The sequence below is a fragment of the Limnohabitans lacus genome (assembly GCF_030053395.1).
In the GTDB taxonomy this organism is placed as follows: Bacteria; Pseudomonadota; Gammaproteobacteria; order Burkholderiales; family Burkholderiaceae_C; genus Limnohabitans_A; species Limnohabitans_A lacus.
The window spans coordinates 34,625-92,295 of sequence record NZ_JASGBH010000002.1 but is presented as its reverse complement, the minus strand read 5'-3'; the positions used below and the strand labels follow the sequence as shown (position 1 = coordinate 92,295).

Annotated in this window: 47 protein-coding genes, 1 rRNA gene and 1 riboswitch (2 of these 49 running past the window's edge); of the genes, 26 read left to right on the top strand and 22 right to left on the bottom strand. The window is 60.2% G+C overall.

Annotated elements, in window-relative coordinates; translation table 11 throughout:
- The 3 genes from QLQ16_RS02985 to QLQ16_RS02975 all read right to left on the bottom strand — a co-directional run.
- A protein-coding gene (locus QLQ16_RS02985) for a glucokinase (protein WP_283223202.1) crosses the window boundary here: on the bottom strand, positions 1-527 show its 5' portion. Its footprint begins 460 nt before the window's first position; the window shows 527 of its 987 coding nt (coding positions 1-527); its start codon is at positions 525-527; its stop codon lies off the left edge, out of view.
- 82 nt (positions 528-609) lie between these two features.
- On the bottom strand, positions 610-2,109 hold the full coding sequence (locus tag QLQ16_RS02980; protein WP_283223201.1) for a sensor histidine kinase: 1,500 nt from the start codon (positions 2,107-2,109) through the stop codon (positions 610-612).
- A 7-nt stretch (positions 2,110-2,116) separates the two neighbouring features.
- Complete coding sequence (locus QLQ16_RS02975) at positions 2,117-2,785, bottom strand: response regulator transcription factor (protein ID WP_283223200.1); 669 nt, start codon at positions 2,783-2,785, stop codon at positions 2,117-2,119.
- Positions 2,786-2,980: 195 nt separating this feature from the next.
- On the opposite strand from QLQ16_RS02975, the gene QLQ16_RS02970 reads away from it, so the two are divergent.
- From QLQ16_RS02970 to QLQ16_RS02955, 4 genes are all read left to right on the top strand, one after another.
- Positions 2,981-4,219 (top strand): ABC transporter substrate-binding protein, encoded by a 1,239-nt coding sequence (locus QLQ16_RS02970; protein WP_283223489.1) that lies wholly within the window; start codon positions 2,981-2,983, stop codon positions 4,217-4,219.
- A 116-nt stretch (positions 4,220-4,335) separates the two neighbouring features.
- Complete coding sequence (locus QLQ16_RS02965) at positions 4,336-5,214, top strand: carbohydrate ABC transporter permease (protein WP_283223199.1); 879 nt, start codon at positions 4,336-4,338, stop codon at positions 5,212-5,214.
- Entirely contained in the window at positions 5,211-6,065 is an 855-nt protein-coding gene (locus QLQ16_RS02960; RefSeq protein ID WP_283223198.1) for a carbohydrate ABC transporter permease, read from the top strand. The genes QLQ16_RS02965 and QLQ16_RS02960 overlap by 4 nt, the downstream gene beginning before the upstream one ends.
- A 12-nt stretch (positions 6,066-6,077) precedes the next feature.
- Positions 6,078-7,145, top strand: a complete 1,068-nt coding sequence (locus QLQ16_RS02955; RefSeq protein WP_283223197.1) for an ABC transporter ATP-binding protein — start codon at positions 6,078-6,080, stop codon at positions 7,143-7,145.
- Between the two features lie 33 nt (positions 7,146-7,178).
- On the opposite strand, the gene QLQ16_RS02950 is transcribed toward QLQ16_RS02955, so the two are convergent.
- On the bottom strand, positions 7,179-8,066 hold the full coding sequence (locus QLQ16_RS02950) for a LysR family transcriptional regulator (protein ID WP_283223196.1): 888 nt from the start codon (positions 8,064-8,066) through the stop codon (positions 7,179-7,181).
- 113 nt (positions 8,067-8,179) lie between these two features.
- Between QLQ16_RS02950 and QLQ16_RS02945 the strand changes: the two genes are divergently transcribed.
- The 3 genes from QLQ16_RS02945 to QLQ16_RS02935 all read left to right on the top strand — a co-directional run bounded on the left by QLQ16_RS02945 (position 8,180) and on the right by QLQ16_RS02935 (position 11,891).
- A complete protein-coding gene (locus QLQ16_RS02945) occupies positions 8,180-9,166 on the top strand; it encodes a tripartite tricarboxylate transporter substrate binding protein (RefSeq protein WP_283223195.1) in 987 nt (328 codons plus the stop codon).
- 1 nt (position 9,167) lies between these two features.
- Positions 9,168-10,343 (top strand): M20 aminoacylase family protein, encoded by a 1,176-nt coding sequence (locus tag QLQ16_RS02940; protein ID WP_283223194.1) that lies wholly within the window; start codon positions 9,168-9,170, stop codon positions 10,341-10,343.
- 28 nt (positions 10,344-10,371) lie between these two features.
- Positions 10,372-10,468, top strand: a riboswitch (glycine riboswitch).
- Between the two features lie 169 nt (positions 10,469-10,637).
- Positions 10,638-11,891 (top strand): D-amino acid dehydrogenase, encoded by a 1,254-nt coding sequence (locus QLQ16_RS02935; RefSeq protein ID WP_283223193.1) that lies wholly within the window; start codon positions 10,638-10,640, stop codon positions 11,889-11,891.
- Here the strand turns inward: QLQ16_RS02935 and QLQ16_RS02930 are convergent.
- From QLQ16_RS02930 to QLQ16_RS02910, 5 genes are all read right to left on the bottom strand, one after another.
- Positions 11,879-13,102 (bottom strand): MFS transporter, encoded by a 1,224-nt coding sequence (locus QLQ16_RS02930; RefSeq protein WP_283223192.1) that lies wholly within the window; start codon positions 13,100-13,102, stop codon positions 11,879-11,881. The genes QLQ16_RS02935 and QLQ16_RS02930 overlap by 13 nt on opposite strands.
- Before the next feature lie 109 nt (positions 13,103-13,211).
- Entirely contained in the window at positions 13,212-15,179 is a 1,968-nt protein-coding gene (htpG, locus tag QLQ16_RS02925; RefSeq protein ID WP_283223191.1) for a molecular chaperone HtpG, read from the bottom strand.
- Between the two features lie 82 nt (positions 15,180-15,261).
- Complete coding sequence (locus QLQ16_RS02920; RefSeq protein ID WP_283223190.1) at positions 15,262-16,287, bottom strand: ABC transporter substrate-binding protein; 1,026 nt, start codon at positions 16,285-16,287, stop codon at positions 15,262-15,264.
- A 134-nt stretch (positions 16,288-16,421) separates the two neighbouring features.
- Positions 16,422-17,330 carry a pseudouridine synthase gene (locus tag QLQ16_RS02915; RefSeq protein WP_283223189.1) on the bottom strand — a complete coding sequence of 303 codons (909 nt, stop codon included), beginning with the start codon at positions 17,328-17,330 and terminating at the stop codon, positions 16,422-16,424.
- Between the two features lie 189 nt (positions 17,331-17,519).
- Positions 17,520-18,230: a Crp/Fnr family transcriptional regulator gene (locus QLQ16_RS02910; RefSeq protein ID WP_283223188.1), complete on the bottom strand. Its 711-nt coding sequence runs from the start codon at positions 18,228-18,230 to the stop codon at positions 17,520-17,522.
- A gap of 147 nt (positions 18,231-18,377) precedes the next feature.
- Here QLQ16_RS02910 and QLQ16_RS02905 point away from each other — a divergent pair, with 147 nt between their 5' ends.
- From QLQ16_RS02905 to gtfA, 11 genes are all read left to right on the top strand, one after another.
- On the top strand, positions 18,378-20,324 hold the full coding sequence (locus QLQ16_RS02905; protein WP_283223187.1) for an AMP-dependent synthetase/ligase: 1,947 nt from the start codon (positions 18,378-18,380) through the stop codon (positions 20,322-20,324).
- Positions 20,321-21,103 carry an ABC transporter ATP-binding protein gene (locus QLQ16_RS02900; protein ID WP_283223186.1) on the top strand — a complete coding sequence of 261 codons (783 nt, stop codon included), beginning with the start codon at positions 20,321-20,323 and terminating at the stop codon, positions 21,101-21,103. The genes QLQ16_RS02905 and QLQ16_RS02900 overlap by 4 nt, the downstream gene beginning before the upstream one ends.
- A gap of 12 nt (positions 21,104-21,115) precedes the next feature.
- A complete protein-coding gene (locus QLQ16_RS02895) occupies positions 21,116-22,045 on the top strand; it encodes a branched-chain amino acid ABC transporter permease (RefSeq protein ID WP_283223185.1) in 930 nt (309 codons plus the stop codon).
- An 11-nt stretch (positions 22,046-22,056) separates the two neighbouring features.
- Positions 22,057-23,133 carry a branched-chain amino acid ABC transporter permease gene (locus QLQ16_RS02890; RefSeq protein ID WP_283223184.1) on the top strand — a complete coding sequence of 359 codons (1,077 nt, stop codon included), beginning with the start codon at positions 22,057-22,059 and terminating at the stop codon, positions 23,131-23,133.
- Positions 23,134-23,185: 52 nt separating this feature from the next.
- Complete coding sequence (locus QLQ16_RS02885) at positions 23,186-24,523, top strand: ABC transporter substrate-binding protein (RefSeq protein ID WP_283223183.1); 1,338 nt, start codon at positions 23,186-23,188, stop codon at positions 24,521-24,523.
- A gap of 131 nt (positions 24,524-24,654) precedes the next feature.
- The gene (locus QLQ16_RS02880; RefSeq protein ID WP_108326976.1) at positions 24,655-25,464 is read left to right on the top strand and encodes an ABC transporter ATP-binding protein; all 810 of its coding nucleotides are present in this window, start codon (positions 24,655-24,657) and stop codon (positions 25,462-25,464) included.
- 57 nt (positions 25,465-25,521) lie between these two features.
- Positions 25,522-26,778, top strand: a complete 1,257-nt coding sequence (locus QLQ16_RS02875; RefSeq protein WP_283223182.1) for a phenylacetate--CoA ligase family protein — start codon at positions 25,522-25,524, stop codon at positions 26,776-26,778.
- A 120-nt stretch (positions 26,779-26,898) separates the two neighbouring features.
- Positions 26,899-27,885 (top strand): tripartite tricarboxylate transporter substrate-binding protein, encoded by a 987-nt coding sequence (locus QLQ16_RS02870; RefSeq protein ID WP_283223181.1) that lies wholly within the window; start codon positions 26,899-26,901, stop codon positions 27,883-27,885.
- Between the two features lie 165 nt (positions 27,886-28,050).
- The gene (locus QLQ16_RS02865; RefSeq protein ID WP_283223180.1) at positions 28,051-29,253 is read left to right on the top strand and encodes a tetratricopeptide repeat protein; all 1,203 of its coding nucleotides are present in this window, start codon (positions 28,051-28,053) and stop codon (positions 29,251-29,253) included.
- Between the two features lie 146 nt (positions 29,254-29,399).
- A complete protein-coding gene (locus tag QLQ16_RS02860) occupies positions 29,400-30,731 on the top strand; it encodes an MFS transporter (RefSeq protein ID WP_283223179.1) in 1,332 nt (443 codons plus the stop codon).
- A gap of 44 nt (positions 30,732-30,775) precedes the next feature.
- Positions 30,776-32,251: a sucrose phosphorylase gene (gtfA, locus tag QLQ16_RS02855; RefSeq protein ID WP_283223178.1), complete on the top strand. Its 1,476-nt coding sequence runs from the start codon at positions 30,776-30,778 to the stop codon at positions 32,249-32,251.
- A 194-nt stretch (positions 32,252-32,445) separates the two neighbouring features.
- Here the strand turns inward: gtfA and QLQ16_RS02850 are convergent, their stop codons facing one another.
- Positions 32,446-34,731, bottom strand: a complete 2,286-nt coding sequence (locus QLQ16_RS02850; RefSeq protein ID WP_283223177.1) for a TonB-dependent receptor — start codon at positions 34,729-34,731, stop codon at positions 32,446-32,448.
- Positions 34,732-35,094: 363 nt separating this feature from the next.
- Here QLQ16_RS02850 and QLQ16_RS02845 point away from each other — a divergent pair, with 363 nt between their 5' ends.
- The 5 genes from QLQ16_RS02845 to QLQ16_RS02825 all read left to right on the top strand — a co-directional run bounded on the left by QLQ16_RS02845 (position 35,095) and on the right by QLQ16_RS02825 (position 38,724).
- The gene (locus tag QLQ16_RS02845) at positions 35,095-35,736 is read left to right on the top strand and encodes an energy transducer TonB (protein WP_283223176.1); all 642 of its coding nucleotides are present in this window, start codon (positions 35,095-35,097) and stop codon (positions 35,734-35,736) included.
- A gap of 64 nt (positions 35,737-35,800) precedes the next feature.
- A complete protein-coding gene (locus QLQ16_RS02840; RefSeq protein WP_283223175.1) occupies positions 35,801-36,655 on the top strand; it encodes a MotA/TolQ/ExbB proton channel family protein in 855 nt (284 codons plus the stop codon).
- 66 nt (positions 36,656-36,721) lie between these two features.
- Positions 36,722-37,135, top strand: a complete 414-nt coding sequence (locus QLQ16_RS02835) for an ExbD/TolR family protein (RefSeq protein WP_283223174.1) — start codon at positions 36,722-36,724, stop codon at positions 37,133-37,135.
- Positions 37,136-37,146: 11 nt separating this feature from the next.
- Positions 37,147-37,575 (top strand): ExbD/TolR family protein, encoded by a 429-nt coding sequence (locus tag QLQ16_RS02830; protein WP_283223173.1) that lies wholly within the window; start codon positions 37,147-37,149, stop codon positions 37,573-37,575.
- A 114-nt stretch (positions 37,576-37,689) separates the two neighbouring features.
- A complete protein-coding gene (locus QLQ16_RS02825; RefSeq protein ID WP_283223172.1) occupies positions 37,690-38,724 on the top strand; it encodes a LacI family DNA-binding transcriptional regulator in 1,035 nt (344 codons plus the stop codon).
- Here QLQ16_RS02825 and QLQ16_RS02820 read toward each other — a convergent pair.
- Both QLQ16_RS02820 and QLQ16_RS02815 read right to left on the bottom strand, forming a co-directional pair.
- Entirely contained in the window at positions 38,707-39,144 is a 438-nt protein-coding gene (locus QLQ16_RS02820) for a hypothetical protein (protein ID WP_283223171.1), read from the bottom strand. The two genes, QLQ16_RS02825 and QLQ16_RS02820, sit on opposite strands and share 18 nt — an antisense overlap.
- Entirely contained in the window at positions 39,141-41,228 is a 2,088-nt protein-coding gene (locus tag QLQ16_RS02815; protein ID WP_283223170.1) for an ATP-dependent helicase, read from the bottom strand. Before QLQ16_RS02815 ends, QLQ16_RS02820 begins: the two co-directional genes overlap by 4 nt.
- 89 nt (positions 41,229-41,317) lie before the next feature.
- Here QLQ16_RS02815 and QLQ16_RS02810 point away from each other — a divergent pair, with 89 nt between their 5' ends.
- Positions 41,318-42,286 carry an AEC family transporter gene (locus QLQ16_RS02810; RefSeq protein ID WP_283223169.1) on the top strand — a complete coding sequence of 323 codons (969 nt, stop codon included), beginning with the start codon at positions 41,318-41,320 and terminating at the stop codon, positions 42,284-42,286.
- Between the two features lie 15 nt (positions 42,287-42,301).
- On the opposite strand, the gene priA is transcribed toward QLQ16_RS02810, so the two are convergent.
- The 3 genes from priA to QLQ16_RS02795 all read right to left on the bottom strand — a co-directional run bounded on the left by priA (position 42,302) and on the right by QLQ16_RS02795 (position 48,081).
- Positions 42,302-44,398, bottom strand: coding sequence for a replication restart helicase PriA (gene priA / locus QLQ16_RS02805; RefSeq protein ID WP_283223168.1), 2,097 nt, complete (start codon positions 44,396-44,398; stop codon positions 42,302-42,304).
- A gap of 375 nt (positions 44,399-44,773) precedes the next feature.
- Positions 44,774-45,916: a uroporphyrinogen decarboxylase gene (gene hemE, locus QLQ16_RS02800; RefSeq protein WP_283223167.1), complete on the bottom strand. Its 1,143-nt coding sequence runs from the start codon at positions 45,914-45,916 to the stop codon at positions 44,774-44,776.
- A gap of 32 nt (positions 45,917-45,948) precedes the next feature.
- Positions 45,949-48,081: a protein-disulfide reductase DsbD family protein gene (locus tag QLQ16_RS02795; RefSeq protein WP_283223166.1), complete on the bottom strand. Its 2,133-nt coding sequence runs from the start codon at positions 48,079-48,081 to the stop codon at positions 45,949-45,951.
- 155 nt (positions 48,082-48,236) lie between these two features.
- On the opposite strand from QLQ16_RS02795, the gene QLQ16_RS02790 reads away from it, so the two are divergent.
- Positions 48,237-49,064 carry a creatininase family protein gene (locus QLQ16_RS02790; protein ID WP_283223165.1) on the top strand — a complete coding sequence of 276 codons (828 nt, stop codon included), beginning with the start codon at positions 48,237-48,239 and terminating at the stop codon, positions 49,062-49,064.
- 4 nt (positions 49,065-49,068) lie between these two features.
- On the opposite strand, the gene QLQ16_RS02785 is transcribed toward QLQ16_RS02790, so the two are convergent.
- From QLQ16_RS02785 to QLQ16_RS02755, 7 genes are read right to left on the bottom strand one after another with little or no spacing between them, the layout of a single operon-like run.
- Positions 49,069-50,223, bottom strand: a complete 1,155-nt coding sequence (locus tag QLQ16_RS02785) for a hypothetical protein (protein ID WP_283223164.1) — start codon at positions 50,221-50,223, stop codon at positions 49,069-49,071.
- Between the two features lie 54 nt (positions 50,224-50,277).
- Positions 50,278-50,952, bottom strand: a complete 675-nt coding sequence (locus QLQ16_RS02780) for a histidine phosphatase family protein (protein ID WP_283223163.1) — start codon at positions 50,950-50,952, stop codon at positions 50,278-50,280.
- A gap of 55 nt (positions 50,953-51,007) precedes the next feature.
- Positions 51,008-51,934, bottom strand: a complete 927-nt coding sequence (locus QLQ16_RS02775; protein ID WP_283223162.1) for a PhzF family phenazine biosynthesis protein — start codon at positions 51,932-51,934, stop codon at positions 51,008-51,010.
- Between the two features lie 23 nt (positions 51,935-51,957).
- Positions 51,958-53,142 carry an aminotransferase-like domain-containing protein gene (locus tag QLQ16_RS02770; protein ID WP_283223161.1) on the bottom strand — a complete coding sequence of 395 codons (1,185 nt, stop codon included), beginning with the start codon at positions 53,140-53,142 and terminating at the stop codon, positions 51,958-51,960.
- A 26-nt stretch (positions 53,143-53,168) separates the two neighbouring features.
- Entirely contained in the window at positions 53,169-54,068 is a 900-nt protein-coding gene (locus QLQ16_RS02765; RefSeq protein ID WP_283223160.1) for a DMT family transporter, read from the bottom strand.
- Complete coding sequence (locus QLQ16_RS02760) at positions 54,065-54,682, bottom strand: LysE family translocator (RefSeq protein WP_283223159.1); 618 nt, start codon at positions 54,680-54,682, stop codon at positions 54,065-54,067. The genes QLQ16_RS02765 and QLQ16_RS02760 overlap by 4 nt, the downstream gene beginning before the upstream one ends.
- 19 nt (positions 54,683-54,701) lie before the next feature.
- On the bottom strand, positions 54,702-56,609 hold the full coding sequence (locus tag QLQ16_RS02755) for an ATP-binding cassette domain-containing protein (RefSeq protein WP_283223158.1): 1,908 nt from the start codon (positions 56,607-56,609) through the stop codon (positions 54,702-54,704).
- A gap of 453 nt (positions 56,610-57,062) precedes the next feature.
- On the opposite strand from QLQ16_RS02755, the gene QLQ16_RS02750 reads away from it, so the two are divergent.
- Positions 57,063-57,671 (top strand): 16S ribosomal RNA (locus QLQ16_RS02750) (it continues 924 nt past the right edge of the window).

Below are 57,671 nucleotides of genomic sequence, written 5' to 3'. Positions count from 1 at the left end.
TCGCAGGTGGGGGCCAAGCTCACGTGGCCACCTTCGCCCGCAATCGGCACCCAGTCGCCACGGCGTGAGCGCACCAGCGAGGACACGCCAAGTCCGGTGCCGGGGCCGATCAAACCTTTGGGCGCATTCGGCACGGGCTCGCCCGAGCCGATTTGCGCGAGGTCGCTGTCGCTCAAGGCCGGTGCGGCCATGGCCATGGCCTCCCAGTCGTTGAGCATCAGCAGGCTGCTCAGGCCCAGCTGCTGGCGTGTGGCTTCGATGGAGAACTGCCAATGGTTGTTGGTCATCTTCAGCAGATCGCCGTCGATGGGGTTGGCGATCGCTATGCAGGCCTCACGCACAGCGGGTTGACCGGCTTGGCTCAAATAGGCGTGGGCTGCTGCGGCCAGGTCTGGGTATTGGCCGGTGGGCAGGGTGATTTCTTGCGTGATGGGCGTGCCATCGCCATGCACCAAGGCAAAGCGGGCGTTGGTGCCGCCAATGTCGCCCAAAAGGCGTGGGGCGTTGGCTGGGGTGTTGTGGTTCATGTGGGCCATGTGTGTGTTGGCGGCTAGGGTATCAGGCGAAAAGGCGCAGCGCGCTCCGGAAAGTTACCAATGTGTTTCGAGTTCAGCGTTTGCCCGCCATGGGCAAGCGCACGCGCACGCACAGGCCTGGGTGCGCATCGGCCAGTTCCACCTGGCCCGCGTGGCGCTCCACGATCTCTTTGACGATGGCCAGGCCCAAGCCGCAGCCATGGCCGGCGTCGGTGGCCCGCACAAAACGCTCGAACACGCGCGCTTGGTCTGTCGGTGGGATGCCCGGGCCGTTGTCGATCACTTCCAGCAAGGCCATGGTTGGGTTCAAGTTTGGCGGCGTCAGCGGCGCGGGCAGCACACGCACCGTGACTTGGCTGCCTGCGCCCGCGTAGTGCAAGGCGTTGTCGATCAAATTCGTCAGTGCTTCGCGGATCAACAGCTCATTGGCATGCACCCAGACCGCTGGGGTGCTCTGCTCGTCCATGCCCAGATCGATCTGGGCCTTCAAAGCGCGGGGCACCCATTCGGCCGTCAGGGTCTGGGCCATGCGGTGCAGGTCAAAGCGCTGGCGGTCTTGCGCCATGACCGATTCGGGCTCGGCGCGTGCCAGCGTCAACAGTTGGTTGACCAAATGGGCGCTGCGCGTGGCGCTCTCGTGCACGCGTTGCAAGCGGGCACGCAGCTCGGGGTCGGTGGTCGATTGCAGCGCGATCTCGGTTTGGCTTTTCAGGCCCGCCAAGGGCGTGCGCAGTTGGTGGGCCGCATCGCCAATGAAGCGCTTTTGGGTGGCCACCGTGTTTTGCACCGCTGACAGCAAGGTGTTGATGGCGGTGGCCAGCGACCACAGCTCGCGCGGGGCTGAGGCCAGCTGCAAAGGGGCCAGATCGGTCGGCGCACGGCCTTCCACCTGCTGGCGCAGCCGTGCCAGCGGCGACAGGCCCGCGCGGATGCCCAGCCACACGATCACCGTCAACAGCAAAATCAAAATCGACATGGGCAGCAGCATGTCCACCAAAATGCGCTGCGCCAGCTCTTCGCGGTTGGCGCTGCTGCGGGCCACTTGCACCAGCATGGTTTGGGGCGTGGCGCCGTCTTCGCCAAAGCGCAGGTACAAGGCTACCAGGCGCAGCGGCTGGCCCGAGGCCGCGTGCCGCGCCCCCCGGTCATGCTCGGGCATGGTGCCGTCGTAAAAGTAAGGCTTGTTCAGCTGCGGCTCGGCCTTGGCCCCTGCCCCTGAAAAAGCCGGCGGCGGCGGCAATGCCTGGTTGCCCAAAATGAACTGTCCGGGGGGCGAGCTGACCATGTAGAGCTGGCGGTCTGAGGGGTCGGCTTCGAGCACGTCTTGCGCGGCGCGTGGAAAGTCAATCAGCAAGCCATTGCCAATGGGCTTGAGCTGTCGCGCCAACGAGCGGCTGGCCTGCAGCAAACTGTCGTCCACCGCCTGGTTGGCGTAGCCGGCCGCAAACTTGTAGCTGCCCACACCGCCGGCCACCCACAAAACCATTTGCGGCAGCAAGACCCACAGCAGCAGTTGCCGGGCCAGCGAGACACCGGCTTGCCCAGGGCTTGTGGGGGGGAACGCCTGTGACATGAAGGGCTCAGGCCTCGGCTTCCATCAGGTAGCCCAAGCCGCGCACGGTGCGGATGACCAAGCCTGCGTCTTCGAGCTTGCGGCGCAGGCGGTGGATGTAGACCTCGATCGAGTTGCCGCCACCGGTCTCGCCGCCTTCGGCACTCCAGGCCTGGGTGATTTGTTCTTTGGTGACCACCTTGCCTTGCTGGCTGACCAGCAGTTCCAGCAGCGTCCATTCACGGCCGCTCAGATCCAGCGCATCGCCGGCCACCAAGGCCCGGCGCGAGGCCGCATCCAGGCTCAGCCGCCCCAGCAGGGCCGAGGCGCTGGCCGGTTGGCTGCGCCGCAGCAAGGCCTGCAAGCGCGCCACCAGCTCTGGGAAATCAAAGGGCTTGGTCACGTAGTCGTCGGCCCCGGCTTGCAGACCGGCCACGCGGTCGTCCAGCGCGTCGCGGGCCGTCAAGAGCAACACGGGCAAAGCCGGTTGGGTCTGGCGCACATGCTTGAGCACCGACAGCCCGTCCAGCATGGGCAGACCGATGTCGAGCACCGCGATGTCAAAGCTTTGCTTGCCCAGCAAATAGTCGGCCACGGCCCCGTTGGGCGCGTGTTCCACCTCAAAACCGGCGCCCCCCAACTGGGTGGTGAGGGCATCGGCCAGCATCGCATCGTCTTCGGCAAGCAGCAGTTTCATGCCCGAAGCTTAATGGATTGTTCAGACTGAAGCCTTGATTTTGGTGAATTGGGCCTCAGGGTTTAAACTAGTGTTAATAAATTAATGAAACATTAATATTCGGCGGTCGAGGTTCTGAAAAGCTCAAAAACCGCCTCGAACATCAACCCCGGGGCAAGGCCCCCACACCAGGAGACACCCTTGAAAACTTTGAAAATGTTCCAGCGCACCCTGTTGGCCACGGCAGCCGTGGTGACTTTGGCAGCCCATGCCGGTGAAGTCGAAGTCCTGCACTACTGGACCAGCGGCGGCGAAGCCAAATCGGCCGCAGCCCTGAAGGCCACTTTGCAAGGCAAGGGCCATACCTGGAAAGATTTCGCCGTGGCCGGCGGCGGCGGTGACAACGCCATGACCGTGCTCAAATCGCGCGTGGTGTCGGGCAATGCCCCGGCAGCTGCCCAGATCAAAGGCCCCGCTTTGCAAGAGTGGGCCGCTGAAGGCGTGTTGGCCAACATCGACGACGTGGCCAAGGCCGAGAAGTGGGACACCTTGCTGCCTCCCGTGGTCGCCAACGTCATGAAATACAAGGGCAACTACATTGCCGCCCCCGTGAACGTGCACCGCGTGAACTGGCTGTGGGCCAGCAACGCCGCGTTCAAAAAAGCCGGCGCCAAAGTGCCCACCAACTGGGACGAGTTCTTTGTCGCGGCTGAAGCCCTGAAAAAGGCCGGCATCATCCCCGTCGCGCACGGTGGCCAAAACTGGCAAGACTTCACCACCTTCGAGAGCGTGGCGCTGGGTGTGGGCGGGGCCGATTTCTACAAAAAGGCTTTGGTGCAGTTGGATCAAACCGCTTTGACCGGCGCGACCATGACCAAGGTGCTCGACACCTTCAAGAAGGTCAAGGGCTACACCGACAAAAACGCACCTGGCCGCGACTGGAACCTGGCGACCGCCATGGTCATCAAGGGCGAGGCGGGCATGCAGCTGATGGGTGACTGGGCCAAAGGCGAATTTGTCGCGGCTGGCAAAAAGCCCGGCGCTGACTTCTCTTGCGTGGCTGCCCCTGGCACCGCCAAGTCCTTCACCTTCAACGTGGACTCGTTTGCCATGTTCAAGCTGAAAAACGATGCCAACACCCAGGCCCAAAAAGACCTGGCCTCGGCCATCATGTCGACCGACTTCCAAGAAGTGTTCAACCTGAACAAGGGCTCCATCCCTGTGCGCCTGAACATGAACCTGGCCAAGTTTGACGACTGCGCCAAACTCAGCTCCAACGACTTCGTGTCGACCGCCAAGAGCGGCGGCCTGGTGCCTTCGGTGGCCCACGGCATGGCCATTGGCTCGGCCACTTCTGGCGCGATCCAAGACGCGGTCAGCCAGTTCTGGAACGACGACAAGATGAGCACCAAAGACGCTCAAGCCAAGATCGCTTCGGCCGCCAAGGTCAAGTGAGTCTTTGAGCCGGCCGTGCGGTCGGCTCGCACAAGCCCGTCGGGCTTGTGCTTTCTTTAGCCGCCGGGCTGCAGGTCACGAGCTTGCAGCCCGAGCCGGTCTCGATTGGATCACCCATGTCTGCATCATCCCCCCAACAAGCCGCGTGGCTGCCCAAGCTGGTGATTGCGCCCAGCTTTGTGCTGTCGCTGCTGTTCATCTATGGCCTGATGGCCTGGAACGGCTACCTGTCCCTGTCCGCCTCGCGGATCTTGCCCAACTACGAGTTTGTGGGCTTGCAGCACTACGGCGCCTTGCTGGACAGTGACCGCTTTCGCGTGGCCATGACGAACATGGCCGTGTTTGGCTTTTGCTTCATCGCTGGTGCGATGGCCCTGGGCGTGTTGCTGGCCATCTTGCTCGACCAGAAGGTGCGCGGCGAGGGCGTCTTGCGCACGATTTACCTGTACCCCATGGCGATCTCGTTCATCGTGACCGGCACCGCCTGGAAATGGATCTTGAACCCCGGCCTGGGCTTGCAGCACCTGATGCACAGCTGGGGCTACACCGATTTCAAATTTGAATGGCTGGTCGATCAGGACATGGCCATTTACTGCGTGGTCATTGCCGGTGTGTGGCAAAGCGCGGGCTTTGTCATGGCGCTGTTTTTGGCGGCGCTGCGCGGCATCGACGATTCGATCATCAAGGCCGCCCAGGTCGATGGCGCGAGCTTGCCACGCATTTACTGGCGCATCATTTTGCCCAGCCTGGGCCCAGTGTTTTTCAGCACCTTGATGGTGGTCTCGCACTTGGCGATCAAGAGTTTTGACTTGGTGATGGCGCTGACGGCAGGCGGTCCCGGTTACGCCACCGACTTGCCTGCCACCTTCATGTATGCCACCGCTTTCACACGCGGGCAGATCGGCGTGGGCGCGGCCAGCGCCACCGTGATGCTGGCCACGGTGGCCGCCATTGTGGTGCCTTACCTGTATTCGGAATTGCGGAGCAAACGATGAACCGCCTGAACTTTCATCGCTTCATCCTGTGGTCCATGCTGCTGCTGTTCGCGGCCTGGTTTTTGGTGCCGCTGTATGTGATGCTGACCACCTCGCTCAAAGACGCTGAGCAATTGCGTGCAGGCAATTTGCTGAGTCTGCCCACGGCGCCCACGCTGGACGCGTGGTTCAAAGCCTGGGACACCGCTTGCACCGGCGTGCAGTGCGAAGGCCTCAAGCCCTTTTTCTGGAACTCGGTGCTGATGGTGGTCCCAGCGGTTTTGTTGTCCACCTTGATCGGCTCGCTTAATGGCTATGTGCTGTCCAAGTGGAAGTTCCGTGGCAGCGAGACCCTGTTTGCCTTCATGTTGTTTGGCGTGTTCATGCCCATGCAGGTGGTGCTGTTGCCCATGAGCCAGGTGCTCGGCTGGCTCGGTGTGGCCAGCTCCATCTGGGGCTTGATGCTGGTGCACATCGTGGCGGGCATTCCGTCCACCACGCTGTTCTTTCGCAATTACTACATCGGCTTGCCGGACGAGTTGATCAAGGCCGCTCAGCTCGACGGCGCAGGCTTTTGGATGATCTTTCGCCGCATCGTGTTGCCGCTGTCGCTGCCCATTTTGGTGGTCACGCTGATTTGGCAATTCACCAACATTTGGAACGACTTTTTGTACGGCGTGGTGTTCTCGGGTGCAGACAGCAAACCCATCACCGTGGGCCTGAACAACTTGGCCAACACCTCGAGTGCCGTCAAGGAATACAACGTCGACATGGCCGCTGCGCTGATCGCGGCATTGCCCACCCTGTTTGTGTACGTGGTGGCCGGTAAATATTTTGTGCGCGGCCTCACCGCTGGCGCCGTCAAGGGCTAAAGGGAAAACACCATGGGCGCACTCGCCATTCGCAACATCCACAAGACCTACAACGACACGGTCCACATCCTCAAAGGCATTGACCTCGAAATCGATGCCGGTGAATTTTTGATCTTGGTCGGCCCTTCTGGCTGCGGCAAATCGACCTTGCTGTCGATGATCGCAGGCCTGGACCACCCCACCAGCGGCAGCATCCACATCGGCGAGCGCGATGTGACCCACCTGCCCAGCAAGGACCGCGACATCGCCATGGTGTTCCAGAGCTACGCGCTCTACCCCAACATGACGGTGGCGCAAAACATCGCCTTTGGCTTGGAGATCCGCAAAGTGCCCAAGGCCGAGCGCAAAGCCGCGGTGGACCGTGTGTCGGCCATGCTGCAAATCGGCCATCTGCTGGACCGCAAGCCCGGGCAACTGTCGGGCGGCCAGCGCCAACGCGTGGCCATGGGCCGTGCCCTGGCGCGTGACCCCAAGTTGTTTCTGTTTGACGAACCACTGTCCAACCTGGACGCCAAGCTGCGCGTGGAAATGCGCGCCGAAATCAAACTGCTGCACCAGCGCACGAAAACCACCACCGTGTATGTGACGCACGACCAGGTCGAAGCCATGACCCTGGGTGACCGCATCGCCGTGATGAAAGACGGTTGGGTGCAACAGTTCGGCACGCCCGCCCAGATTTACAACCGTCCGGCCAACCGTTTTGTGGCCGAATTCATCGGTTCACCGGCCATGAACATGGTGGATGCACAGCGCGTGGGCACAGCATTGACAGCGCATGGTGTGGAACTGCCCATCACCGATGCCCAACGCACAGCAGTGCAAGCGCACGGCAACGCTGAACTGGTTTATGGCCTGCGCCCTGAGAGCATCAGTTTTGCGGCGCAAGGTTTGCCCGGCAAGCTCAGCATGATCGAGCCCACCGGCCCCGAAACCTATGCCACGGTGGACACCGCCGCAGGCCAAATCACGGCCCGCGTGCCCGGTGTCTTGCAAGCGAGCGTGGGCGATGCGGTGCACCTGCATTGGTCCGCCGACGCATCGCACCTGTTTGACCGCGCCAGCGGTGCACGCGTGGGCTGAAGGCGCTTCGCGCCCAGGTGGCGCTCGTGGGCCTCAGGCCCGGTCGCGCATCACCCGGTCCATCAGCGTCCGCACCTTGGACATGAAGGGCGCTTCGGTGCGCCCTTCGATGGTCACCAGCCCAAAGCGGGCCTTGGCGTTCAGCGCGGGCGTGACCGGCAGCTCCACCAGGTCGGGCGCGGATTCGCGGATGGCCAGCACGATGGCGTCGCTGTGGCGCACCACCTCCAGCAAGCTTGAGACTTCTTCGCAACGCAGGTTCACCAGCTTGTCGGGGTGGCCTTGCGGGCCAAAGCGTTCGATCAGGATGCGCGCCACCTCATCGCTCAGAGGGGTCGATGCGATCGGGTAGTTGAGCAGCATCTCAAAAGGCACGCTGCGTTTTTTGGCCAGCGGGTGCTGTCGCCGGCACATGAAGGTGCCTTTCATTTCCTGCATGGCTTCGACCTTCAGGTCGGTGGCCGGTTGCAGGGAACGGATGTCCAAGATCAAGGCGTCCAGCGTGCGTTCACGCAGGGCCTGCACCAAGAGCGCCGTGCTGCCGCGTGAGATGTCGATCTGCGCCTGCGGGTGTTCTTTGGCCATCAGCATCAAGAGTGGCGTCATCAGCATCGCCCCCGGCCCCGAGCCCATGCCCACGCGGAATTGGCCGATCTCGCCTTTTCGCAGTTGCAAGCTGGTCAGGCGCAACTCCTTGGCTTCGTCCACCAGCACGCGGGCCCGCTGCACCACATGCTGGCCAAAAGGCGTCAGCTCATTTTTGCGACCGATGCGGTCAAACAGGGCCTGGCCCAGTTCGTCTTCCAGCGCCTTGATGCTGCGACTGAGCGCCGGTTGCGTCAGGTGCAGCTTCAGGGCCGATTGACTGAAGGAGCCGCTGGTGGCCAGCTCGATCAAGTGCTTGAGTTGAACCAGGGTCATGGGCATTCCAATCCATAACTGAAAATCATGCTAACTTGCATAAAAATGCATTGGACATTATAGGAACGGGTTTTTACGATGGCCTCACATCAACCAATTATTGGAGTCGAGACATGAACCCAACCCTTCGTCGCGTGGCCGCCTTGCTGAGCGGTCTGCTGCTGGCCGGCGCCGTGAGCGCCCAAACCTACCCCAGTAAACCCGTCACCTTGTTGGTGCCGTATCCCGCTGGCGGTTTGTCTGACGTGATCGCCCGCACCGTGAACAACACCTTGTCCAAAAACATGGGTCAGCCCGTGATCGTGGACAACTTGGGCGGTGCCAGTGGCTCGATCGCGGCGCAAAAAGTGCTGAATGCACCGGCCGATGGTCAGATCATTTTTCAGGGCTCGCCCAATGAGCTGATCTTGGCGCCTTTGGCCATCTCGGCCGTCAAGTTCAAGAGCGAAGACTTCCGCTTGGTGCAAATGATCGCCACCGCGCAGATCGCCTTTTTGGCCCGCAAGGACTTGCCTGTGCGCAACGTGGACGAGTTCTTGGACTACGCCCGCAAAGAGGCCGCGCAAGGCCGCCCCATCACCTACGCCAGCGTGGGCCCAGGCTCTTTCTATCACCTGCTGGGTGAGCACCTGTCCAAGACCACCAACATCCCGATGACCCATGTGCCCTACAAAGGCATGGCGCCTGCCAACCAGGATCTGCTGGGCGGTCAGGTCGACATCTTTTTGGCACCGTTTGGCAAGGCTTCTGAAGAATTGCAAAAGCAGGGCAAGCTCAAAGTGCTGGCCATGCTCAACAGCGAACGCCTGGACTCGGTCAAGGACTACCCCGCCATCACCGAGAGCAAGTCGCTCAAGAACTTCACCTTCAACATCTGGACCGGTTATTTCGTGAGGAAGGACACCCCAGAGCCGATCGTGCAAGTCATCCACAAGGCGATCACCGACTCATTGACCGACTCGGCTGTGCGGGGTGGGTTGGAGGCCAACAGCCAGCTGGTGGCCAAGCCGTTGTCGCTGCAAGCCGTGGGCAAAGCCTATGCCGATGGCACGGCGCAGTTCCGCGCGATCGCCAAGTCGATCAACTTGCAGCCTCAGTGACATGACGTATTTGCGCGATGCGCTCACCGAGCGGGTGGGTGAATTCATCCAGTTGCGGCGCGACATCCACCGCCACCCTGAGTTGGCGTTCGAAGAACACCGCACCTCGGATCTGGTGGCGGCCAAGCTGCAAAGCTGGGGCTACCAAGTGCACCGGGGTCTGGGCGGCACTGGCGTGGTGGGCACCTTGCAGCGCGGCAGCAGCGAGCGCAAGCTGGGCATCCGCGCCGACATGGACGCTTTGCCCATTCAGGAAGCCACCGGCGCTGAATGGGCCAGCACCCGCCAAGGCCTGATGCATGCCTGTGGCCACGACGGCCACACCGCCATGCTGCTGGCCGCAGCCAAAGCCATCGCGCAAGCGCCTGAATTTGACGGCACGCTGAACCTGATTTTTCAGCCGGCCGAAGAAGGCGGTGGCGGCGCGGTGCGCATGATGGACGACGGCTTGTTCGAGCACCACCCTTGTGACGCGGTGTTTGCCATGCACAACATGCCGGGCATGCCGGTGGGGCATTTGGTGTTTCGCGATGGCGCGGCCATGGCCTCGAGCGATTACGCCACCATCCGCATCCACGGCACCGGTGGCCATGGCGCCATGCCACACCGAGCGGCCGACCCATTGGTGGCGGCCTCTTCCATCGTCATGGCCTTGCAAACCATCGTCTCGCGCAATGTGGACCCGCTGCACACCGCGGTGGTCACCGTGGGGGCTTTGCATGCAGGCCAGGCCAACAACGTGATCCCGGCCCTGGCCACCTTGGAGCTGAGCGTGCGCGCGCTGGACCCACAGGTGCGCCTGTTGCTGGCGCAGCGCATCAAGGCGCTGGTGACCGCGCAAGCCGAAAGCTTTGACGTGCGTGCCGAGGTGGAATGGCGACAAGGTTATTGCGTGCTGGTCAACCACCAGGCACAGACGGACTTTGCCCGCCAAGTGGCGCTCGATTTGGTGGGGCCAGAGCGCGTCACCCTGAACGGGCCGCAACTGACGGGCAGCGAAGACTTTGCCTTCATGCTGGAAAAAGTGCCGGGCAGCTATTTGCTGATCGGCAATGGCGACGGTGATTCGGCAGGCGCGTGCATGGTGCACAACCCAGCGTATGACTTCAACGATGAGAACATCGCCACGGGCAGCGCGTACTGGATCGCACTGGTGAGGGCATACCTCGCCGTATAAAATGATTGAAAACCATCGACCTTGTGTCGACATGTGATCGGGAGAGACTGCCACCGCTTGCGGCAGGCAGCGCCGAAGGAGCAACCGCCCCGGAAACTCTCAGGCCAAAGGACCGGTCACATGCCAATTCTCTGAAGAGCTGCTGGCGTTTCGTCCGCCAGTGCACCGAAGGAGCAAGCGACTCGCCGCTGTGCGTGTCGTGAATCTCTCAGGTCCTGATACAGAGGGGGCGCCACCGGCATGCGGCTTGCATGCGGTGGCCCCATCCTTTGACGTATTGGAAAGCTCATACCCATGAAAACCATCGCAGTCATTGGCGGCGGCATCACCGGTGTCACCACCGCCTATTCCCTGGCCAAACGCGGCTTTGCCGTCACCTTGTTCGAACGCCATCGCTACGCCGCGATGGAAACCTCTTTTGCCAACGGCGGCCAGCTCTCGGCCTCCAATGCCGAGGTCTGGACCCACTGGTCCACCATCCTCAAGGGCATCAAGTGGATGCTCAAAAGCGATGCGCCTTTGTTGGTCAACCCCGCACCGACCTGGCACAAGCTGTCGTGGTTTGCCGAGTTCATCGCGGCCATGCCCCATTACGAGCGCAACACCGTCGAGACCGCCCGCCTGGCCGTGGCTGCACGCCAGCACCTGTTTGCCTGGGCGCAAGAAGAAGGCATCGACTTCGACCTGAAAAAAGAAGGCATCATGCACATCTACCGTGACAAGAAGGGCTTTGACCACGCCGGTCGCGTCTCGCAAATGCTGGCCAAAGGCGGCTTGCCACGCCGCGCCGTGACGCCCGAAGAAATGAAAGCGATCGAGCCCACCTTGGCGGGCAACTATTACGGCGGCTACTTCACCGAAAGCGATTCCACCGGTGACATCCACAAGTTCACCAACGGCCTGGCCGCAGCGGCCGAGCGCTTGGGCGTGAAGACCTTGTACGGACAAGATGTGCAATCGGTGCGCAGTGACGGCCAACAAGCCGTCATCACGGTGTCTGGCGACGAAGGCAGCGTGGTGCACACCTTCGACGGCATGGTGGTGTGTGCGGGGGTGGCCAGCCGCGACTTCGCGTCGCAACTGGGTGACCGCGTCAACATCTACCCCGTCAAAGGTTATTCGATCACCGTCAACCTGAACGACGAACAAAGCCAGGCCGGGGCCCCCAACGTGAGCTTGCTCGACGACGAGACCAAACTGGTCACCAGCCGTTTGGGCCTGAACCGTTTCCGCGTGGCGGGCACGGCCGAGTTCAACGGTGTCGACCGCGACATCCGCGCCGACCGCATCCGCCCCTTGATCGAATGGGTGGAGCAGTGCTTCCCCCAAATCAACACCCGCTCGGTGGTGCCGTGGGCTGGGCTGCGCCCCATGATGCCCAACATGATGCCCCGCGTGGGCCGTGGCAGCAAAGCCAATGTGTTCTACAACACTGGCCACGGCCACCTGGGCTGGACGCTGTCGGCGGTGACCGCCGACATGGTGGGCAATGTGGTGCAAGAAGCCAGCCGCTCTGTGCAGCTGGCTGGGATGTTTCAGCCTGCCTGACGCACCCGCCAAAACAGCCAGCTGGCGATGCACAGGTTGAGCAGGTTCCACGCGATGCCATTCAAAAAGGCCGCGTGGTAACTGCCCGTCAGGTCAAACACCCAGCCTGACATCCAGCCCCCCAAGGCCATGCCCAGCAGCGTGGCCATGATGACGGCGCCCACCCGGGCGCCGGCTTCTTTGGGGTCAAAGTGTTCGCGGATGATGATCGCGTAGGCCGGCACGATGCCGCCCTGAAAAAGCCCAAACATGGCCGACACCAGGTACAGCGGCACCAAGCCATCAAACGGTAAGAACATCAGCAGCGCGACGCCCTGCAGCATGGAGCCCAGCAGCAAAGTGCGGATGCCGCCGATGCGGTCGCTGATCACGCCAAACACGAGGCGGCTGACGATGCCGCTGGCCAGCATGAGCGAGAGCATCTCGGCCCCACGCGCTGCGCCAAACCCTAAGTCGGTGCAGTAGGCCACGATGTGCACCTGCGGCATGGACATGGCCACGCAACACGCCACACCCGCCACGCACAGCAAGCCCTGCGCCACAGAAGGCTTGAGGCCAAACGGGCGGCTGCGGTCCAGCACCGGGGCGTTGGCACTGGTCGGTGTGAGGGTCACCAGCGGCGGGCGCTGGCGCATGCGTGTGGCCAGCAAAAACATGCCCACGCCACAGAAGATGCCCAGCAGGATGTAGGTCTGGCGCCAACCCAAAGTTTCGATGCCGCGCTGCACCAGCGGCGGCCAGATCGTGCCCGCGATGTAATTGCCACTGGCGCAAATGGCCACCGCAATGCCGCGTCGGCGGTTCCACCACAAAGCGGTGTCGGCCATCAAGGGCGCAAAGGTGGACGAACTGCCCACAAAACCCATCAGCGCATGCGCCAGGCCAAAAGCCCAGATGCTGCCCGACAGGCCCGCCCACACGAAGCCACAACAGACCGCCAAAGCGCCCACCCACAGCACCGGCATCAGGCCGTGCCGGTCGGCCATGCGGCCCGTGAGCAAACCGCCCAGGCCCAGACTGATCATCATCAAGGTGTAGGGCAGCGACGCATCGGCCCGGCCCACCCCAAACTCGGCCTGCACCACCGGCAGCACCACCGAGACGATGTACATGCTGCTGTTGCCCAGCACCACCAGCCCCAGCGTGACAAGCAAGCGCCACGCGGCTTGGCGGGAATCGATGAGGGACGGGTCGGCGGGCAGGGTGTTCATCGGGTCAATTTAGCCGATGAGTGGGGGTGGGTGTTGTCTTGTGCGTTACTGGACTGGCAAAAAAAAGGGCCAGCATGGCCGGCCCTTCTGAGTCATTGGCTGAAGAAAATCAGCTCAGCAGCGCATTCACCCGCTTCACATAAGCCGCAGGGTCTGCGGGCAAGCCGCCTTCGGCCAGCAGGGCTTGGTCAAACAGGATGTGGGCCAAGTCGTGGAAGTGGACCGAGCCGTCGAGCTTCTTGACCAGCGCATGCTCGGGGTTGACTTCGAGCACGGGCTTGACTTCAGGGGCTTGTTGGCCGGCTTGCTTGAGCATGCGGGCCAGTTGCATGCTCATGCCGTCGTCGGTCACCACCAAGCAGGCAGGGCTGTCCACCAGGCGGCTGGTCACGCGCACGTCTTCGGCTTTGTCTTTGAGTGCTTCCTTGAGCTTGGCCAGCACGGGCTTGAAGGTTTCGGCGGCGTCTTCGGCGGCTTTCTTTTCTTCTTCGTCTTGCAGCTTGCCCAGGTCAAACGCGCCTTTGGCCACGCTTTGCAGCGGGGTGCCATCGAACTCGTGCACAAAGTTGAGCGCCCATTCGTCCACGCGGTCGGTCATGAGCAGCACTTCGATGCCTTTTTTCTTGAAGACTTCGAGCTGTGGGCTGTTCTTGGCTGCCGCCAGCGTGTCAGCGGTGATGTAGTAGATGGCGTCTTGGCCTTCTTTCATGCGGGCTTTGTAGTCGGCAAAGCTCACACTCACGGTGTCGCTGGTGGTCGATGCAAAGCGCAGCAGCTTGGACAAGCGGTCTTTGTTGCCGAAGTCTTCGCCCAAGCCTTCTTTGAGCACCGCGCCGAACTCGGCGTAGAACTTGGTGTACTGACCGAGTTTGGCTTTGTCCTCTTCACTCAGAACGTCGGTGACTTCAGCACTCGCCTCAGGGGCCTTGTCGTGTTTGGCCAAGTCTTCCAGCATCGACAACACGCGTTTGGTGCAGCCTTCGCGGATGGCTTTCACGTCGCGGCTTTCTTGCAGCAGCTCTCGGCTCACGTTCAGGGGCAGGTCGGCGGAGTCCACCACGCCTTTCACAAAGCGCAGGTAGCTGGGCATCAGCGCTTCGGCTTCGTCCATGATGAACACGCGTTTCACATACAGCTTGATGCCGGCCTTCTTGTCGCGGTTCCACAGGTCTTGCGGGGCCTTGGATGGGATGTACAGCAGCTGGGTGTACTCGGTGCTGCCTTCCACGCGGTTGTGGGTCCAGGTCAGCGGGGCTTCAAAGTCGCGGCTGATCTGTTTGTAGAAGTCGGCGTATTGCTCGTCGGTGATGTCTTTCTTGGGGCGGGTCCACAAGGCGCTGGCTTTGTTGATGGTTTCCCACTCGCCGGTCTTGACCATGCCGCCGGGTTTGCGGCCACCGTTTTCGTCGTTCGGGTCGATCAGCTCGCCGTCTTGCCACTCTTCCTTTTCCATCAAGATGGGCAGGCTGATGTGGTCGGAGTATTTGCCGACGATTTCCTTGAGCTTCCAGGTGTTGGCGTACTCCAGCGCTTCTTCGCGCAGGTGCAAGATCACGCTGGTGCCGCGCTCAGCACGGGTGATGGTCTCGACCTCGAAGTCGCCCGTGCCACCGCTGATCCAGCGCACGCCTTCGGCCGCTGCTGCGCCTGCACGGCGGGTTTCGACGGTGATTTTTTCCGCGACGATGAAGCCCGAATAAAAGCCCACACCGAACTGGCCGATCAGCTGCGCATCCGACTTTTGATCGCCGCTCAACTTGCTCATGAAGTCCTTGGTGCCGCTCTTGGCGATCGTGCCCAGGTGGTCAATGGCTTCTTGCGCCGTCATGCCGATGCCGTTGTCGGTGATGGTGAGCGTCTTGGCGGCTTTGTCGAAGGACAGGCGCACTTGCAAGTCAGGTGCGTCTTCGTACAGGCCGTTGTTGTTGAGCGCTTCAAAGCGCAGCTTGTCGCAGGCGTCCGAGGCATTCGAGATCAGCTCGCGCAGAAAAATCTCTTGGTTGGAATACAGCGAGTGGGTGACCAGGTGCAGCAGTTGTGCGACTTCGGCCTGAAAGGCATGGGTTTGCTTGCTCATATCGATTCAAAAGGTAAAAAAAAAGATCAAAAAACCAAAACGCCCCGCAGTTGGGGGCGTCTGGCGGGGTTTCAAGAGGGGTTTATTTGGACAAGCTGCCCACTTCCTTGTTCCAGCGCTCCAGCAGGCGGCGACGCTCGGCGGATTTGCCGTATTTTTCAAAGTCGTACTTGATCAGGCGCACGCTGTCCATGGACGGGATGCGCGGGTCAGGTTTGAAGGTTTTGTTGGCCGGGCTTTGCAAGCTGTCGGCTTTGGCGCCGATGCTTTGGCCTGCGGGGCTCATGAGCCAGTCGTAATAGCGTTTGGCGTTGGCCGCGTTGCGTGCGCCTTTGACCATGGCGATGCCACCGATTTCGTAGCTGGTGCCTTCGCAGGGGGCGGTGGTGGCCACGGGGTATTTGTTGAAGCGCCAGCCGTCAAAACCAAAGATGAAGCTGATGCCCACTGCCACTTCGCCTTTGGCCACGCTGGGCGCTTGGGCGGTGCCGCTGCGGGTGTATTGGGTCACGTTTTTATGCAGGGCCTTCATGTACTCAAAAGCCGCGTCTTCACCCATCAGCTGCACCAAGCCGGCCAGGATGGTGTAGGCCGTGCCGCTGGATGCGGGGTGTGAAATTTCCACCTCGCCTTTGTAGATCGGCTTGATCACATCTGACCAGCACTTGGGCTCAGGCAGCTTCTTTTTCTTGAGCAGTTCGGTGTTCCAGCCAAAGCCAATCGCGCTGGTGTAGAAGCCGCCCACCATGTTTTGCGTCATGGCGTATTGGCGCACGCTCCAGCCGTGCAGGTCGTTCAGGTAGTCGGGCCGGTAGGGCGCCAGCAGGCCGATTTCTGCGGCTTGCAAAAACGGATCGCCCGTGCCGCCCCACCAGAGGTCGGTCTTGGGGTTGGCCGCTTCGGCGCGCAATTGCGCCAGGGCTTCGCCGGTGGCTTTGCGGGTTTGGTTGACGGTGATGCCGGTGGCCTTGGTGAATTCCTTGGCGGCCATTTCGCACCAAGTCTGGTCGGTGCTGCAAATCGCGTTGAGGCTGCCGGTTTGGGCGGATGCCGTACCGACGTACAGAGCGGCGCAGGTGAACAAGGCGGCTGTGAACTTCAAGGACATGGCGCGTCTCCAGAATGTGTGGGTGAGCTTTGTCGGGGCTAAAGCCACCGACCTACGGCTCATTGCTTCGGCGTATTTGCAGGTCGGCAGCTTCAGCGCCGACATGGTGTTCTTCGACAGGCATCCAAGCACCATCAAAACGATTCGTTCGGCCCCAAATACCGCCATGTGCCGGCTGGCATTTGTCCCAGCTGCACACCGCCCATGCGGATGCGCTTGAGGCCGACCACCTTCAGGCCGACTTGCTCGCACATGCGGCGAATCTGGCGCTTCTTGCCTTCGGTCAGCACAAAGCGCAGCTGCTCGGGGTTTTGCCACTCCACCTTGGCGGGCTTGAGCGGCTTGCCGTCCAGGCTCAGGCCATGGCGCAGGCGCTCCAGTTGTGCTTTGGGAAAGACCGCTTGCACATTGCTGGTCACGCGGTCGTTGTCCTCGATGCTGCTCAGTTGCGTGGCCTTGCCGCCATAGGTGGCGGATGCGGCCGATGCGGCGGCGGTGTTCTCGTGGCCGGTGTAGGCCACGCGCACCAAATACTCTTTCTCCATCTCGGAGTCTTCGCCGATCAACTGACGTGCCACGCGGCCGTCTTGCGTCAGCACCAACAGGCCGGTGGAGTCGATGTCCAGTCGCCCAGCAGGCGCCAAGTTGCGCAGATGGGGCGGCGTGAAGCGCATCTTGGACGGGTCGCCCATCCAGTGGCTGCGCGGGTTGATCAGGGTGATGGCGGGCTGGTGTCCGTCTTCGGCCTGGCCGCTCACATAGCCCATGGGCTTGTGCAAGAGGATGGTCACCTGTCGCTCTTGTTGCAGCTCGGCCGCTTTGTCCACCGTGATGCGGTCCGACAGCGAGACCTGCTGGCCCATGCTGGCCACTTGGCCGTTGACGAAAACCCAGCCTTGCTCGATCCAGGCATCGGCCTCGCGGCGCGAGCACATGCGCAGCTCGGCCATGCGTTTGTTCAGGCGCGAGGTGCCGCTGGGTGCGGCCGCTTCGCCTTTGCCTTCGGGTCGAGGGGCGCGTTTGAAAACCGGGGGCTGGGTCATGTCGTGGCAGGGAAAAAGAAGTTGAGCGATTGTCCGCTGTTTTGAGTGGGTGCAGTTTGCAGGTCCCTGCACAAAATAGGGGGTCATGGTTTGCAGGCATTCGTCGGGGCTGAAGCTGCCGCCCTGCAAATACTGTTTCTGTAGGTCGGCAGCTTCAGCGCCGACATGTGTTTGTGGCTCGCAAGCGTTTCACAAGAACTGGGCTGTACGCAGGCCCTGCAAATCCAAAATCCGCAGCCCGCCGTATTCCACCCGGATGAGCTGACGCTCTTCGAGCACTTTGAGCGCTTCATTGACCCGCTGGCGAGACAGGCCCACCAGGTAGGCGAGCTCTTGCTGGGTGATGCGCAACACCTCGCCCACACCCGAAAACAGCACCGGGTTGAACAGCGTGGCCAGGTTGCGCGCCAGGCGCAGCTCGGGGTTGTTCATGCGGTCAAGCTCGCGGGCGGCAATGAATTGGCCCAAACGCTCGTTGAGCTGGTTCATGATGAAGCGGTTAAAGCCCAGCGAGTGGTCGATCAGCCAATGGAAAGTCTCCACCGGCAAGCCCGCCACCACGCTGGCCCGCAGGGGCTGGATGTTGTAGCGGTAGACCTCCCGCTTGAGGGCGGTGCCCTCGCCAAACCAGCCGCCGGGCGGCACGCCGGTGAAGGTCATGGTCTGGCCGCTTTCGTTGTCGCTGCTCATCTTGAGCAGGCCTGAGACCACGCCAAACCAATAGGTGGCAGGACGCCCCACACGGCACACATAGTCGCCCGGCTGCGGGTCGCTGACGACCAACTCGGACTCGATCTGTTGGCGTTCGCTGGGGGTCAGCAAAGCCAGCCAGGGAATGCTGGCCAATTCATCGGTTGTCGGGCTGCGGCGGCGTTGGTGAACGCTGGGGGTGGTGGCCATGGCGGTGTCAGACTCAGGTCAGTTGTGCTAGGGGTCTTCCCTGAATTGTCGTTGAAACGACAACATAACGTCAAATGACCTCCTACGATCCGTCCCAGTTCAGCTGCAGCCACTTTTGCTGCAGCGCTTTTGGAGACAGGCTACGTGATGCAAACAACGTTTCCCCGATTGATGCTCAAGCATGCTGCCGAGCGCCCCAGCGCGCCGGCCTTGCGTGAAAAAGAATATGGCATTTGGCAGACCACCCCTTGGGCGGACTTGGCCAAAATGGTCGAGGCCATCGCCTGCGGCTTGCACCAAGCTGGCTTGCAGCGTGGCGAGCACATGGTCATCGTGGGCTCCAACCGCCCCCGCTTGTCGGCCACCATGTTGGCCGCGCAGTCGCTGGGCGCCATTCCCGTCAACCTGTACCAGGACGCCGCAGCCCCTGAGTGCGTGTTCCCGATCAACAACGCCGAAGTGCGTTTTTGCGTGGTGGAAGACCAAGAACAAGTCGACAAGATGCTGGAAGTGCGCGAGCAATGCCCGCAGCTGGGTCACATCTTTTATGACGATCCACGCGGCCTGCGCAACTACGTCGAGGACGGCCTGGGCTCGGTGGACGAGTTGATTGCCGCCGGTCAGGTGTTCATGGCGCAGCATCCCCAGTTTTTCCACCTCGAAGTGGAAAAGGGCGTGGGCGACGATGTGGCCGCGATGTTCTTCACCTCGGGCACCACCGGCAACCCCAAGGGCGTGGTGCACACGCACAGCACCTTGATCGACCGTGCCGACGCGGGCGCCGAGTTCGACAAGCTGACCAGCGCCGAAGACGTGCTGGCTTACATGCCGCCGGCCTGGATCGGTCAGAACATCTTCAGCTACGCGCAGTGGTTGGTGTGTGGTTACGTGGTCAACTGCCCTGAGTCGTCCGCCACAGTGACCATCGACCTGAAAGAAATCGGCCCGACCTACTACTTCGCACCCCCCCGGGTGTTTGAAGGCATGCTCACCAGCGTGATGATCCGCATGGAAGATGCAGGCTCGTTCAAGCGCAAGATGTTCCACGCCTTCATGAACGTGGCCAAGAAAGTGGGACCCGCTTTGATGGACGGCCAATCGGTCGGTTTGGTGGACCGCATCAAATACGCCATCGGCAACCTGATGGTGTACGGCCCGCTGCGCAACAACCTGGGTTTCAGCCGCGTGCGCGTGGCCTACACCGCGGGTGAAGCCATTGGCCCTGACCTGTTCACCTTCTATCGCTCCATCGGTGTGAACATCAAGCAGCTGTACGGCTCGACCGAGACCGCTGTGTTCGTGTGCCTGCAGCCCGACAACGAAGCGCGTGCCGACACCGTGGGTGTGCCATGCAAGGGTGTGGAAATCAAAGTGGCCGACAACGGCGAGATCTTGGTCAGGTCGCCCGGCTTGCTCAAAGGCTATTACAAAAACCCCGAAGCCACCGCAGAAGTGTTGACCGCCGATGGCTGGTACCACACCAGCGATGCCGGCTTCATCGACAGCCACGGCCACTTGAAGATCATTGACCGCGTCAAAGACGTGGGCCGCCTCCAAGGTGGTGCCAACGACGGCGCGATGTTCGCCCCCAAGTACGTCGAGAACAAACTCAAGTTCTTCCCCTTCATCAAGGAAGTGGTGGCGTATGGCGATCAACGCGAGAAAGCTTGCGTGATGGTCAACATCGACTTCGACGCCGTGGGCAACTGGGCCGAGCGCCGCAACCTGCCGTATGCCGGCTACACCGACTTGGCCCAAAAGCCCGAGGTGTATGAGTTGATCAAGGATTGCGTTGAGAAGGTCAACGCCGATCTGGCCGAAGACGCTTTGTTGGCGGGCAGCCAAGTCAGCCGATTCTTGGTCTTGCACAAAGAGCTGGATGCAGACGATGGCGAGTTGACCCGCACCAACAAGGTCCGTCGCGGCTTCATTGCCGACAAATACAAACCGCTGGTCGATGGCCTGTATGAAGGCAAAACCGAGCAGTTCATTGAAACCGTCGTCAAGTTTGAAGACGGTCGCACCGGCAGCGTGAGCGCCACGCTCAAGATTTCCGATGCGAAGACATTCACCCCTGTGAAGGCAGCAGCATGAGCAAGGTCATTGGTGACGTCATCCTCGACGTCCAGAACATCAGCCTGAGATTCGGTGGCGTCAAGGCGCTGACCGATATTTCATTCAACGTCAAAGAGCACGAGATCCGCTCGATCATTGGCCCCAACGGGGCCGGCAAGAGCTCGATGCTCAACTGCATCAACGGCGTGTACACGCCGCAAGAAGGCTCGATCACTTTCCGTGGCCAACAGTTTGACCACATGAACAGCCGTCAGGTCGCTGAGATGGGCATTGCCCGGACCTTCCAGAACCTGGCTTTGTTCAAGGGCATGAGCGTGATCGACAACATCATGACCGGCCGCAACCTGCAAATCAAAAGCAATATTTTGATGCAGGCCTTGCGCGTGGGCCCTGCCCAGCGCGAAGAAGAAGCGCACCGCGAGAAGGTCGAGCACATCATCGACTTCCTCGAAATTCAAGCTTTCCGCAAAACCCCTGTGGGCCAGCTGCCCTACGGCTTGCAAAAGCGCGTGGACTTGGGCCGCGCCCTGGCCATGGAGCCGCAAGTGTTGCTGCTCGACGAGCCCATGGCGGGCATGAACCTGGAAGAAAAACAGGACATGTGCCGCTTCATCCTGGACGTGAACGACGAGTTCGGCACAACCATCGTGCTGATCGAGCACGACATGGGTGTGGTGATGGACATTTCGGACCGCGTGGTCGTGCTCGACTACGGCAAAAAAATCGGTGATGGCGAACCCGAAGAAGTGCGCAACAACGAAGACGTGATCCGTGCCTATCTCGGCACGAGCCACTGAGGAGACAAGAACATGGCATTTTTTCTGGAAGCTCTTTTTGGCGGCCTCATGGCGGGCATGCTGTACGCCTTGGTGGCCCTTGGCTTTGTGCTGATTTTCAAGGCCTCGGGTGTTTTCAACTTTGCGCAAGGCGCCATGGTGCTGTTTGCCGCATTGGCCATGGCCCGCTTTGCCGAGTGGATCCCGGTTTGGTTGGGCTTGGACAACAAATTCCTGGGCAATTTGCTGGCCTTCATCTGTGCCGCTGCGCTGATGTTTGTGTTGGCCTCTTTGATTGAAAAACTGGTCTTGCGCCATTTGGTCAACCAAGAAGGCGTGACCCTGTTGATGGCCACTTTGGGCATCACTTACTTCCTCGACGGTTTGGGTCAGACGATCTTTGGCAGCGACATTTACAAAATCGATGTGGGCATGCCCAAGGATCCGATTTTCTTGTTGGATTCGATTTTTGAAGGCGGTGTTCTGGTCAACTTGGAAGATGTTTACGCTGCTTGCATCGCCGCATTGTTGGTGGTGGTTCTGTCCCTGTTCTTCCAAAAAACCAGCACGGGTCGTGCTCTGCGCGCTGTGGCGGATGACCACCAGGCAGCGCAGTCGATCGGTATTCCACTCAACCGCATCTGGGTCATTGTCTGGTTTGTGGCCGGTATCACCGCGCTGGTGGCCGGCATCATCTGGGGCTCCAAGATGGGGGTGCAGTTCTCGCTGACCACCGTGGCTTTGCGTGCCTTGCCGGTGATCATTTTGGGCGGTCTGACTTCGGTGCCCGGCGCCATCATCGGCGGCCTGATCATCGGTGTCGGCGAAAAACTCTCCGAGGTTTACATCGGCCCCATGGTCGGTGGCGGTATTGAAATCTGGTTTGCTTATGTGCTGGCGCTGGTGTTCTTGCTGTTCCGTCCGCAAGGCCTGTTTGGCGAAAAAATCATTGACCGCGTGTAAGGAGATTCATCATGTTTTACAGAGAAAACGGTCAATTCAAAACCACCTACCGCAAAGACCAGCAGATCTTTGCGATTGCCCAAGACCGCTGGGCCATCCTGGCACTCGTCGCGTTTGCTTTCATCGGTGTGCCGATGCTGGTGGACGAGTACATGTACCGCGCCATCCTGATCCCATTTTTGATTTTGTCTTTGGCAGCCCTGGGTGTGAACATCCTGGTCGGTTACTGCGGTCAGATTTCGCTCGGCTCAGGCGCTTTCATGGCGGTGGGGGCCTACATGGCCTACAACACCTACATCCGAATTGATGGCATGCCTTTGATCTTGGCGCTGTTGTCCGGTGGCTTCTTTGCAACGCTGGTGGGTATCTTCTTTGGTGTGCCCAGTTTGCGCGTCAAAGGGCTGTACCTGGCTGTGGCGACGTTGGCTGCGCAATTCTTTTGCGACTGGGCATTCTTGCGCGTGGGTTGGTTCACCAACAACAACGCCTCCGGTTCGGTGTCCGTGTCCAATTTGAATGTGTTCGGCTTGGGCATCGATACCCCACTGGAAAAGTATTTGTTCTGCTTGAGCTTCTTGGTCGTGTTTGGCTTGCTGGCCAAAAACCTGGTGCGTTCGGCGATCGGTCGTGAGTGGATGGCCATCCGCGACATGGACGTGGCTGCTGCCGTGATCGGCATCCGCCCGGTCTACGCCAAACTCAGTGCGTTTGCCGTGAGCTCATTCATTGTGGGCGTGGCGGGTGCCTTGTGGGGCTTTGTGCACCTGGGCTCGTGGGAGCCAGCGGCGTTTTCGATCGACCGCTCGTTCCAGCTGCTCTTCATGGTCATCATTGGCGGCATGGGCTCCATCATGGGCAGCTTCTTCGGCGCTGCGTTCATTGTGATCTTGCCCATCTTCTTGAACCAGTTCCTGCCCGCATTGGGGGCTGTTTTCGGTGTCGAAATTTCGACCGCCACCGTGTCCCACACCGAGTACATGATCTTTGGCGCCTTGATTGTCTGGTTCTTGATCGTCGAGCCGCATGGCTTGGCCAAACTGTGGTCTGTGGCCAAACAAAAATTGCGCCTGTGGCCCTTCCCTCATTGATTCCAAGTGTTTTTCCCAAGTGCTTCCACCTACTTTTAACAGGAGACAAACCATGAAGCTTCGTCAACTCGCCCTCGCCACCACGGTGGCTGCTGCAGGCCTTGCCAGTGCGCTGGTCAGCACTGTGGCAACGGCTCAAACCAAAGAGCAGTTCTTCCCCGTGTTGGTGTACCGCACCGGCGCTTACGCCCCCAATGGCGTGCCGTTTGCCAACGGCTACGTCGATTACCTCAAGCTGGTCAATGCCCGCGGCGGTATCAACGGCGTGAAAGCCTCTTTTGAAGAGTGCGAAACCGGCTACGCCACCGACCGTGGTGTGGAGTGCTATGAGCGCCTGAAAGGCAAGAACGGCGGCGCGACCGTGTTCCAGCCTTTGTCCACCGGCATCACTTTTGCGCTGACCGAAAAAGCCCCCAACGACAAAATCCCCTTGATCACTGCAGGCTATGGCCGCAGCGAGTCGGCTGACGGTGGCGTGTTCAAGTGGAACTTCCCCTTGGCCGGCACTTACTGGGTGGCTGGCGACGTGATCATGCAAGACATCGCCAAGAAACTCGGCGGCGCTGACAAGCTCAAGGGCAAGCACATCGCTTTGGTCTACCACGACAGCCCATTCGGCAAAGAAGCCATCCCAATTTTGCAAGAGCATGCCGCCATGAGTGGCTTCAAGCTGAGCTTGCTGCCTGTGACGCACCCAGGCGTGGAGCAGAAATCCACCTGGTTGCAAATCCGCCAGAGCCGTCCCGACTATGTCGTCAACTGGGGCTGGGGTGTGATGAACTCCACCTTGCTCAAGGAAGCACAAGCTACCGGTTACCCCCGCGAGAAGATCTATGGCGTCTGGTGGGCTGGTGCCGAGCCTGATGTCAAAGACGTTGGCATGGGCGCCAAAGGCTACAACGCCATCACCATGCAGCACGGCGTGGAAAAAGGCTCTGCAGTGGTCAAGGAAGTGCTCGAGAAGTTGCACGCCAAAGGCCAAGGCACCGGCCCCAAGGATGAAGTGGGCGAAGTGCTTTACATGCGCGGCTTGTTCAGCGCCATGTTCGCTGTGGAAGGTGTTCGCCAAGCACAAGAGCGCTTTGGCAAAGGCAAGGTCATGACCGGTGAGCAAGCCCGTTGGGGTTATGAAAACCTGAACCTGACCCAGCCCAAGCTGGATGCGTTGGGCTTCAAGGGCGTGCTGCGTCCTGTGTCGACTTCCTGCGCTGATCACATGGGCGCCAACTGGGCCCGTATCCACACATGGAACGGCAGCAAGTGGGAGTTCTCCAGCGACTGGTACCAGGCCGATGAGCAAATCATCAAGCCCATGGTCAAGGCCGCTGCTGACAAGTACGCTGCTGAAAAGAAAATCACACGCCGCACCGCTGCGGACTGCCAGTCCTGATGGCATCTGACCCCGCCGCGCAAGCGGTGGGGCGGTGGCTGCATGCTGCAGCCACCAAATGAAAGCCTCGAGAGAGATTCCTTCGGCGCTTTCATTTGGGCAAACCCTGGAAAGTTGAATAGGCAAAGACCATGAGCGAAAAAAACATTGTTCTGAACGTCAACGGCATTGAAGTCATTTACAACCACGTGATCTTGGTGCTCAAGGGCGTGTCCCTGCAAGTGCCCGAGCAAGGCATCGTGGCATTGCTCGGCGGCAACGGCGCCGGCAAAACCACCACACTGCGTGCGATCTCCAACTTGCTCAAGGGCGAGCGCGGTGAAGTGACCAAGGGCTCCATCGAGTTGCGCGGTGAGCGCATCGAGAACCTCTCGCCCGCCGATCTGGTCAACCGCGGTGTGGTGCAGGTCATGGAAGGCCGCCACTGCTTTGCCCACCTGAGCATTGAAGAAAACCTGATGACCGGCAGCTACACCCGCACCGACAAGGGCGAGATCGCGGCCAACCTCGAGAAGGTCTACAACTACTTCCCACGTCTGAAGACCCGCCGCACCTCGCAAGCGGCCTACACCTCGGGCGGTGAGCAGCAAATGTGCGCCATCGGTCGCGCCCTGATGTCCAACCCCAACATGGTCTTGCTCGACGAGCCTTCCATGGGCTTGGCGCCACAAATCGTGGAAGAGGTGTTCAACATCGTGAAAGACTTGAACGAGAAGGAAAAAGTCACCTTCTTGATCGCCGAGCAGAACACCAACATGGCCCTGAAATACGCCGACTACGGCTACATCATGGAGTCTGGCCGCGTGGTGATGGACGGCGCTGCCGAATACCTGCGCACCAACGAAGACGTCAAGGAGTTCTACCTGGGCGTGGGCGGTGGCGAGCGCAAGAGCTTCAAGGACGTGAAGAGCTACAAGCGCCGCAAGCGCTGGTTGGCCTAATGCTTTCTGTGCGCCCTTTTGCCGCCCCTCTCCCAGCAGTTCCCCCGAAAGAATTTCATGTCCCAGCACTTTGATGCCTTGGAAACGCGCGACCCGCAAGTTCGTGAAGCCGCCTTGATGGCCGCTTTGCCTGCACAGATTGCGCATGCCCAAGTCCACGCCCCTGCATTTGCCCAATTGCTCCAGGGTGTGGATGCCGCCAAAGTCAACAGCCGCGCCGCGCTGGCCCAATTGCCGGTGATCCGCAAGTACGAATTGCTCGAGCGCCAAAAGGCTTCGCGTGCAGCCGGTGGCAGCGTGTTTGGTGGCTTCAGCGCTTTGGGCTTTGGCAAGGGCATGACCCGCGTTTTCGCCAGCCCCGGCACGATCTACGAACCCGAAGGCACCCGTGGCGACTACTGGCGCATGGCACGGGCCATGTTTGCAGCAGGCTTTCGCCCCGGCGAGCTGATCCACAACAGCTTCAGCTACCACTTCACGCCAGCGGGCTCCATGATGGAAACCGGCGCACACGCCCTGGGCTGCACCGTGTTCCCCGGTGGCACGGGCCAGACCGAACAACAAGTTGGCGCCATGGCCGAGCTGCAGCCAGCGGGCTACATCGGCACGCCCAGCTTTTTGAAAATCATCCTTGAAAAAGCCGCCGAGCAAGGCGTGGCTTTGCCCAGCGTGCGCAAGGCCTTGGTGTCGGGTGAAGCTTTTCCGCCCAGCCTGCGCGACTGGATGGCCGAGCGCGGCGTGGCCGGTTACCAGTGCTACGCCACGGCCGACCTGGGCTTGATCGCTTATGAAACCTCGGCCCGCGAAGGCCTGGTGCTGGACGAAGGCGTGATCGTCGAGATCGTGCGCCCCGGCACGGGTGACCCCGTGCCTGAAGGCGAAGTGGGCGAGTTGGTCGTGACCAGCCTCAACCCCGATTACCCCCTGATCCGCTTTGGCACGGGTGACTTGTCGGCCATCTTGCCCGGCACTTGCCCCACAGGCCGCACCAACCAGCGCATCAAAGGCTGGATGGGCCGCGCCGACCAAACCACCAAAGTGCGCGGCATGTTTGTGCACCCCGGCCAGGTGGCCGAGATCGTCAAGCGATTTGCAGAAGTCAGCAAAGCCCGCTTGGTGGTGAGCGGAGAGATGGCCAACGACCAAATGGCCTTGCGCGTGGAAACCGCCAACACGGCGGACGATGCCCTCAAGACCCGCATTGCAGACGCCGTGCGCGACGTGACCAAGCTGCGCGGCGATGTGCAGTTGGTGGCCGTGGGCAGTTTGGCCAACGATGGCAAAGTCATCGAAGACGCACGCAGCTACCAGTGAGTGCTGCTTGGCCCTGCCCCCAGTAGGGCCAAGTCATTAGGGCAAACCGCTAAGTAATTCCCGCGATGGTGGCTCGCCCCGTCGGGATTTACACTGAGCGCACTTATAAGGAGTGCTGATATGAAGCAATGGTTTGCTATGGCGGCTTTGGCCGCAGTGGTCGTGGGCGCACAAGCTCAGACATTTCCTGGTTCAAAGCCCGTGACCATCGTGGTGCCTTTCGCCGCAGGTGGCCCGACCGACCGTGTCGCTCGCGATTTGGCGGAAGCCATGCGCAAATTCGTACCCGGCGGCAATTTCGTGGTGGAAAACTCCGCGGGCGCTGGCGGGACCATTGGTGCCAATAAGGTCGCCAAGGCGGCACCAGATGGCCATACCCTTTTGTTGTTCCACATCGGTATGGCTGCGACACCTGCCTTGTATCGGAAAATTTCCTACAAACCACTGGAAGACTTCGAGTTCCTGGGCATGGTCAACGACGTCCCCATGACCTTGATTGGCAAGCCCCAGTTGCCCGCCAACACCTACCGTGACTTTGAAAACTACATCCGTGCGAACGCTGGCAACCTGAACATTGCCCACGCGGGTTTGGGTTCTGCATCGCACATCTGTGGTTTGCTCTGGCAATCCAATTTGCAGTCCAAAGAGGCGATGACCACCATCCCATTTGGCGGTACAGCACCGGCGATGACTGCTTTGATTGGCGGCCAGGTTGATGTCATGTGCGACCAGACCACCAACACCACACAACAGATCGAGTCGGGCCGTGTCAAAGCTTTTGCTGTGACCACTGCCAAGCCATTGAGCAATCACCCTGTGCTCAAGCACTATCCAAGTCTGCAGGAAATGGGCCTCAAAGGCTTTAACCTGACCATCTGGCACGGTCTGTATGCGCCCAAAGGCACACCAGCGGCCATCACCAAAACGCTCAACGATGCGCTGAAGAAAGCACTCAAGGACCCTGAGTTCGTCAAGAAGAACGAAGGTCTGGGCGCTCTGGTGGTCAACGACAAGCGCGTCGAGCCAGAAGAGCACAAGAAGTTCGTGGCTGCCGAGATGATCAAGATCAAAGCCGCGGTGGACGCAGCAGGCAAGTACGCCGACTGATCCTTCGGTTTGCTCTGACGAAAGCCGCTCACGTGAGCGGCTTTTTTCTTTATTTGGAGGCCTGTTGAAAGATTCATTTTGGTTACATGAAGGCTTTGCAATCGATTTTGAGGACTTTATTCAAGACAATCGCAAGACTTTTGAGCCCATGACCCAAGGAACATCATGAACAAGTATCTGCAGCAGTTGAGCTTATGGATTGGCGCTTTGGGCCTTTGTGCCGGCTCTGTCCTGGCGCAGGGCACCCTGCGCAATGAAGTGATCAAGCCTTTGGCGGCGGCGCAAGAAGCGATCAAGAACAACCAAAACGATCAAGCCTTGGGTTTGCTGCGTGACGCTTTGGCGGTGCCCCAGCTCACCGCGAACGAGAAAAACATGATCTCGCGCACGCAAGCGGTGGCGGCTTTGCGCGCTCAAAAATGGAAGCTCGCAACAGAGGCCTTGGAGTCTTTGGTGACTTCAGCCGATGTGCCGCAAACGGACAAACGACCCTTGCTCGAGTCCTTGATCAATGCCAGTCTGCAACTGAAGGACGATGCACGCGTTGTGAAGTGGGCGCGGCAATACCTGCAAGATGGCGGCGCCAATCCCGCAGTCCATCTGGCCTTGGTGCAGGCCTTGGCTGCATCTGGCCAGCACGCAGAAGTGGTGGGTGTGATGCAGGCCAAAATCCGCATGGATGCGTCGACTGCGAAGAAAACCCCCGAGCCCGAACTGCGCACATTGGCGCTCAGCTACCGCCAGCTCAAGGACGATGCCGGTTACATGAACACCCTCAAGCTGTTGTTGTCGAACTACCCCAGCAAGCCCTATTGGGCCGAAGTGCTCGGCCGCATGTCGCAGCAAGCGGGTTTGAACACTCGATTGGAATTGGACCTGTACCGTCTGTTGGAGCAAACGGACAACATGGAGGATGCCGCTGAATACGTGGAGATGGCCTCATTGGCTTTGAAGGCGGGCTTGCCTTCAGAGGCTGTGCGCGTCATCACCAAGGGCTTTGCTGCAGGCGTCTTGGGCCAAGGCGCTGAGGCTGCTGCACACGCCAAATTGCGCACGGATGCCCAGAAAAAAGTCCAGGAAGACGATGCCTTGTTTGCGCAACTGGAAAAGTCGGCCAAGGACGGCGCTTCATGGGCGGCGGTAGGCGATGTCCATTTCTCGCGCCAAAACTGGTCGGCTGCGAACGCGGCCTACGCCAAGGCGATCGAATTGGGGGGGCTGCGGCGTGAGCACGAAGTGCGTTTGCACGCGGCCATCAGCCTGGTTCAAGCCGACCAAAAGGGCGCAGCTCGCCAACAATTGGCTTTGGTGAGTGGCGATGCCACGGCTGTGGAGTTGGCCGCTTTGTGGGCGATTCTGGCGCGCTGAACAGGGGCGAGGAAGCAGGCTGACGTACGGGGCGAGCCGTCGCCATTCAAAACAAGTGCAAACCCTATTGCAATCGATTGCAAAGTCGGATAAATTGGGGCATTGCATTTTTGCTGCTGCGCGCAGTGCCTTTCTCTTTAAGACCGATGACCTCCATCAGAACCACACCGCCCACTTTGTCGATCTCCCAGATCGTGCAAATGAACATCGGCTTTTTGGGCTTGCAATTCAGCTTTGGTTTGCAGCAAAGCAATATGAGCCCGATCTACAGCTACCTGGGCGCGGATGAGGCTGCATTGCCCTTGCTCGCACTGGCTGGGCCGGTCACAGGCTTGTTGGTGCAGCCGATTGTGGGCGCCATGAGCGACAGGACCACATCGCGCTGGGGTCGACGCACACCCTATTTCTTCATTGGTGCGGTGTTGTGCTCGCTGTCTTTGTTGGCCATGCCTTACAGCTCTGCGCTGTGGATGGCGGCGAGTTTGCTGTGGATCTTGGATGCGGCCAACAACATCACCATGGAGCCCTATCGCGCCTATGTGAGCGACCGCCTGCCCAAGGAACAACACGCATTGGGTTACCTGACGCAAAGCGCCTTCACGGGTTTGGCACAAACACTGTCGTACCTCGCGCCCTCCATCATGGTGTGGATGGGCATGAACAAGGATGCGGTAGGCGGCAACCACATCCCTCAAATCACCCAAGTGGCCTTCATCATCGGTGCCCTGCTGTCGGCATCCACCATTGCATGGTCGATCTGGAAGGTCCCTGAGCTGCCCTTGTCAGCGCAAGAGATGGCCGCACTGAAGGCCAAGCAGCAAGGCTGGCTCAGCACGCTCAAAGAGATTGCACAAGCGATCAAAGAAATGCCACAAGCCATGCGGCAACTGGCGTGGATGAAGCTGTTCCAGTGGTACGCCATGATGTGCTACTGGCAATACGTCACCTATGCCATCGCCCGCAACATGTTTGACACGTCGGATCCGACCAGCACGGGCTTTCGCGACGCGGTCTTGGTCAACGGACAAATCGGTGGGTTCTACAACGCGGTGGCTTTTGTTGCGGCGTTGGCCATGGTGCCATTCACGCGCCGCTGGGGCGCCGGAAAGATGCATGCCTTGTGCTTGGTCGCTGCGGGACTGGGCATGATGACCATTCCTCACATCCAAAGCCAAGCCCTCTTGTTCCTGCCCATGATTGGCGTGGGTCTGGGTTGGGCCAGCATCATGGGCAACCCCTACGTGATGTTGGCCAGAAGCATCCCGGCGGAGCGAACAGGTGTTTACATGGGCATTTTCAACATGTTCATTGTGATTCCGATGCTCATCCAGGGTGTGACCTTGCCCCTGATTTACCACCCCCTTTTGGGGGGTGATCCTCGCAACGTCTTGGTGCTGGCCGGTGTGTTGCTTTGCTTGGCAGCAATGGCCACGTTGAGGGTCAAAGTCCCCGTTGAAAACCCATCCACTTCAGCCTGAAGTGGATGGCATGACTTGTTGTTTGAAATTGATGTCTCAGAAAAATGCGTAACGAAGTTCAATTGATCACTTACGTCGACCGCTTTGGCGGTCAGACCTTGCCACAACTGCAGGAGCTCATCACAGGTCCATTGAAGGGTGCAGTCGGTGGCGTTCATTTGCTGCCGTTTTTTTACAAAATCGACGGTGCCGATGCGGGCTTTGATCCGATTGACCACACACGCGTGGACGACCGCTTGGGCGAATGGAAAGACATTGCCAACCTGTCTGAACAAATGGGTGTGATGGCCGACGTGATCGTCAACCACATGTCTTCGGAATCCCCACAGTTCCTGGACTATTCCCAGAAGGGCAGTGCCTCTGAATACGACGGCCTGTTTTTGACGATGGAATCGGTCTTCCCGAACGGCGCCACTGAAAAGGACTTGCTCGCGGTGTACCGCCCACGTCCCGGCATGCCTTTCACGGTGACCACGCTGGCCAATGGTGAACGCCGTTTGCTCTGGACCACCTTCACGCCCCAGCAGATCGACATCGATGTGCACACACCAGCAGGCAAGGCCTATCTGGACTCGATCTTGCAAAAACTCTCGCAAAGCGGCGTCACCATGGTGCGCCTGGATGCGGTGGGGTATGCCATCAAGAAGGCGGGGGCCAATTGCTTCATGATGCCCGAGACCTTTGACTTCATCAAAGCGTTTGCGCAGCGTGGCCGTGAGCTGGGACTGGAAGTGCTGGTGGAAATCCACTCGTACTACAAGCGCCAGATGGAAATCGCCCAGCAGGTGGACTGGGTCTATGACTTCGCCTTACCGCCATTGGTTTTGCATGCACTGGAATTTGGTCGCAGTGGTCCATTGCTGGACTGGATTGCACAACGCCCCAACAACGCGGTGACGGTGCTCGACACCCACGATGGCATCGGCATCATCGACATCGGCGCGGATGCGACAGATCGCGCCAACCACCCCGGTCTGGTGCCACCCCATGAGCTGGACGAGTTGGTGGAGCGCATGCACCGCAACTCGAACAACCAAAGCCGTCGTGCCACCGGTGCCGCAGCATCCAATCTGGACCTGTACCAGGTCAACTGCACCTTCTTTGATGCGCTGGGTCGCAACGCGTCGGCCTACCTGGTGGCGCGTGCGATTCAGTTCTTTGTGCCAGGCATTCCACAGGTGTATTACGTGGGCTTGCTGGCGGGTGAAAACGACATGGACTTGTTGGCGAAAACCAAAGTCGGTCGCGACATCAACCGCCACTACTACTCACGCGAAGAGGTGCTGAGTGATCTGAACAAGCCCGTCGTCAAACGCCTGCTTGAACTGATGCGTTTGCGTAACAGCCATCCAGCCTTTGGCGGCGCTTTCAGCAGCGCAGCAATGGCCGCAAACCAACTGACGCTGAGCTGGCAACAAGGCGCTGCATACGCCCGCCTTGAAGTCGATTTGTCGACCAAGTCAGGTCGTATCATCCACGGCCTCGCTGGGGATGAAGCGGTGGTGTTTGAATTGCGATAAGTACCAGCTCATCCACAACAAAAAAAGCCAGTCAGTGTGATCTGACTGGCTTTTTTTGTGTTGTTTGAGGTAAAAGGTCTGGGAATTAGAGATGGTTTGATATCTAAAAAGGGCTGATTCGACAATGCAAAAAAAGATCGCCCGAAGGCGATCTTGATGGGTAAAAAAAGGCAGCAACGCTGCCTCGCTATGCTTTAGAAGCTGTACTTCAAACCAGCCTTGGCAGAGCGACCGTTGATCGAGCGAGCGGCCATGCGACCATCGTTGATTTCGGTGTAACCAATGGTGTTGGTCAAGTTGTAAACACCAAAGGATGCTGTCAGATCTTTGCTGATGGCATAGTTGGCGAATGCATTGACAACGGTGTAAGCGGGCAAAGTGGCCTCGTATGCAGTGCCTTGAGCGTCTTTTGCACTGCTTGAACCCACGATTGCAGCGCCCACGGTGTAAGCGCCGGAAGTGTATGTGGGGCTCAACTGATAAACAACTTTCGCTTGACGATTAGGTGTCAGGCCGCTGCTGACGATTTTTGCATCGGTCAGTGTCACGCCGCCATTGATGCGGAATGCACCCATCTTGTAGCCAGCTTCCAGTTCAATACCTTTGGCATCGTACTTGTTGGCTGTGCTTTTCTGGGTGGTTGCATCAAAGTTGCTCTCATCGGTCTTGGCTTGGAACAAGGTCACAAAAGTGCTCAAGTTGCCATTGCGCATCTTCACGCCGCCCTCATACTGCTGGACAGTGTTGATCGGGACAACGCCTGCGCCGCCAGCCATGGGCACTGCAGCAGATCCGAACATGATGCGGTCTGCATTGAACGCGACGCCTTCGCTGATGCGGGCGAACACAGCCATGTCTTTGTTCAGCTGGTAGTTGGCACCGAAAGAGTAGGAGTTGTGACTCTTCTTGTAGTTAATGGCTTTGGCGTCGCCTGGGTTGAATTTGTTATCAACAGCTTGGGTGTATGAACCGGTAGCAACTTGGTTGTCATGGCGGATGCTACCGTCCAAACTCCAAGCGCCCTTTTCCCAGCCGATCACAGCGTAGGGTGATGTTGTGTTGTAAGTGGCGTCAATCGCGCGTGTGCAGCAACCACCCCACACCGAGGTGCCCAGTGCCGTTGCACCATAGCTGTTGGTGGTGCTATTGGACAGCAAGGCTGGGTTTTTGTCCGTGGCCTGCATCAGGTACTGGTTGAAGTTCCAAGTCAGGCCCACTTTTTGCACATTCATGAACAAACCGAAGGTGGTGTTCAACTTTGCGCCATCAGCCTGAGCAAATGATTTGCTCAACTTGAAGTCGTTTGTTGTGCTGCCCATGTCGTCCATGGACGTGTTGAACACGGTGTTGGTGAATGCGTTGCCTGTGTAGGCTTGCCCGGCTTTAGGGCCAGTTGCGTAAATGGTGCCAACAGGAGCTGCAGTCACGTCATTGGCAGGGAACAAGCCGACAAAACGACCGGTCATTGCGGAGTGGCGGAATTTTTCGCTCAACTTCCAACCATCGGCAAGTTTCAACTCTGCCTCGATGCCAAACGAATTTTGTTTGACGCGCAGACCATCGTTGACATCAGTGCCCACCATGGTGTTGTTCTTCGTCAGCGTGTAATCCTTGACCCAATAAGGCGAGTACATGCTTGCAACACGTGGGTCAATGCCGGGAAGTTCGCTCACTTTGCCGTTGGCGATTTTGACGGGAACAGGCATGAACAAGGGGCTTTGGTCGTCCAGCGATTTGAAGTTCAAACGCACAAAACCGTTGTCCAATTCTTGTGTGATGTTGCCCTTGATTTGGCCACCTTGGTTACTGTTGCCTGTGGCGTTGCGAGGGCCTTCGCCGCTGTGTGTGTAGCCACCGATAAAGAAGCGAGTCTTCTCACCCAATTTGCCACTGTAGTCAAAATCGAGGCGCTTATGGTCGTAAGTCAGGCCTGTTGTGACGCCAATGCTACCGCCGGGCTCGTCACCGGTCTTGCTGATGAAGTTGATGATGCCGCCAGGTGCATTGGTGGCCAGTGTGGAGGCAGAGCCGCCGCGAACAACTTCCAAGCGCTCAAGGCTGTTGTCGGCACGCAAGAACATATCGGGTGTGGAAAAAGCCACATCGCCAAACAGCATGACCGGCAGGCCATCTTCTTGGAATTGCACGTAGCGTGAGCCGCCAGCAGAGATGGGCAAACCACGAACGGTCACGTTGGCATTACCACCACCACCGCTGGACTCTGCACGAATACCGGGGATCGAACGCAAGATGTCGGAAGCGTTGGTGGGTTGGCTTTGCAACACTTGCTCAGCGCCGACGGTAGATATGGAGCTCGATTGCTTCATCTTGCTTGCGCCAGTGGCTGTACCGGTCACCACAACCTCATCGAGCTTGAGGGCGTCGTTGCTTGATTGAGCGTAAGCCACGCTCAACTGGAATGCTGCCAGAGCAGCGGCGGCTGCCACTTTGGTAGGAGTGGCGAATTTTTGCTTCTTCATAGAAGGGTCTCCAAAACATTGAAACGATTGCAAAACCATGAAAGGATTGTTGCAGATGATGATCCATCAGCGTCACGGGACGTGATCGCACCTTGGATGTAACGTATTTTGCAAATCTATGAAAACGATTGCAATCAAAGATTTTTAATCGAAGACGTTTTGGCGATGTGTGAGGGGTGTCTTTTCACTCGAGAAATCGTCAAAAACTAGGACTTTCCCTAGTGTGTATGATCAGCAACAGGCCATCGCGAAACATCCGAAATTCAAGGCCTAGTGTTTTCCCTAGGTGTTGAAAAAGAACAAACACAGGTATCATGCAAACGATTGCATTGAGCGAAACTCGAAACAAGGAGAAAAGAAACAATGGACGATTACGCCAGCCGGCAACGCAAGCCGACCAAGCACCTGATCGGGCTGGGGCTGGTGGTGGTGTTGCACCTTTTGCTTTTTTGGGCCATCAGCTCGGGCTTGGCCCGCGCGTTTGTCAAAAAGATCCAAGGTCCTGTGGAGGCCGTTTTGCTCGAAGATGCAAAACCCGATATCCCACCGCCGCCTCCGCCACCACCACCCAAGAACTTGCCGCCCCCTCCGGCCTATGTGCCGCCTGTGGATGTCCCCGTGACCAACGCAGCGCCAGCTGCCAATGCCATTGCCGCCGTGTCGGCCACGCCCCAGCCGGTGGCACCACCTGCGCCGCCAGCGCCGCCAGTGGTCAAAGCAGAGCCTGTGCGCACAGCCGCCGTGGTCAACTCGGCCAACTGCGAAAAACCCGAGTACCCCAGCGCCTCGCGTCGCTTGGAAGAAGAGGGCACCGTCAGCCTGCGCTTCCTGGTGGGAGCCGATGGCAAGGTGGTGCAAGCCGAGGTCGAGAAGTCTTCGGGCTACAAGCGCCTGGACGAAGCGGCCCGCGCCGGTTTGTCGCGCTGCGCCTTCAAGCCCGCCACCGTGGACGGCAAGCCTGAGCAAGGCTGGGCCACCATGAAATACACCTGGCGCCTGGAATGATCCGGTCGCACAGATCCACAGTCACAGTCAAACGTTTTTAAAGAACCCAGAGGAGAACCTCATCATGTTCAAACCATTCAAAACCCTCATCGTCTGCGCTGGCCTGTTGGCCGGTCTCCTGTCTGCCGGTAACGTGCTGGCGGCCAAACCCAAAGAAGCAGCACCTGCCCCCGCAGCTGCAGCAGCGCCTGCCCCAGCTGAAGTGGCCTCTGCACCTGTGGCCGCACCCGCAGCGCCTGCCCCAGCTGCTGCAGCCGCCGAAGAAGAGAACCCCTACGGCCTGTCCGCCCTGTGGGCCCAAGGCGATGCCGTGGCCAAAGGCACCTTGCTGATCTTGGTGCTCATGAGCATGGGCTCTTGGTACGTGATCTTCACCAAGTTCGCTGAGCAGGCCAAACTGAACAAGCAAGCCAAAGCTGCGCAAGAGTCTTTCTGGAGCGCCAGCACCGTGGCCCAGGGCAAAGACACGCTCGAAGAAGGCTCCGCTTTCCGCTTCATCGCAGAAAAAGGCCTGGAAGGCGCTTCCAAGCACACCGGTTTGCTGGGTGCGGTCGACTTCAACGAGTGGGTGACCATGAGCATCCAGCGTGCCATTGGCAACGTGCAAAGCCGCATGCAAGACGGTCTGGCTGTGCTGGCCACGGTGGGCTCTACTGCACCGTTCGTGGGTCTGTTCGGTACCGTGTGGGGCATCTACCACGCGCTGGTCAAGATCGGCATGTCCGGCCAAGCCTCGATCGACAAGGTCGCAGGCCCCGTGGGTGAAGCCCTGATCATGACCGCCATCGGCTTGGCTGTGGCCGTGCCTGCAGTGCTGGGTTACAACTACCTGGTGCGCCGCAACAAGGCCGTGATGGAACAAGTCAACGCCTTTGGCTCTGACCTGCACGCTGTGCTGCTCGGCTCGGCCAAGAAGTAAACCCCTTCGCATTCCCTTCGCTTGAGCGGTGGCAGCGCCGCCCAAGCGATCACAGGAGGAGCCAACATGGCCATGAACGTAGGCGAAGCCGATGACGAGATCATCGGCACCATCAACACCACGCCCCTGGTGGACGTGATGCTGGTGCTCTTGATCATCTTTTTGATCACGATCCCCGTGGTGACCACCTCCATCAAGGTGGACTTGCCGAAAGAAAAGAACGTGGTGCGCGAGACCAAGCCCGAAAACGTGATCATCTCGGTGGACCGTGCAGGCGGTATTTACCTGTACGACACCAAGGTCAAGAACAGCACGGACTTGCTCGAGCGCATGAAGAAATTCTCGGTGATGAAACCTCAGCCGGAGGTGCAGATCCGGGGCGACGGCAAGAGTGATTTCGAGTCGGTGGGCCGCGTGATGTACGCGGTGCAACGCGCAGGCATCACCAAAGTCGGCTTCATCACCGAGCCCAGCAACTGAAGGAGCAGAGCATGGGAATGAACGTAGGAACGAGTTCCAGCGACGAGCCGGAAGTCATGATCGACATGAACACCACGCCGCTGATTGACGTGATGTTGGTGCTCTTGATCATGCTGATCATCACGATCCCGGCGCAGCTGCATTCGGTGAATTTGGACATGCCGCTGCCCACCAACGCGGCCAAAAAGGCCGATCCGGTGGTGATCAAGATCGATGTGGATGCGGGCAGCGTGATCAACTGGAACGGCAAGCCCGTGGGCAGCCGCGCCGACATGGAGGCCAAGCTGAGGGAAGCGGCAGCGATGCAGCCGCAGCCAGAGCTGCACATTCGCTCGCACGCGAAGGCGAAATACGAAGCGGCTGCGGCCGTGATGGCCAGTGCCCAGCGCATTGGCCTGACCAAACTGGGGATCGTGGGCTCTGAGCAGTTTGTGAACTGAGCCCGATCCCGACAAGTTGTTGAGTACGTTTCTTCCAAGGAAACCTTGTGCCCCCTCCCTCACGGGTGGGGGCGTTTTTTTGAATTAACATCGCTTGAACAGAGAGACATGTGAATGGCCAAGGCAGAACCTGAAAAGCGCAAGATACAAATGGCGGACATTGCCCGTCTGGCAGGGGTATCCACCGCAACAGTTTCACGCGCCCTCAATGGCAGTGCGTTGATCAACGAAGAAACGCGTTTGCGCATCATCGAGCTGGCACGTTCACTCAACTACACCATCAATCTGGGCGCACAAAACCTGCGCAAGGGCGACAACACCACCATCGGTGTGGTGATCCCGTATTACCCAGCCAGCCGTCAAAGCATTTCAGACCCGTTCTTCTTGGGCATGCTCGGTAGCCTGGCCGATGCCCTGACGGATCGCCAGTACGACATGCTGCTTTCGCGCGTCGATGCCGATCACCTTGAGCGGATTTCTGCTTTGTACGACTCGGGCCGTGTCGGCGGCATCATCGTGATCGGTCAGTGGGGCCACCACGACCAGCTCAACGAATTGGCACGCCAGCGCTTGCCCTTTGTGGCCTGGGGCGCGCAGTTGCCCAACCAGCTGTATTGCAGCGTGGGTGGCGACAACGCCAGCGGCGGTCAGCTGGCCACCGAACACCTGCTGGGCTTGGGCCGCAAGCGCATCGCCTTCATGGGCGAGAAGTCTTTGCCCGAACCTGAAAAACGTTATTCAGGTTACCAAAAGGCTTTGCGCAAAGCCGGTTTGAAAACCGACCCTGCGCTCTACATCCCATCGTCTTTTGCTCCATTGGGCGCGCAAGAGGCCTTGCGCGTGCACCTTGACCGTCACGGTTTGAACTTTGACGCCATCGTGGCCGCCAGTGATTTGATCGCCATCAGCGCCCTGGGCGTGTTGCGCGAGCGGGGTTACAGCATTCCCGACGATGTGAGCGTGGTGGGCTACGACGATGTGGAGCCAGCGGCCCACAGTTTTCCGCCTTTGACCACGGTGCGCCAGCCATTGGACTTGGCCGGCGCCCATCTGGTGGACTGCTTGCTGCGCATCATGGCCGGCGAAAAGCCAGAATCCGATTTGCTGCCCACGACCTTGGTCGTGCGCGAATCAACGAAGGCGCTCTGAGCGCATCTCAAAGCGCTGCTCAGCCCCAGCGCCTTCTTGGCGCGTACCGGTGATGACTTGGGCGCAGCTGCCCGCCTGCACTTTGCCCAGCCAAGTTGCCGCGATGCGTTGGCCGTCGTGCGATTCCTCCATGGTGAATTCGCCATCCTCCAGGTCGGCGGCCACCGCGTAGTGCTGCGGGATTTGCATCAAGGCGCCGCGCAAACTGCCCTCGTGCTCAGGGTGCGGGCGCAGCACCAGCGTCCAAGTGCCAGCTTGACCTGACAGGCTCACGCGCCAGGAGCCGACCAGGTGTTCGGCCGTGATTTCTTGTTTGGCGCAACCGGTCGCAGTGGCCAGGGTGACTGGGTTGGCGCAAGCGCTCAGGCCTGCGATGCACAGCAGGGCAAGCCCATTCAAAGTGTTGCGAAGGACGTTCATGGTTTGGCTTCGGCGGCGGAATCTGCGGCCCGCTTGGCAAACTCGGCGCGCAAGGCCCTGAGTTTTTCGCGGGGGTCTTCTTTGATGGTGTTTTCATCGAGCTTCATTTCGGCGATGAAGCGGCTGGGCAGGGCGGCCACCATGTCGCGGCCTTTTTTGCGGCGCTTGGTCCAGCTCACGGCCAGGCTGCGCTGGGCGCGGGTGATGCCCACATACATCAGGCGGCGCTCTTCTTGCAGGCGTTGCAAGATGCCTTCGCTCATGGGGCCATCGCTGCGGCCAGAGTGCTCGTCGTCGTCACCCAGCTTGAAGGGCAGCAGCCCCTCGTTCACGCCCACCAGCACCACGTGGGGCCACTCCAGGCCTTTGGAGGCGTGCAAGGTGGACAGCGTGACCACGTTCTGGTCTTTCTCGCGTTCGCTCAAAGTCGAAATCAAAGAGATGGTCTGCGCCACCTCCAACAGGCTTTTGGACTCGGAAGCGTCGGTCCCGGTGGCGTCTTCGATTTCGCCGCCGCAGCGCCCGGCCATCCAGTCGCAAAACTCCAGCACATTGGTCCAGCGGGCAGAGGCCACTTTCTCGTTGTCTTCGCCGTCGTACAGGTGCTGCTCATAGCCGATTTCTTTGAGCCACTCCAGCAAAAAGGCCAGCGCCGCTTCCTTGCCCAGGGTGTGGCGGGCGCGGTGCTCCAGGTCGTTGATGTAGCGGCCAAATTCGTGCAGACCGTCCACGGCGCGGGTGTTCACCGCGCTGGGCAAGCTGCCTGCAAACAGCGCTTCAAACAGGCTCAGCTTGTATTGCGTGGCAAAGGTGCCCAGCTGCCCCAGCGTCTGGTGGCCGATGCCGCGTTTGGGGCTGGTGATGGCACGCAAAAACGCCGGGTCATCGTCGTTGTTGATCCACAGGCGAAACCAGGCGCACAAGTCCTTGATTTCGGTCTTGTCAAAAAAGCTCTGCCCGCCCGAGACCTTGTAGGGGATGTTGGCGCGGCGCAGGGCTTGCTCAAACGGCCGGGCCATGTGGTTGGCACGGTACAAGATCGCAAAGTCCTTGAATTCGCGGTGCTTGGACGGGTTGACCTGGCCGCCACGGATCGACTGGATGCGGGCAATGGCCCGGTCGGCCTCGTGCTCTTCGTTCACCGCATCGACCACACGCACCGGCTCGCCCTCGCCCAATTCCGAAAACAGCGTTTTAGGAAACAGCTTGGGGTTGGGCTGGATCACGTTGTTGGCGGCCCGCAAGATGGCGCTGGTGGAGCGGTAGTTTTGCTCCAGCTTGATGACTTTCAAATTCGGAAAGTCTTGTGGCAGGCGCTTGAGGTTGTCCAGCGTGGCGCCGCGCCAGCCGTAGATCGACTGGTCGTCGTCGCCCACGGCGGTGAAGCGACCACGCTCGCCCACCAGGTGCTTGAGCACCTCGTACTGGGTGGCGTTGGTGTCTTGGTATTCGTCCACCAGCACATGGCCCATCTTGGCTTGCCAGCGCTCGCGCACCTCGGGGTAGTCGGCCAACAATTTCAGGGGCATGCCGATCAGGTCGTCGAAGTCCACGCTTTGGTAAGCCGAGAGCCGCTCTTCGTACAGGCCCATGATGCGTGCGATCACGCGGGCGTTGTCGTCGGGTGCTTGTGCTGCAGCTTGCTCGGCGTTCAGGCCCATGTTCTTCCACAGGCTGATGGTCCATTGCCATTGGCGGGCCGTGGCCGCATCGGTGGTGCCGCCGCAGTCTTTGAGGATGCTGGTCACATCGTCTGCGTCCATGATGCTGAACTGGGGCTTAAGACCCAGCACATGGCCGTCTTCGCGCATGATGCGCACGCCCAGGGCGTGGAAGGTGCAGACCGTCACATCTTTGGCGGCCTTGCCAATCAGGTCTTTGGCGCGCTCGCGCATCTCGGCGGCGGCCTTGTTGGTGAAGGTGATGGCCGCAATCCGCTTGGGCTCCAGGCCCACATCGATCAGGCGGCCGATCTTGTGCGTGATGACCCGTGTTTTGCCCGAGCCTGCGCCCGCCAACACCAGGCAGGGGCCTTGAACATAGTTCACGGCTTCGAGTTGGGCAAGATTCAGACCGGCGGACATCCAGGGGCTTCCAAGCAAAGCGTTCGATCATAGCGGGGACTGTCGGCCCTGCGACCGGCTTACAACCCTGCGGGAGCGACAATAGACCCATGCTTGAAGTCCTGCGCGTCACGTTTCCGTTTTTTGCATTGGTCCTTTGCGGTTATCTGGCCGCACGCAAAGGCTTGCTGCCGCTCGAAGCCATCCCGGGGCTGAACGGTTTTGTGCTGTTTTTTGCCCTGCCCTGCATGTTGTTTCGCTTTGGGGCCGGCACGCCGATTGCGCAGCTGCTCAATGCTGGGGTGTTCTTCACCTATTTGTTTTGCGCCTTGGTCATGGTGGCGTTCAGCATCGCCATCAGCCTGAACGCCCGCATTCGCTGGAGCGATGCCTCTTTGGGCGCCTTGGTTGCGGCCTTCCCCAACACCGGTTTCATGGGCGTGCCGCTCTTGGTGGCCTTGTTGGGTTCGGCTGCGGCCGGCCCGGCCATCGTGACCATCGTGGTGGACATGGTGATCACCACCTCGCTGTGCGTGGCGCTCTCGCGCATGGACGCGGCAGGCGAGCACGGCGCTGCGGTGGCGGCCCGCAAGGCCTTGGCCGGTGTGGTGCGCAACCCCATGCCGTGGGCGATTTCTTTGGGCGCTGCGTTTTCGTATTGGAATTTGGAGTTGATCGGTCCAGTGGCCAAAACCGTGGGTCTGCTGGGCGATGCGGCCTCGCCGGTGGCGCTGTTCACCATTGGCGCGGTGTTGGCCCGCTCGCGCATGCTGGCGCATGAGCGGCCGCACGGCCCGCTGCGCTTGGGCGACTATTTGCCGGTGGCAGTGATCAAGTTGTTGGTGCACCCGGTGCTGGTGCTCTTGGTCACGGCGGTGGCGGTGCAGTGGGGTGCCAAGATCGACCGATTCACCTGGATGGTGATGGTGTTGGTGGCCGCTTTGCCCAGTGCCAGCAATGTGTCGCTGCTGGCCGAGCGCCTGGGCGCCGACAACGGGCGCATCGCCCGCATCATCTTGGTCACCACGGCAGTGGCTTTCTTGACTTTCTCGGGCGCGGTGGCTTTGCTCAAGCCTTGAGCGTCACCTGGCGCGTCAAATCGCTTGCGGGTCCACATCCACCAGCCAGCGGATCACGCCCTTGTGCTCAGGCTGGCTGCGCAGTTGGTGCAAGACCCCGTGCAGGTGCCACAGCATTTTTTGCAGGGCCATGCGTGAGGGGCTTTCCAGCAGCATCTGGGCACGTTCGACATCGGCCACGCGCTGCATGCTCATGGGCACAGCGGGGTAGACGCTGACCTGCAGCACCAGGTCTGCGGTGGCGGGGTCGGCGCTCAATTGCGCTTCCAAGGTTTCCCTTGCGGCATTCAGCAAGCCTTGCGCCACGTCTTGGCTGCGGGCATCGGCCCGCAGCAGGGCTTGGTGGCTGATGGGCGGCAGGTCGGCGGCGGTGCGCTCGGCCAGTTCGCTGGCGGCAAAGGCCGGGTAGTCGTGTTTTTTGAGCGCCTCAAACAGCGGGTGCGTGGGGTGAAAGGTTTGCACCCACATTTCGCTGGTGGCGCTTTGGCTGGCTTCGCGCCCGGCCCGGCCTGCCGCTTGCATCAGCAGGGCAAACAAGCGCTCGGGTGCGCGAAAGTCGCTGGAAAACAAGGCCGTGTCGGGGTTGACCGCAGCCACCAGCGTGATGCGCCTGAAATCATGGCCCTTGGCGATCATCTGGGTGCCGACCAAGATGTCCACTTCGCCTGAGTGCACCGAGGCCAGCTGGCTCTCCAGCGCACCCTTCAGTCGGGTGGTGTCGGCATCGATGCGGGCGATGCGGATCGGGCTGCCGTCGGGGCGCAACACATGCGCCAGCAATTCGCCCAAGTGCTCCTCGAGTTGCTCGGTGCCGCGGCCAATGGGCGCGATGTCGGCGTTGCCGCATTCGGGGCAGGCGCGGGGTACGCGCTCGGTCAGGCCACAGTGGTGGCAGCGCAGCGTGCGGTCGATTTTGTGGAACACGCGAAAGGCGCTGCAGTGCTTGCATTCGCTTTTCCAGCCGCAGTCGGCACAGTGCAGCACCGGCGCATAGCCGCGCCGGTTGAGCAGCAACATGCATTGCTCGCCGCGCTCCACACGTTCTTGCAGGGCGGCCAGCAGGGGCGCGGACAACACGGCTTTTTTGGCCTGGTGGTTCATGTCCACCCGGCGCACCTTGGGCAGCAGGCCAGTACCGATGCGCGAGGGCATGTGCAGCCGCAAATAGCGGCCACCCTCATCTGCCGGGCGGCTCAGGTGCCAGCTTTCCAGCGAGGGCGTGGCCGAGGCCAAGAGCACCTGCGCGTTTTGCAAGCGACCTCGGTAAACGGCCAAGTCGCGGGCCGAATAGCGTGCGCCTTCTTGTTGCTTGTAGCTGGGGTCGTGTTCTTCGTCGACCACGATGAGCTTGAGATGCGGCATGGACGCGAAAATGGCCATGCGCGTGCCCAGCACGATGCGGGCATGGCCCGCGTGGGCAGACAGCCAGCCTTTCAGGCGTTGTGCAGGCGTCATGCCGCTGTGCATGGACACCACTGCATCCACGCCAAAGCGGGCCTGCACCCGCGCTTCAAGCTGGGGGGTCAGGTTGATTTCGGGCACCATGAGCAAGGCTTGGGCTTGCGGGTCGGCTTGCAGCACGCGTTCAACCGCTTGCAGGTAAACCTCGGTCTTGCCGCTGCCGGTGCTGCCAAACAGCAAAAATGGACCGGGGTTGGCCTGCATTTGCGCCAAAACGGTTTGTTGCTCTTCAGACAGGGCTGGGCCCGCCTGGACCTCGATGGCGGCGGCTTGGGTTTGCTTTTTGAGGCGACGCGCCAGTTGCTCCGAACTCAGGTCGCGCAACTGGGGCGGCAGGGCCGACAGGGCCACCTCGCCCAGGGAGCGTTGGTAGTACTGCGCCGAGAACTGCACCAATTGGCGCCAGGCTGCATCCAAAGGCGGCAGGCCTTCCAGCAAGCCGGTGGCATCGCGCACGGCCGAGGCGGGCATGTCGGCTGGGGCCGCGTCAGAAACCGCCCACACCACCCCCAACACCTCGCGCTTGCCCAGCGGCACCCGCACCAATTGGCCGGGTGTCACCGCAAACGGGCAACGGTAGCTCAACAAGCCCCCGATCTGGCTGTGAGCGGGGGTTTGGACGGCCACATCAATCCATGGGTGGGTGCTCACATTTTTCTCGGTAATTCTGTCGGTGTTGATAGATTTGAAGGTTATCAAAATTCTTCAAATCGTCTCTAAGTCATTGATTTTGAAGTGCTTTGAAAGTCATCCCAAAAAACTGTGGATAACTTTGTGGAAAACAGTCCATGGCATGCTCAGAAGCCTTGAAAATCAAGGGTTTCCTTAAATTGCCCATCCAATGTGCAGAAATTAAATCCCTTTTAAATCAACGACTTAGAAAAGTTCTGTCGGCGGTGTATAGCCATTCAGGGCACCAGCTTTTGTTGCAGTGCAATCTGAACTTTTGTGCATAAGTCAAGCGCAGGAAGTTGTTTATTTTTCATAAAACAACTTTTGAAAACTGCTTTTTTATGCTAACGATCGTCACGAAACGGTGCGCAATTGCCGTGAGTGCTGGTGCACCGCTTCCACCAAGGCCGCCACATGTTCAGGCGAGGTGAACTGGCTGATGCCGTGGCCCAAATTGAAGATGTGTGTGGGCCCGGTTTGTGTGGTGTCGGTGTGCGGCTGGCCAAAGCTGTCGAGCACGCGGCAAGCTTCCTTGGCGATCTGCTCGGGAGGCGCGAAGAGCACGTTCGGGTCGATGTTGCCTTGCAAGGCTTTGCCCGGGCCACCCACCTGACCGCCCACCAAAGCACGCGCACGGCCCAGGTTCATGGTCCAGTCCAGGCCCAGCACGTCGCAGTTGAGACCCGCCATCTCGGGCAGCCACAGCCCCCCGCCTTTGGTGAAGACGATGCTGGGGATGCGTTGGCCGTTGTGCTCGGTCTTGAGCTGGCTCAGCACGCGTGCGGTGTAGGCCAGGCTGAATTCTTGGAACGCGCCATCGGCCAGCACGCCGCCCCAGCTGTCGAAGATCATGGCCGCTTGCGCGCCCGCTTCGATCTGGGTGTTCAGGTACAGGGCCACGGCATCGGCGTTGATCTCCAAAATGCGGTGCATCAAGTCAGGGCGGCTGTACATCAGGCTTTTGACCTGGCGGTAGTCGTCCGAGCCCGCACCTTCGACCATGTAGCAAGCCAGCGTCCAGGGGCTGCCTGAAAAACCGATCAAGGGCACACGGCCATTGAGCGCTTTGCGGATCGAAGTCACCGCATCGAACACGTAGCGCAGCTTGTTCATGTCGGGCACGGCCAGCGCGGCCACGGCGGCTTCGTCGCGCACGTTTTTGGCAAAGCGCGGGCCTTCACCTTGTGCAAACGACAGACCCAGGCCCATGGCGTCGGGCACGGTGAGGATGTCGCTGAACAAAATCGCCGCGTCAAAAGCGTAGCGCTCCAAAGGCTGCAAGGTCACTTCGGTGGCGTAATCCACATTGGTGGCCAGGCCCATGAAGCTGCCGGCCTTGGCGCGGGTGGCGCAGTACTCGGGCAAGTAGCGACCGGCTTGGCGCATCAGCCAGATGGGCGTGTGGTCGGTGGCCTGGCGCAGGCAGGCGCGCAAAAAGGTGTCGTTGGCCAGGGGCGCAAACGAAGAATTCGAGGGGGATGCGGAACTTGTGCTCATCCCCCGATTGTCGCAGGTGCTTGGGGCTGGGTTCAGAGCCCCCGCAGTGCCGTTTGCACTTCGGCCACCGAGGGCAATTCCGACAAGATGATCGGTGCTTTGCCCGGCACATACAGGGCGTAGACCGGCACGCCGTTGCGGCCCAAAGCGGCCAAGGTTTGGGTGATGGCCGCGTCGCGCCGCGTCCAATCGGCCCGCAAAAGCGTGACTTTGCGGGCGTCAAAGTCGGCCAGCAAGGCCGCATCGGACAAGGTGGTTTTCTTGTTGTACTGGCAGGTCACGCACCACGCGGCGGTGAAGTCCACAAACACGGGGCGACCAGCGGCCAGTTCGGACTGCACACGGGCTTCGGACCAGGCTGGCCAGCGGGGCTGGGCCTCGCTGCTGACCGCTTGTGGGCCCGGCGTTTCGCGCAGCGCGGCGGGCAGCACACCCGCACAAAGCCAGGCCAAGGTGGCCAGGGCCAGTGCGCTCAGCACTCCTCGGGCGCGGTTTTGCAGGCCCCAAGCCCAAGCAGTAAAGGCCACGCACAGCAGCACCGCCAGCAGGCTGCTGGCCCCGTCGATGCCGGTTTGCTGGCCCAGCACCCACAGCAGCCAAATCACGGTGGCGAACATCGGAAAAGCCATGGCCTGACGGAAAACCACCATCCAAGCCCCGGGCCTGGGCAAGGCGCGGGCCACCGCTGGCCAAAGGCTGGCTGCCAGATACGGCAATGCCATGCCCACGCCCATGGCCGCAAAGACGCTCAGGGCTTGCCACGCCGGCAAGGCAATGGCCAAGCCCAGCGATGCCCCCATGAAGGGCGCGGTGCAAGGTGAAGCGATCGCCACCGCCAAGACGCCGGACAGCGCTGCGTTGACCGTGTGGTGACGGCTTTGCCAACCCGCCAAGCGGCTGGGCACCATCTGGCCGAACTCAAACAAACCGGCCAGGTTCAGACCCAGCAAGGTGAAGAGCACCGCCAGTGCCGCGACCACGGCCGGGGTCTGCAATTGAAAGCCCCAGCCCAATTGCTCGCCGGCACTGCGCAGCGTCAACAAGGCCGCCCCCAGCAAGACCAGCGACAACACCACACCGGCGGTGTAGGCCAAGCCCGCAGCGCGGTGCTCGGAGCGGCTCTGGCCTGGCTGGGCAAAGCCCAGCACCTTGATGGCCAGCACCGGGAATACACAAGGCATGAGGTTGAGCAGCAAACCACCGATGAAGGCGCCCAACAAAGCCAGAGCCAGACTGCCTGTGCCGCTGGGCGCCGTGGTTTGGGCGTTGTCTTGCAGCGCTTTGGCCAGCGCTGGCGACACGGCCGCCGCAGGCGCCAAAGCGGGCCATGGGCCTTGGACGGGGCTGGTCACTTCCAAAGCGGGTGCTTTGGGCGAGGTCTCCGGGCCTTGGGCGATGACCCACGACAAAGCGCTGGGGCTTTCGCTGCGCTCGTCCGAGACGGGCACTTGCGCTGTCCACCGATCGCCCTGCCAGTTTTGCGTCCAGGTTTTGCCCTGCACGGCCGCGTTGTTCACCACATGGGGTGTGACGGGGAACAGGCTCAAGGTTTGGCCACGCCAAGCGGGGGGCAGCTGGTCAATTTGGAGCGACAGGCTGCGGCCATCGGCCGAGAGGCTGACCGGGTGTGCGCCTGGAAGGGCTTGGGGGGTTTGCTTATGGGCGGCGTCAAACAGGCCGCTGTGCAGGGCCGTGGCGCTTTGCACCGGCAGGCTCAGCTCAAACTGGCCTTCTTGCGGGATGCACTCTTGACGGCAGACCAGCCATTCGGCCTGCAGCTGGATTTTCACCGGGCCCACCACGGGCACTTTGAAATCGGGGCCTACTGTGACGGCCACTGGCAGCAGCACCGTGCCTTCGTAGCCGTAGTTGGCCAGGGTTCCGATGGGGATTTTCTTGGGCAGAGGCCAGGCGATCTCGCCCACTTGCAGGCCCGCCGGCAATTTCCACTGCAAGCGTGTGGGCAGGCCCGAGTCGCCGGGGTTTTGCCAGTAAGTGTGCCAATGCGGCTGGTGCTGGATTTGCAGGCCCAGCCAGAAGCTTTGCCCGGCTTGAATGCCTTGCGGCGCATGGGCCAGTAAATCGGCACGGACTTGGTCGGTTTTGACGGTGGCGCTCAGCACCTGGGCTTGGCTGTTCAGTGGCAGAAGGCACAAAAGTGCCATGGCACAGGTGGCACTTGTGCGCGTGCAGGCGTGGCGCAGAGCAGTCAAGAAAAGCATCGGGTTCAACATCAGGCGGTCTGGCGCCCTCTGGACGAGGGCCTTGCTTGGAAAGTGGCACTGTACACCGAGGTGCCCCGCTCCATTAAGATGCGGGCATGCATACCCCTCACCGTTTTTGGGCCGACCTGACGACCACCGACTTTGCCGAGTTGGCGCTGGACCGCACCATCGCCGTCTTGCCCGTGGCCGCGACCGAGCAGCACGGTCCGCATCTGCCTTTGTCGGTTGACACCGATTTGGTCCAAGGGGTGGTGTCGGCCAGCTTGCCGCATTTGCCAGCCGATTTGCCGGTCTTGTTTTTGCCCACGCAAACGGTGGGCTTCAGTCCCGAACACGCCCGCTTTGCAGGCACCTTGACGCTCAAGTCCGAAACCATCGTCCGTTTGTGGACCGACATTGGCGAATCGGTGGCTGCCAGCGGTGTGCGCAAGCTGGTGCTGTTCAACGCCCACGGCGGGCAGGTCAGCGTGATGGATCTGGTGGCGCGTGATTTACGCGCCCGCCTGGACATGCTGGTGTACAGCGTGAGCTGGTTCAACCTGCCCTTGCGCGATGACCAAGGCCAAGACGTGAACGCCTTGTTCACCCCCCAAGAACACCGCTTTGGCGTGCATGCCGGCGATGTGGAAACGTCCATGATGCGGGCCTTGAAACCCGGCTTGGTGCGCATGGTGGCGGCGCAAGATTTTCGGTCCACTTCACAAGACCGCGCCGAGCGTTTTGAGATCTTGGGCAATGGCCGCAGTGCCAAGCTGGGCTGGCAAATGCAGGACTACAACGCGCAGGGGGCTGCAGGCAATGCGGCCGCGGCCACCGCTGAAAAAGGCGAAGCCTTGCTGGACGCCTCTGGTCGCGCTTTGGCCCAGTTGCTGGTCGAAATCGATCGCTTGCCGGCCGACACCTTGCGCTCGCACACGGCCTGAAGCTTCAGAAGCTGGGCAAGACCAGTTCGCAGTGGTCGCGGCTGACGCTGCGTGGACATTCGCGCGTGGTGTCCAGGCAGCCGCCTTCGTCATACACGCCTTTGGCATCTCGCATGCGCAGCATGCGGCTGAGCACCTGTTGCAACGCTTGCGGGTCGGCCAGGGTCTGCGCCACGCGTTGCTCGACCACGCTTTCATCCATTTGCAATTGGCCTTGTGCGTCGGTGTGGACGCCATCGCGCCAATGGTAAATCTCGATGGCTTTGGACTCGAGGGTGAAGGGCTGGTCGCGTTTCCAGAAGTTGCTGAAGAAGCCGCCGCCCAGATAAATCACCCAGGAGCCTTCGTAGCCCATCACATCCGATGAGCGCTCGTCGGGGTTGCGAAACCACAGGCGGTCACCCGGCACGTAGTAGCGCGCGGGCAGGGGCTGGGCCATGCTGCCGTATTCGACCAGGTACACGTCGTGGAACTGCCCCGAGCGGATGGCGTGGACCTCGTTGATGGCCTGCAATTGGGCCAGCATGTCAGGGTGGTGCGCTCGCAGCTCTTGAGCAATGCCCAGCAAGATCACATATTCGGTCGCACGGTAACAAGAAAAGTCGTAAAGCTTGCCGGTGGCTTCGGGCTGCGTGGCTGCGATCAAGGCATCGATCAGGCAGCACCCAGGCTTGAGGGTGAAGCCGCTTTCTTCGTCGTATTGCCAGAGGTCTTCGGGGCGCTCGGCCGCTTCGGTTTTGAAGGCCAGCGCTGTCTTGCGTGCGGCCAGCGTCATGTGGCGGCGCACACGGACATGCGAGCGCAAAGCCTCCAAACTGGCAAAACTGAAACGCAGCGGCGAACCCAGCAAGGCCACCACGATTTCGCGCTCCAGGGCCATCACATCGCTGGACAGGCCTTCGTGCGCGAGGTGTTGGTGCAGCGACAAGGTGTTGTGCTGGGGCATCCAGGCCGCTTGCTGTTCTTGGCGCAGGCTCAATGCGCATTGCAGGCCCTGAGCGGTGGGAACGATGAAGGTTTGCGCGATGTTTTCGAGTTGGTAGCTCGCAAGCCACTGAGCCAATTGCCGCTGTGTCGGGGCATCGGTTCCGGGCTCGCAGGGCAGTTGGATGCCACCCTCTCGCAACTCAAGTGCCGCATGTGCGGCATACGCATTCATGCAGGCATTTTGCCTACAAAGTGTGGGGGTTTTTCTAGGGAATTACGAGATGTTTCAGGCGTAAGTGACCCAATCGCGGTGCGCGTCCGAGTCCAGATGGGGCAAGGTGTTGTAGGTCAGCAGCATGTGGCGCTTGGGGTTGAAGACAAACTCGGTCAGCGCCGTGTTGCGGATGCGCAGGTTCAGCTCGATCGTGGTTTCAGCGGGTGCGCCCAGGACCTGACCGACAGCGGTTGAAATGGGGCCGCCGCTGGAGACGATCATCACGTCCCCCGAATGGTTTTGCCGCACATGGTCCAGTGCCGCTTCGATGCCGCCGACAAAGTCTTTGTAGCTGGGCATGCCGCGCGGTTGTGTGCGTCCGGCCATCCAAGCTTGCAGGGCGTCGCGCAGCAGCCGAAAGTGGTGGCGGTACAGCTCCGGGGTGTCGGGTTTGGCCAGAGGCTCGGGATGGATGGCTTCGATCAACGCGTGGCTGTCGTACTCGTTCAGGCCAGGCCAGACCTCGGGGGTGTGCGTCAGGCCTGCCCCTTGGGCAATGCCTTCCCAGGTTTGGCGGTGGCGTTTGAGGCTGCCCATCAGCACCGCCTCCACCGGCTGGACCTGCAGTTTGGCTTGCAGGTATTGGCCCAAGCGCAGGGCTTGTTGGTGTCCCAGCGGGCTGAGTTGATCGTAATCATCGGCCCCGAATGAGGCTTGTCCGTGGCGGACCAAATAGAGTGTTCCCATGCGCTGCGATTGTGCGCAGTCGCTGGGTGCGGCCCTGTCGCTGGGGTGATTGGGCCTACAGCATGACCTGGCCGCTGATGCAGCCGATCACATCGCCGCCGACCCAAACTTGACCTTGCGCATCACGCGACAAAAAGACTTGTCCGGCGCGGCCCAGCGCTGTGCCTTGCCGTGCGCTGTAGGCGTTGGGCATGTGGCCTTCGGCCATCAACCATTGCGCCAGCGAGGCATTGAGGCTGCCGGTGACGGGGTCTTCGGCGATGCCGACAGGCGCCGCAAAAGCGCGCACTTCCAAATCGGTCGGGTCTTGAGCCAAACTGGAGCGCTCTTGTGCAAAGGCGCGGGCCTCGCGGTTGGCGCGGCGGATCAGGCCCGTTGCAGGCGCAGCCCTGCGTGCGGCCACCCCGACTTTGGTGTTCAGGCGTTTGAGTGCGGCATGGTCGGGCTGCAAGGCCAAGACGGTCTCGACATCGGCCAGGCATAAGCCCAGCCAATGCGGCCCATTGTTCAGGTTCTGTGCGGCCAACACTTCGTCGGCCTGCAGGCCCAGCGCCGCCAAGACGTCGGCCAGCAGGTCCGCATCGGGCGTCTCACGCTGCAAAGGGGGGGCGGCAAAAGCCCAACGGCCTTCGAGCGATTTCAGCGTCACCAGGCCCACGCCGCATTCCTGCACCAGCTGGCCGTTTTGCCGAGGCTGCCCACCGGCATTCAGCCAAGCATGGGCGGTGCCCAGCGTGGGGTGGCCCGCAAAGGGCAGCTCCATGCCAGGCGTGAAGATGCGCACGCGGTAGTCGGCCCCGTCAGCGGCGCCCTCAGGCGTGGGCGGCAGCACAAAAGTGGTTTCGCTCAGTTGTGTCCAGCCCGCAAAGGCTTGCATCTGGGTGTCGCTCAGCCCCGAGCCGTCCAGCACCACGGCCAAGGGGTTGCCCCTGAAGGCGGTGTCGGTGAAGACGTCGACCTGTTGGAAGGCGCGGACTTTCATCGGTAACTCCCGAGCGCCGTGGCTCAGAGCGATTCGCGGATGGCTTGGGCCAGTGCGGCCATGCCGGTGTTGATCTGGTCCACGGTGGCTGTCACAAAGGACAGGCGCAGGGTGCTTTCGCTCGGGTCTTGGGCGTAGAACGCCAAGCCGGGCACGAAGGCCACGCCTTTTTTGACCGCTTTGTCGAGCAAAGCCACGGCGTTCATGCCTTTGGGCAGCTGCACCCACAGGAACATGCCGCCCACGGGGCGGTTCCAGCTCAGGCCCAGGCCAGCCATTTCGCGGTCGAGCGCGGCCAGCATGGCTTCGCATTGCTGCTTGTACAAGGCGCGGATGGTGGGCACATGGCGATCGATGAAACCGTCTTTGAGCACTTCGGCGACCACGCGCTGGTTGAAGCTGGGGGTGTGCAGGTCAGCCGCTTGCTTGGCCTGCAGCAGTTTGGGGTACAGCGCCTTGGGCGCGACCAGGTAACCCAAGCGCAAGCCGGGGGCCAGGATTTTGGAAAACGAGCCCAGGTACACGCTGCCTTCGGGGTGGCGCGAACTCAGCGAGGGTGCTGGGGCTTGGTCAAACCACAGATCGCCGTAGGGGTTGTCTTCGATGATCGGCAAGCCGGTGTCGATCGCGACCTGGGCCACGGCGGCGCGTCGTTCTTCAGGCATGGTGCGGCCTGTGGGGTTTTGGAAGTTGGGCAAGAGGTACACAAAGCGGGCTTTGTCGGCACCGCTGCCGACTTTGGCGCGCAGGTCTTCGGCGTTCACGCCGTGTTCGTCGCTGCCCACGCTCACGGCCACAGGCTCCATGGGCGTGAACGCTTGCAAGGCGCCCAAGTACGTGGGGGTCTCGACCAAGATGCGGCTGCCCGCGTCGATCAGGATCTTGGCCACCAAGTCCAGGCCTTGTTGGCTGCCCGTGGTGATCAGCACCTGGTCGGGGCTCACGTTCATGCCTTGCTTGAGCAGGTCTTGCGCCACCCATTCGCGCAAAGGTGCATAGCCTTCGCTGGCCGCGTATTGCAAGGCGGCTTTGCCATCGTCTTTGAGCACGCGTTCGCTGGCTTCGCGCATGGCCTCGATCGGGAAGGTCAGCGGGGAGGGCAGACCACCTGCAAAACTGATGATGCCTGGCTGTTCAGTGACTTTGAGGATCTCGCGGATCACCGAAGGGTTCATTTTTTGGGCGCGTTGGGCCAGGGTCCAGTTCATGTCAGAGGTCCTTGAAATCGAATTTTTTACTTGCTTGTAGGGGTGGCCATGCGGCGTCCCATGAAAACCGTCATCACGACCAGCGCGGCAAAGCCCAAGGTCATGGCATCCAGCGATTCTCCCAGCATTGGCACGGCGGCCAAGATGCTGATGAAAGGTTGCAGCAATTGGGTTTGGCTGACCCGCAAGGGTCCGCCCAATGACAGACCGCGAAACCAGGCGAAAAAGCCTGCCCACATGGAAAACACCCCCACATACAGCAGGGCCAGCCACGATGATGCCGCAATTGCTTGGGAAGGCCATGTCAACCAAGTGCCAGGCAAGGTGATGGGCAAAGCCATCACACACACCCAGCTGATGACTTTTTCGGAGCCCAGGCTGGGTGTGATTTTGGCACCGGCCACATAGCCCAGCGAAGCGGCGACCACCGCGCCGATCAGCAAGCCGTCGGCCCAGCTGAGCCCAAAACCGTGCCCCGCTTGGTGCGCACGCAGCAGGCTGTACACCGCCACCAGGGCACTGCCCAAGCCTGCAAAAACCCAAAACCCTAAGCGAGCGCGCTGGTGCATGAGCCATGCGGCTGCGGCGGCAGTGGCCAAGGGCAGCAAGGCGGTGATGACCGCCGCATGGCTGGCGCTCACGTGGCGCAGCGCCCAGCCCAGCAGCAGCGGGTAGCCCACCACGTTGCCGATCAGTGACAAGACCAAGGGGCCTCGCTCTTGCGCTTGGGGCAAACGTGCCCGAGAGAAATACAAATACGCAGCTGACAAGACACCGGCCAGCGCTGCCCGCCCCCAAGTGACAAACCAAGGCGACAACTGGGGTGCATCGCTGGTGCCCGTGGCCAAGCGGGTCATGGGCAGTGTCAGGGCAAAGATGAAGACACCCAGCAAGCCCAGCCACAAGCCTTTGTTTTCGGCTGTCATGCGCCAGCCTTCCATATGCCTTGCAAAATCCACAGGGCTGTGCCCACCAAGGCCGTGGCCATGCAGCGGTTGAACATCAGCAAACGGCGACCTTGCGCCAGCCAGTGCCGCAGCAAAGCGCCTGCCAGGGCGTAGCTGAGGTTGCTGAAAAAGCCATAGGCCACCATGATGGGCAACAAAGTGAGCGCACGGTCCGTGGCATCGTCTCGCCCAGCGACCCAGCCGCCGACCATGGCCAAGGCCAGCATCCAGGCCTTGATGTTGACAAACTGCAGGCCCACGCCTTGGATGAAGCCCACGTTCAATTTGGCATGGTCTGCAGCCGTCAAGCTGCCGGTTTGCCAAAGGCGGGTGGCCAACCACAGCAAATAGCTGGTGCCCAGCAACACGATGGCCCAGCGCATGGGCGGGAAGGCGACGACCAAACCGCCCAAGCCCGTGGCGCACAAGCTGAACAATAGGCCCCAACCCACGGGCACCGCACAGACAAAACGCATGGCCCCGCGCAAGCCGTGGTTCGCGGCCATGGCAGTCGACAAGGCCGTGTTGGGTCCAGGCGTGAAGCTGCTCACGGTGGCCAGCACCAGCAGCGCACTGAGTTCGGCAGAAGTCATGTGTTGGAGGGGTTCCGGTTCATCGTGCGCTCAGGATTTCCCAGCGCTCCAGTGCGTTCATCAGCAAGTCGTCGATGTCGGCATCGCGCTTGAACAATTGCTGGGCCAATCCCGCGTCCCGTTGGTAGATGCTGCCGTCGGCCAATTGGGCGCGGGCATCGGCCTGTTCTTTTTCCAGCGATTCAATCAGTGCAGGCAGGCTGTCCAGTTCGCGCTGCTCTTTGTAGCTGAGCTTGCGCACTGCCGCAGCTGGCGCAGGTGCGGCAACAGCAGCAGCCACGGCTGGCGCCGGCGTGGCCGCCGCTTGCTTTTGCGCGGCCTGCGCAGCGATGGCTTGTGCGCGCTGTGATTGGGTCAGCCAGTCTTGCACCGAGCCTTCATATTCACGCCAAAAGCCCGGTTGGTTGGGTGCGCTTTCGCAGGCGATGATGCCGGTGACCACGTTGTCCATGAAGGCGCGGTCGTGGCTGACCAAGAACACGGTGCCTTCATAGGTTTGCAGCAGCTCTTCAAGCAGCTCCAAGGTTTCGATGTCCAGGTCGTTGGTCGGTTCGTCCAGCACCAAGACATTGGCTGGACGCGCAAACAAGCGGGCCAGCAGCAGCCGGTTGCGCTCGCCACCCGACAAGGACCGCACAGGCGATGTGGCCCGCGCAGGCGAGAACAGGAAGTCGCCCAGATAGCTCTTGACGTGCTGGCGCTTGTTGCCGATCTCGATCCATTCGCTGCCGGGGCTGATGAAGTCTTCCAGCGTGGCGTCCAGGTCCAGCGCGTCGCGCATCTGGTCAAAGTAGGCGACTTCGAGCTTGGTGCCGCGTCGCACCTCGCCGCTGTCGGCTTCGAGTTCGCCCAAGATGAGTTTGAGTAAGGTGGTTTTCCCAGCGCCGTTGGGACCCAGCAGACCGATCTTGTCGCCGCGCAGCAAGGTCCCGGTGAAGTTTTGAATGATGGTGCGCACGGAGCCGTCGGGCTGGGTGAAGCTTTTGCTGACCTCGGTCAGTTCAGCCACCAGCTTGCCGCTGGGCACGCCGGAGGCCACTTCCATCTTCACGTTGCCTACCTTCTCTCGGCGTGCGGCGCGTTCACTGCGCAGGTTCTGCAGCCGGCTGATGCGGCTTTGGCTGCGGGTGCGCCGCGCTTCCACGCCTTTGCGGATCCACACTTCTTCTTGGGCCAGCAGCTTGTCAGCCTTGGCCTGGATCACGGCTTCTTGGGCGAGCTGCTCTTCTTTTTGAAGCTGGTACTGGGCATAGTTGCCTGGATAGGGCCGCAATTTGCCACGGTCCAGTTCCACAATGCGTGTGGCAATCCGGTCCAGAAAGGCGCGGTCGTGCGTGATGGCAATCACACTGCCCTTGAAGTCAATCAACAGATCCTCCAGCCAAGTGATGGCGTTCAGGTCCAAGTGGTTGGTGGGCTCGTCTAACAAGAGAACATCTGGGCGCGTGACCAGCGCTTGGGCCAGGGCGACACGCTTGCGCATGCCGCCAGACAGAGATTGGACAATCGCTTTGGGGTCGAGTTGCAGGCGCTGGAGTGTCTCGTCCACGCGCTGCTCCCAGCCCCACCCGTCCATGGATTCGATTTGACCTTGCAGGGTGTCAAGGTCCCCGCGGCTGTGGGTGTAATCGTCAATCCACTGAACCACATCGGCCAAACCCTCTCGAACGGACTCAAAAATGGTGTGTTCGGGCTTCAGGATGGGCTCTTGAGCGACAAATGCGATGCGAATGCCTTGTTGAACGTGCAAGGAGCCGTCGTCGGGTTTCTCCATGCCACCCAGGATCTTCAATAAAGAGGACTTGCCTGTGCCGTTGCGGCCAATCAGGCCTATGCGTTCGGATGTTTCCAGAGAAAAGTCTGCGTGATCCAGGAGTGCAACGTGGCCAAAAGCCAGTGATGCGTTCAAGAGTGTGAGTAAAGCCATCGGCCCATTATCCGGGTGTCCACTCGCAACTTTGCGTGAAATTTCAAAAAACCCTGTTCGTGATGAAAAAACTGTGCCATAATCGAGGGCTTCGCTGCTCACGACGCATTCCCTGCAACGGGGTCTGAATCAAGGTTTCGAAGGGGTTTTTGAAGTGTTCGATTGGATCGAAAAATTTTTCAAAAACTTGACGCAGTGATGAAAACTGTGTCATAATTCAAGGCTTCGCTGATCGCAGCGAGGCAAGAGCAGGTGGCGAGAAGTTGCCTGGGTTCTTTAAAAATATACAGCCGATAAGCGTGGGCGTTTGATGGTGATTGCCAAGTTCTTCGGAACTTAGCTTTAATTAGCTAACAAACGCTCATGAAGTAAAAAAGATGTGGAAATCAGAGATGGTGACCACGTCGATTCCAATTTATGAGTTGGTCGAAAGACTGAAAAAAAATCAAGATCGAACTATAGAGTTTGATCCTGGCTCAGATTGAACGCTGGCGGAATGCTTTACACATGCAAGTCGAACGGTAACAGGTCTTCGGATGCTGACGAGTGGCGAACGGGTGAGTAATATATCGGAACGTGCCCAGTCGTGGGGGATAACGTAGCGAAAGTTACGCTAATACCGCATACGATCTACGGATGAAAGCGGGGGATCGCAAGACCTCGCGCGATTGGAGCGGCCGATATCAGATTAGGTAGTTGGTGGGGTAAAGGCTCACCAAGCCAACGATCTGTAGCTGGTCTGAGAGGACGACCAGCCACACTGGAACTGAGACACGGTCCAGACTCCTACGGGAGGCAGCAGTGGGGAATTTTGGACAATGGACGCAAGTCTGATCCAGCCATTCCGCGTGCAGGATGAAGGCCCTCGGGTTGTAAACTGCTTTTGTACGGAACGAAAAGGTCTCTATTAATACTAGGGGCTCATGACGGTACCGTAAGAATAAGCACCGGCTAACTACGTGCCAGCAGCCGCGGTAATACGTAGGGTGCAAGCGTTAATCGGAATTACTGGGCGTAAAGCGTGCGCAGGCGGTTATGTAAGACAGAGGTGAAATCCCCGGG

Coding starts and splice junctions, on each gene's coding strand:
- QLQ16_RS02980 (WP_283223201.1), bottom strand. CDS start 2,109: ATGTCACAGGCGTTCCCCCCCACAAGCCCTGGGCAAGCCGGTGTCTCG.
- QLQ16_RS02975 (WP_283223200.1), bottom strand. CDS start 2,785: ATGAAACTGCTGCTTGCCGAAGACGATGCGATGCTGGCCGATGCCCTC.
- QLQ16_RS02970 (WP_283223489.1), top strand. CDS start 2,981: ATGTTCCAGCGCACCCTGTTGGCCACGGCAGCCGTGGTGACTTTGGCA.
- QLQ16_RS02965 (WP_283223199.1), top strand. CDS start 4,336: ATGTCTGCATCATCCCCCCAACAAGCCGCGTGGCTGCCCAAGCTGGTG.
- QLQ16_RS02960 (WP_283223198.1), top strand. CDS start 5,211: ATGAACCGCCTGAACTTTCATCGCTTCATCCTGTGGTCCATGCTGCTG.
- QLQ16_RS02955 (WP_283223197.1), top strand. CDS start 6,078: ATGGGCGCACTCGCCATTCGCAACATCCACAAGACCTACAACGACACG.
- QLQ16_RS02950 (WP_283223196.1), bottom strand. CDS start 8,066: ATGACCCTGGTTCAACTCAAGCACTTGATCGAGCTGGCCACCAGCGGC.
- QLQ16_RS02945 (WP_283223195.1), top strand. CDS start 8,180: ATGAACCCAACCCTTCGTCGCGTGGCCGCCTTGCTGAGCGGTCTGCTG.
- QLQ16_RS02940 (WP_283223194.1), top strand. CDS start 9,168: ATGACGTATTTGCGCGATGCGCTCACCGAGCGGGTGGGTGAATTCATC.
- QLQ16_RS02935 (WP_283223193.1), top strand. CDS start 10,638: ATGAAAACCATCGCAGTCATTGGCGGCGGCATCACCGGTGTCACCACC.
- QLQ16_RS02930 (WP_283223192.1), bottom strand. CDS start 13,102: ATGAACACCCTGCCCGCCGACCCGTCCCTCATCGATTCCCGCCAAGCC.
- htpG (WP_283223191.1), bottom strand. CDS start 15,179: ATGAGCAAGCAAACCCATGCCTTTCAGGCCGAAGTCGCACAACTGCTG.
- QLQ16_RS02920 (WP_283223190.1), bottom strand. CDS start 16,287: ATGTCCTTGAAGTTCACAGCCGCCTTGTTCACCTGCGCCGCTCTGTAC.
- QLQ16_RS02915 (WP_283223189.1), bottom strand. CDS start 17,330: ATGACCCAGCCCCCGGTTTTCAAACGCGCCCCTCGACCCGAAGGCAAA.
- QLQ16_RS02910 (WP_283223188.1), bottom strand. CDS start 18,230: ATGGCCACCACCCCCAGCGTTCACCAACGCCGCCGCAGCCCGACAACC.
- QLQ16_RS02905 (WP_283223187.1), top strand. CDS start 18,378: ATGCAAACAACGTTTCCCCGATTGATGCTCAAGCATGCTGCCGAGCGC.
- QLQ16_RS02900 (WP_283223186.1), top strand. CDS start 20,321: ATGAGCAAGGTCATTGGTGACGTCATCCTCGACGTCCAGAACATCAGC.
- QLQ16_RS02895 (WP_283223185.1), top strand. CDS start 21,116: ATGGCATTTTTTCTGGAAGCTCTTTTTGGCGGCCTCATGGCGGGCATG.
- QLQ16_RS02890 (WP_283223184.1), top strand. CDS start 22,057: ATGTTTTACAGAGAAAACGGTCAATTCAAAACCACCTACCGCAAAGAC.
- QLQ16_RS02885 (WP_283223183.1), top strand. CDS start 23,186: ATGAAGCTTCGTCAACTCGCCCTCGCCACCACGGTGGCTGCTGCAGGC.
- QLQ16_RS02880 (WP_108326976.1), top strand. CDS start 24,655: ATGAGCGAAAAAAACATTGTTCTGAACGTCAACGGCATTGAAGTCATT.
- QLQ16_RS02875 (WP_283223182.1), top strand. CDS start 25,522: ATGTCCCAGCACTTTGATGCCTTGGAAACGCGCGACCCGCAAGTTCGT.
- QLQ16_RS02870 (WP_283223181.1), top strand. CDS start 26,899: ATGAAGCAATGGTTTGCTATGGCGGCTTTGGCCGCAGTGGTCGTGGGC.
- QLQ16_RS02865 (WP_283223180.1), top strand. CDS start 28,051: ATGAACAAGTATCTGCAGCAGTTGAGCTTATGGATTGGCGCTTTGGGC.
- QLQ16_RS02860 (WP_283223179.1), top strand. CDS start 29,400: ATGACCTCCATCAGAACCACACCGCCCACTTTGTCGATCTCCCAGATC.
- gtfA (WP_283223178.1), top strand. CDS start 30,776: ATGCGTAACGAAGTTCAATTGATCACTTACGTCGACCGCTTTGGCGGT.
- QLQ16_RS02850 (WP_283223177.1), bottom strand. CDS start 34,731: ATGAAGAAGCAAAAATTCGCCACTCCTACCAAAGTGGCAGCCGCCGCT.
- QLQ16_RS02845 (WP_283223176.1), top strand. CDS start 35,095: ATGGACGATTACGCCAGCCGGCAACGCAAGCCGACCAAGCACCTGATC.
- QLQ16_RS02840 (WP_283223175.1), top strand. CDS start 35,801: ATGTTCAAACCATTCAAAACCCTCATCGTCTGCGCTGGCCTGTTGGCC.
- QLQ16_RS02835 (WP_283223174.1), top strand. CDS start 36,722: ATGGCCATGAACGTAGGCGAAGCCGATGACGAGATCATCGGCACCATC.
- QLQ16_RS02830 (WP_283223173.1), top strand. CDS start 37,147: ATGGGAATGAACGTAGGAACGAGTTCCAGCGACGAGCCGGAAGTCATG.
- QLQ16_RS02825 (WP_283223172.1), top strand. CDS start 37,690: ATGGCCAAGGCAGAACCTGAAAAGCGCAAGATACAAATGGCGGACATT.
- QLQ16_RS02820 (WP_283223171.1), bottom strand. CDS start 39,144: ATGAACGTCCTTCGCAACACTTTGAATGGGCTTGCCCTGCTGTGCATC.
- QLQ16_RS02815 (WP_283223170.1), bottom strand. CDS start 41,228: ATGTCCGCCGGTCTGAATCTTGCCCAACTCGAAGCCGTGAACTATGTT.
- QLQ16_RS02810 (WP_283223169.1), top strand. CDS start 41,318: ATGCTTGAAGTCCTGCGCGTCACGTTTCCGTTTTTTGCATTGGTCCTT.
- hemE (WP_283223167.1), bottom strand. CDS start 45,916: ATGAGCACAAGTTCCGCATCCCCCTCGAATTCTTCGTTTGCGCCCCTG.
- QLQ16_RS02795 (WP_283223166.1), bottom strand. CDS start 48,081: ATGGCACTTTTGTGCCTTCTGCCACTGAACAGCCAAGCCCAGGTGCTG.
- QLQ16_RS02790 (WP_283223165.1), top strand. CDS start 48,237: ATGCATACCCCTCACCGTTTTTGGGCCGACCTGACGACCACCGACTTT.
- QLQ16_RS02785 (WP_283223164.1), bottom strand. CDS start 50,223: ATGAATGCGTATGCCGCACATGCGGCACTTGAGTTGCGAGAGGGTGGC.
- QLQ16_RS02780 (WP_283223163.1), bottom strand. CDS start 50,952: ATGGGAACACTCTATTTGGTCCGCCACGGACAAGCCTCATTCGGGGCC.
- QLQ16_RS02775 (WP_283223162.1), bottom strand. CDS start 51,934: ATGAAAGTCCGCGCCTTCCAACAGGTCGACGTCTTCACCGACACCGCC.
- QLQ16_RS02770 (WP_283223161.1), bottom strand. CDS start 53,142: ATGAACTGGACCCTGGCCCAACGCGCCCAAAAAATGAACCCTTCGGTG.
- QLQ16_RS02765 (WP_283223160.1), bottom strand. CDS start 54,068: ATGACAGCCGAAAACAAAGGCTTGTGGCTGGGCTTGCTGGGTGTCTTC.
- QLQ16_RS02760 (WP_283223159.1), bottom strand. CDS start 54,682: ATGACTTCTGCCGAACTCAGTGCGCTGCTGGTGCTGGCCACCGTGAGC.
- QLQ16_RS02755 (WP_283223158.1), bottom strand. CDS start 56,609: ATGGCTTTACTCACACTCTTGAACGCATCACTGGCTTTTGGCCACGTT.